Annotated in this window: 31 protein-coding genes (1 of these 31 running past the window's edge); 15 read left to right on the forward strand and 16 right to left on the reverse strand. The window is 56.0% G+C overall.

The genetic code is table 11. The annotated features are described in order from the left end of the window. Window positions 1-1,002: the 3' portion of an FAD-binding oxidoreductase gene (locus K1Y02_00680; GenBank protein ID MBX7254843.1), read on the forward strand. It extends 390 nt beyond the left edge of the window; only the last 1,002 of its 1,392 coding nucleotides appear in the window; its start codon lies beyond the left edge, outside the window; its stop codon occupies window positions 1,000-1,002. Between the two features lie 42 nt (window positions 1,003-1,044). Here the strand turns inward: K1Y02_00680 and K1Y02_00685 are convergent, their stop codons facing one another. The 5 genes from K1Y02_00685 to K1Y02_00705 form a co-directional block, all read right to left on the reverse strand. After that, complete coding sequence (locus tag K1Y02_00685; GenBank protein ID MBX7254844.1) at window positions 1,045-3,291, reverse strand: hypothetical protein; 2,247 nt, start codon at window positions 3,289-3,291, stop codon at window positions 1,045-1,047. 280 nt (window positions 3,292-3,571) lie between these two features. Then, window positions 3,572-4,798 carry a methyltransferase gene (locus tag K1Y02_00690; protein MBX7254845.1) on the reverse strand — a complete coding sequence of 409 codons (1,227 nt, stop codon included), beginning with the start codon at window positions 4,796-4,798 and terminating at the stop codon, window positions 3,572-3,574. Between the two features lie 33 nt (window positions 4,799-4,831). Further along, window positions 4,832-6,556, reverse strand: a complete 1,725-nt coding sequence (locus tag K1Y02_00695) for a hypothetical protein (protein MBX7254846.1) — start codon at window positions 6,554-6,556, stop codon at window positions 4,832-4,834. A 69-nt stretch (window positions 6,557-6,625) separates the two neighbouring features. Further along, the gene (locus K1Y02_00700) at window positions 6,626-8,716 is read right to left on the reverse strand and encodes a hypothetical protein (protein ID MBX7254847.1); all 2,091 of its coding nucleotides are present in this window, start codon (window positions 8,714-8,716) and stop codon (window positions 6,626-6,628) included. Between the two features lie 62 nt (window positions 8,717-8,778). Further along, the gene (locus tag K1Y02_00705) at window positions 8,779-10,332 is read right to left on the reverse strand and encodes a calcineurin-like phosphoesterase C-terminal domain-containing protein (GenBank protein ID MBX7254848.1); all 1,554 of its coding nucleotides are present in this window, start codon (window positions 10,330-10,332) and stop codon (window positions 8,779-8,781) included. Between the two features lie 176 nt (window positions 10,333-10,508). Here K1Y02_00705 and K1Y02_00710 point away from each other — a divergent pair, with 176 nt between their 5' ends. Continuing rightward, the gene (locus tag K1Y02_00710) at window positions 10,509-13,121 is read left to right on the forward strand and encodes a hypothetical protein (GenBank protein MBX7254849.1); all 2,613 of its coding nucleotides are present in this window, start codon (window positions 10,509-10,511) and stop codon (window positions 13,119-13,121) included. A gap of 17 nt (window positions 13,122-13,138) precedes the next feature. On the opposite strand, the gene K1Y02_00715 is transcribed toward K1Y02_00710, so the two are convergent. The 4 genes from K1Y02_00715 to K1Y02_00730 form a co-directional block, all read right to left on the reverse strand. Beyond that, a complete protein-coding gene (locus K1Y02_00715; GenBank protein MBX7254850.1) occupies window positions 13,139-13,831 on the reverse strand; it encodes a DUF1080 domain-containing protein in 693 nt (230 codons plus the stop codon). Window positions 13,832-13,858: 27 nt separating this feature from the next. Next, window positions 13,859-15,217, reverse strand: a complete 1,359-nt coding sequence (locus K1Y02_00720; GenBank protein ID MBX7254851.1) for a Gfo/Idh/MocA family oxidoreductase — start codon at window positions 15,215-15,217, stop codon at window positions 13,859-13,861. A 131-nt stretch (window positions 15,218-15,348) separates the two neighbouring features. After that, on the reverse strand, window positions 15,349-16,545 hold the full coding sequence (locus K1Y02_00725; protein MBX7254852.1) for a DegT/DnrJ/EryC1/StrS family aminotransferase: 1,197 nt from the start codon (window positions 16,543-16,545) through the stop codon (window positions 15,349-15,351). A 26-nt stretch (window positions 16,546-16,571) separates the two neighbouring features. After that, window positions 16,572-17,351, reverse strand: coding sequence for a DeoR/GlpR family DNA-binding transcription regulator (locus K1Y02_00730; GenBank protein ID MBX7254853.1), 780 nt, complete (start codon window positions 17,349-17,351; stop codon window positions 16,572-16,574). A gap of 132 nt (window positions 17,352-17,483) precedes the next feature. On the opposite strand from K1Y02_00730, the gene K1Y02_00735 reads away from it, so the two are divergent. Beyond that, the gene (locus K1Y02_00735; protein ID MBX7254854.1) at window positions 17,484-18,326 is read left to right on the forward strand and encodes a glycerophosphodiester phosphodiesterase family protein; all 843 of its coding nucleotides are present in this window, start codon (window positions 17,484-17,486) and stop codon (window positions 18,324-18,326) included. 97 nt (window positions 18,327-18,423) lie between these two features. On the opposite strand, the gene K1Y02_00740 is transcribed toward K1Y02_00735, so the two are convergent. The 4 genes from K1Y02_00740 to K1Y02_00755 form a co-directional block, all read right to left on the reverse strand. Beyond that, entirely contained in the window at window positions 18,424-20,580 is a 2,157-nt protein-coding gene (locus K1Y02_00740) for a glycoside hydrolase family 99-like domain-containing protein (protein ID MBX7254855.1), read from the reverse strand. A gap of 86 nt (window positions 20,581-20,666) precedes the next feature. Next, window positions 20,667-21,671: a uroporphyrinogen decarboxylase family protein gene (locus tag K1Y02_00745; protein ID MBX7254856.1), complete on the reverse strand. Its 1,005-nt coding sequence runs from the start codon at window positions 21,669-21,671 to the stop codon at window positions 20,667-20,669. Window positions 21,672-21,704: 33 nt separating this feature from the next. Beyond that, window positions 21,705-23,840 carry a penicillin acylase family protein gene (locus K1Y02_00750; protein ID MBX7254857.1) on the reverse strand — a complete coding sequence of 712 codons (2,136 nt, stop codon included), beginning with the start codon at window positions 23,838-23,840 and terminating at the stop codon, window positions 21,705-21,707. A gap of 57 nt (window positions 23,841-23,897) precedes the next feature. Then, complete coding sequence (locus K1Y02_00755) at window positions 23,898-24,965, reverse strand: LacI family transcriptional regulator (GenBank protein ID MBX7254858.1); 1,068 nt, start codon at window positions 24,963-24,965, stop codon at window positions 23,898-23,900. 846 nt (window positions 24,966-25,811) lie between these two features. Between K1Y02_00755 and K1Y02_00760 the strand changes: the two genes are divergently transcribed. From K1Y02_00760 to K1Y02_00810, 11 genes are all read left to right on the forward strand, one after another. Beyond that, the gene (locus K1Y02_00760; protein MBX7254859.1) at window positions 25,812-26,774 is read left to right on the forward strand and encodes a DUF1559 domain-containing protein; all 963 of its coding nucleotides are present in this window, start codon (window positions 25,812-25,814) and stop codon (window positions 26,772-26,774) included. Window positions 26,775-27,141: 367 nt separating this feature from the next. Next, window positions 27,142-29,205 carry a beta-galactosidase gene (locus K1Y02_00765; GenBank protein MBX7254860.1) on the forward strand — a complete coding sequence of 688 codons (2,064 nt, stop codon included), beginning with the start codon at window positions 27,142-27,144 and terminating at the stop codon, window positions 29,203-29,205. 423 nt (window positions 29,206-29,628) lie between these two features. Continuing rightward, a complete protein-coding gene (locus tag K1Y02_00770; protein MBX7254861.1) occupies window positions 29,629-30,495 on the forward strand; it encodes a sugar ABC transporter permease in 867 nt (288 codons plus the stop codon). Beyond that, window positions 30,485-31,876, forward strand: coding sequence for an extracellular solute-binding protein (locus tag K1Y02_00775; GenBank protein MBX7254862.1), 1,392 nt, complete (start codon window positions 30,485-30,487; stop codon window positions 31,874-31,876). Before K1Y02_00770 ends, K1Y02_00775 begins: the two co-directional genes overlap by 11 nt. 142 nt (window positions 31,877-32,018) lie before the next feature. Further along, on the forward strand, window positions 32,019-32,786 hold the full coding sequence (locus K1Y02_00780; protein ID MBX7254863.1) for a carbohydrate ABC transporter permease: 768 nt from the start codon (window positions 32,019-32,021) through the stop codon (window positions 32,784-32,786). Further along, window positions 32,786-34,456, forward strand: a complete 1,671-nt coding sequence (locus tag K1Y02_00785; protein ID MBX7254864.1) for a hypothetical protein — start codon at window positions 32,786-32,788, stop codon at window positions 34,454-34,456. The genes K1Y02_00780 and K1Y02_00785 overlap by 1 nt, the downstream gene beginning before the upstream one ends. Window positions 34,457-34,494: 38 nt before the next feature. Then, the gene (locus K1Y02_00790; GenBank protein ID MBX7254865.1) at window positions 34,495-36,003 is read left to right on the forward strand and encodes a DUF2961 domain-containing protein; all 1,509 of its coding nucleotides are present in this window, start codon (window positions 34,495-34,497) and stop codon (window positions 36,001-36,003) included. Window positions 36,004-36,069: 66 nt separating this feature from the next. Continuing rightward, a complete protein-coding gene (locus K1Y02_00795; GenBank protein MBX7254866.1) occupies window positions 36,070-36,849 on the forward strand; it encodes a sugar phosphate isomerase/epimerase in 780 nt (259 codons plus the stop codon). A 60-nt stretch (window positions 36,850-36,909) separates the two neighbouring features. After that, complete coding sequence (locus tag K1Y02_00800; protein ID MBX7254867.1) at window positions 36,910-38,025, forward strand: Gfo/Idh/MocA family oxidoreductase; 1,116 nt, start codon at window positions 36,910-36,912, stop codon at window positions 38,023-38,025. 15 nt (window positions 38,026-38,040) lie between these two features. Beyond that, window positions 38,041-39,681, forward strand: coding sequence for a CocE/NonD family hydrolase (locus K1Y02_00805; GenBank protein MBX7254868.1), 1,641 nt, complete (start codon window positions 38,041-38,043; stop codon window positions 39,679-39,681). A 25-nt stretch (window positions 39,682-39,706) separates the two neighbouring features. Then, window positions 39,707-42,976: a hypothetical protein gene (locus tag K1Y02_00810; GenBank protein MBX7254869.1), complete on the forward strand. Its 3,270-nt coding sequence runs from the start codon at window positions 39,707-39,709 to the stop codon at window positions 42,974-42,976. Window positions 42,977-43,125: 149 nt separating this feature from the next. On the opposite strand, the gene K1Y02_00815 is transcribed toward K1Y02_00810, so the two are convergent. The 3 genes from K1Y02_00815 to K1Y02_00825 all read right to left on the reverse strand — a co-directional run bounded on the left by K1Y02_00815 (window position 43,126) and on the right by K1Y02_00825 (window position 47,347). Then, window positions 43,126-45,204: a DUF2961 domain-containing protein gene (locus K1Y02_00815; GenBank protein ID MBX7254870.1), complete on the reverse strand. Its 2,079-nt coding sequence runs from the start codon at window positions 45,202-45,204 to the stop codon at window positions 43,126-43,128. Window positions 45,205-45,319: 115 nt separating this feature from the next. Beyond that, entirely contained in the window at window positions 45,320-46,228 is a 909-nt protein-coding gene (locus K1Y02_00820) for a glycosylase (GenBank protein ID MBX7254871.1), read from the reverse strand. Window positions 46,229-46,306: 78 nt separating this feature from the next. Further along, complete coding sequence (locus tag K1Y02_00825; GenBank protein ID MBX7254872.1) at window positions 46,307-47,347, reverse strand: LacI family transcriptional regulator; 1,041 nt, start codon at window positions 47,345-47,347, stop codon at window positions 46,307-46,309. Between the two features lie 699 nt (window positions 47,348-48,046). Here K1Y02_00825 and K1Y02_00830 point away from each other — a divergent pair. After that, complete coding sequence (locus tag K1Y02_00830; protein ID MBX7254873.1) at window positions 48,047-50,557, forward strand: hypothetical protein; 2,511 nt, start codon at window positions 48,047-48,049, stop codon at window positions 50,555-50,557. The last annotated feature ends 162 nt before the right edge of the window (window positions 50,558-50,719 follow it).

The following is a 50,719-nucleotide window of genomic DNA, read 5'->3' on the forward strand; positions in this document are numbered from 1 at the left end:
ACGATACGACGGCACAATATCGCGTGCGACCTCGAAGAGACCGGATATTTGCTGTTGGCCACGTGTCCCGCTCGTTTGAAGCGTGTGAAGCACGAGGCTGATCTGGGCAAGCGACTTGGCTTCGATATCGAGTATTTGGAGGGCGCTGCGCTTCGCGCGCACATTGGGAGTAAGGCATTCATCGGTGGCGCATACGACCCGCACCCCGCGATTGTGAACCCGGCGAAGCTTGCGCGCGGACTGCTGGATGTCGCAGTCAATCTGGGTGTGCAGGTCTTTGAACAGACCCCACTGGTGGAATTGAATGACGGGGACCCTATCACGTTGCGGACGCCCGCCGGGAGCATCAAGTCCAAGCAGGTTGTCCTGGCCTTGAACGGCTACGGTGGCGCGCTGGGATTCATGGAGTCGCGCATACAACCCGTTCACACCTATATCGTGCTTACGGAACCGTTAACGGAAAAAGACCTTGACGCAATTGGCTGGGCCGAGAAGCGCACAAGCCTGGAGACGGCGCGCAATTTCATCCATTACTTCCGGTTGACAGCGGACAATCGGATTCTGTTCGGTGGAGAAGACGCATCGCTGTTTTACAAGGGCGCTTACTATGATGTTCATTCACCAAGTTTTGCGCGGCTTGAGGCGCGGTTTCGAGCGTATTTCCCCGAACTGAATCACGTGAAGATTACACACCGTTGGGGTGGTGTGCTGGGCGTCACTCTCGACATGTTTCCGACCTTTGGCGTGGGAGGCGAGAAACACACCATCTACCATGCATGTGGATACTCCGGACACGGCGTCGCCCTCAGCAACTACGCAGGCGTCATCCTTGCGCCGCATATTCTGAATCGCGCCGGATTGGCAGACCCAGGCGCCGGAGTCGATAAGCCGTTCTTCTGGAATCGCCGCCCCATGGCCGTTCCAGGCGAACCGATCCGCTATCTCGGATTGCAGGCCTATCGAATGGCGCTACACACTCAGGATTGGTGGGAAGGGGCGTAAGCCGCACTTCGTTCAGTATCAATCCACACAGCCCAATGGCGGCTATAGGTCTGCTGTTCCCGCCAACTTCACGATCTGATTGGAGCCGTCTTCAAAGACGACTCTGACGTCGCGCGGTGAATTCGCAACATCGGTGATGCGATATCCACCGTCGCGTGGCTCCACGCGTACGCCATCGATACCGAATGCCTGGCCGCGCTTGCGGTCGATAAACACGTCGCCGTAGTGATCGCGAACGCGGTTTCGCGCTTCCGATGCAGCTCCGTTGCCCCAGGTGTAAATCGTGAACTCGCCGATGCCGAGTCCTTCCTTGTCGGTCTCGCCGCCGTGTCCGTAGTTCTCCATCATGAACCCGTAGTCCGCCGGGCCAAAGAAGGGCCAGACCTTTTCCCAGAGCGCTTTCTGTTGTGGATTCTCAGGGCAGTACATCATGACAAATGAGGAACGCAGTGCGGCTATGCCGCGCTCGAACAGGTGTGCCTCGCCCATTTCCCTGTAGTAGTCGAGGAACAGTTCGGCAAAGAGACTTTGCCGCGCATCGTTCCATTCGCCGTCGCAGTTCATGACGCCGAATCCACCCAATGCGGGAATGTGGATGAAGGGAGGTTGCCACGACTGTTGTGTCATGGAGAGTTCGTCCAACACGCGTCTGCCCCAATCGAGGTATCGAGCCTCTCCCGTGGCGCGGTAGGTGGCGAGCAACGCTTCTGCAGTCCAGAACATGGAGAAATTGCATTGCTTGTACATGCCGTTCCGCGCGATGCGCTTGCCGTAGTACGCTTCTTTGCCCCATCCGCAACACGACCAGTACGTCTCGAAGTCTTCCCAACGACCCGAGGGCACCACGTCGACCAGCAGCGCGTCCATGGCGCGAACAGCGGCATCGTGATACTTCTTTTCGCCGGTAATGGTCGCAAGTTCCAGCAGGAATGTAACGCTCATGCTGGTCTCGGGTGATTGCGCAAGCACGGGCGATGGGGCGAACGTCTTGGGTTCGAGCCATGCGGGGAAGAAGCCTTCTGAATCCTGAAGGGTAAGCAGTTTGTCTGCGTACGCGCTTGCGTATGCCAAGAGACGGGGATCGGCATCAAGCTCGCGATACCAGCGCAGCATGTGAAGACAGGTCCAACTTGAATCGAGTACGTGGTACCAATCCGGTGTTACCCCGCGCTCCCAAGGCACTCGGTTCGAATTTGACCAATGACCGGTAGTCCAACCTCTCGTGCGTTGGATCTTCTTCCCACCGACTTCTTCCTCGTACATGTCGGCTGCGTATACGCCGGGGAATATGCCGTCCCTCTGCGGCGCTGCCAACGAAAACTCCTTTGTAAGCATGGCCTTCTGCTCGAGTTCAGCGTTTTGCGTTCTCCGCGCATAGCGGAGCACGCCAGCGGCCGCTCGCAACGAAGCGAACCAGGCTTGATTCCAAATGGAGAGATTTTCGCGCCACGAAGGTTCGCCTTTGAAGTTGGGCGATTGCGTGACATTCACGATAAAGCACGGTGACCCAACCTTCCTTCCGTCGATTTCAAATTCCTGCCACACAGGATTGCGCCACGTGTCGAATGCCCACTTATAGGTGTGCTCTACGAAGCGATCCATCGGAACCGTGCTCGGCTCTCCTTTGGCCAGGAGCGGAGACCCATATCTATCCCATAGCATGCGGGAGACGCGGCCAAATGGATTTCGAGGCACATCATCGTCCATGTATGCCAGCGCCAAGAAGCCGAATTCGAGTTTGCCAGAGGGCAGCGTCATCCCTGCCTTTTTCTTGTAGAGAACATGCGTTGTCAGTTCCGTGAGAGACATGCCCAGTGTAAGTCTGGCTTTTGGCGCATCCACATCCATAAACCAAGGAGCCGACTCTATAGCACCGCACAATTCCAGATCGGGCACGATGACAAGTGTTGCTGCGCCTTGAGACGCTATCAGGGCAGGCGAGCGAAACACATGCTGGGCAATGCAATTCCCGTCTTCCGGGGCCAGATGCGGGGCCCACCAGAAATCGGGTTTGAAAGCAAGGTCAAAAGGAACCGCGACTTCATCCTGTTGTACGGACTCGTTCAGATTCCACGCGATCCGCACGCGCTTCCATCCGTCACCGGCGTCGGTGATTTCTACGGAAGGTTGCGCGGTTTCAGCAATTGAAGGTGCTTTGAAGCGAGCAAGCTCGCTCTTCCCGAGCGCGATGATGCAGAAGTCGGCACTACGGCTGATGTCCATTATGTCAGTCCTGTCGGAGGCGGCAAAGACAGAGATTGCCGCAAGTGTTAATTGAACGATTGGCACAGAGAATACTCCCCTTGGCCAACTGTTTACGTTAAATCGCCCGCGATTTGCAACGTTGCTGGCCTCTAGTCCGGATTTCTCACGAACACACTTGAGCCCCTATCGTAACCAGTGTGTTTGCGAGCTTGCGGCGAAAGACATAGCGTTTCTCCGAGAACAGAGTGTGTTCGCGAGAAATCCTCATGGTATAACCTCAAGGTCTTGCACGTTAGCAATTTGCGTCGGCGCTCAATCGCGCCGGTGCAAATTGCGGACTAGGTTGAATGGCGCGATAGTCGCCTCATCGTGTATGAATGGCGTCGAACATGGCAACGATATTGTCCGGAGGGACATTGGCGAGTATGTTGTGTACCTGTTGGAATACGAACCCACCGTTCGGACGCAAGGCGCGGACTTGCTCAATTACGTGTTGACGCACTTCGTCCGGTGTCCCATTCGGCAGCACGCGTTGAGTGTCGCAGCCGCCGCCCCAAAAGGTGATGTCGTTGCCAAAATCGCGTTTGATTGTAACGGCGCTCATGCCTGCGCACGAGATTTGAACGGGATTGATGGCGTCAAGACCTGCATCGATGAGGTCGGGTAACAATTCGCGCACGCCGCCGCAGCAGTGCAGCATCACCTTCACGTCCGCAAGCTGCTTCGCGCGGCCCCACATGGCTTTGTGGCACGGCTTGAAGTACTCGCGATACATATCCGGCGAGATCTGCGGACCGCCCTGCGACCCCAGATCGTCTCCAAACAAAATGACGTCGATATACGGACCGACTGCACCCAGGAATCGCTCCAGATTTGCCAGATGAATCTCAAGTAATCGATCCAGAAAAGCGTGGACTTTGTCCGGATCTTCCGCCAGCATCATGAGGAAACCATCGTTTCGCCAGAAGAACTGACCCATCTCCAGCGTGTTTCCGCCGAATAACCCAATGATCGCTTTGTCCGTCGATGCCCGGAGGCGCTTCGCTCCTTCAGCCAGCCGTTGCAGCCCATCCGGACCCGCCGTGAGAGGTCCCGGGGGTGACGCCACAGCGCACCACATGCACTCGCTCATTGCGCCAGGAATATTGTCGATGTCTTCGTGCTCAAGGTAAGGATAGTGTGTCTGTTCAAAGTACAACGCGCCGTCGGGCATCTGGGCAATCACGCGTCCGCTCGTTGAGCGAATCACCCAACGGGCTCCGTCGCGCTCCGGCAAGGCCCACGCGGGCATCTGACACGGTGTGCCGTCCGGCAATGTCCAGTCGGCCCAGTCCTTGTCATCCAGGGCAAATGCGCGGCCCAACTCAATGGTGTCAATGCCGAATCGGGTCAGCACGTCATCATCGACGATGGCGAGTTGCTGCACCGGGTCATAGACACGTATCGGCCGTTTCGGCAGACCAAGGTGATCGCGCAGTCGCGCATAGGCAATAGCCGCAATACCGCTTGAGCGGTGCCCAGAAAGATCGACAGCGACCCGATCCGGTTCGCGGTGATTCAACGATGCCAGTACTCGTTCGCGCGAATTCATGTGCGATTCCTCATGACCAGTCGAGAGTTGGCGTTATTCATGCTTGAGGTTTCGATACCAGACGAAATACAGGACGACGGTGAGTGCCGCTACAAGAAGTCCCGCGGCTAATGCTTCCGCAAAGCGATGCAGGACGATGTAAACGGGGCAAAAGTACATAGCGATGAGCCAGGGTATGCCGACAACGACGGTTGTGAGATCCCATTTGAGCGTGGACACTGAGGTCGTGTCTGCCTCGTGAGCGATTGGTCCCCAGAAACCCCAGGGGCGAACGTCTCGGTAGAAGCGGACTAGCGTTTCGCGATCGGTGGGTTGTGTTAAGAGTGTTGTGACCACTGCAATTACGAGGACTGTCAGCGCAATTGCGGGAAACGTCATGTAGAGCGGGAGGGCGGAAGCAGCGGGCGTTAAGGCCTGTATGAGGGATAGCACCATTCCCGAAAGTGTGCCGACGGCGTAGCCCCAGCCGTTCATGCGCCACCAATACCACCGCAACACATTCGGCAACAGGACCCCGGCGCCCAATGTCCCCATGATCCACGTAAACATTTGGTTGATGGAACTGGCCGCGAACCCAACGCACACGCCCAACACAATGAGTAATGCCGAGGAGACATAGCTCGCGACAATCAACTGGCGCTGGGAGGCGGCGGGATTGAGGTACTTGTGATAAATGTCCTTTACGATGTAGCTCGCGCCGCCGTTGACGGTCGAGTTAAACGTCGCGAGGAATCCTGAGAGTAGTGCCGCAAGCACCACGCCACGCACACCTACCGGCAGCATGTTCTGAATGACTGTCGGAAGGACTTTCTCGGGATCGCCTTGCTCGGCGAGACCCACGATGCCCATCGCGGCGAGTGCCATGGCCATCGGCCAGCGTACGGTGTGAATAGCGCCCCACAATGCACCGAGTTTTGCCGCTTCGCGCGGATTCTTTGCCGCGAGGAATCTCTGGAAGTCGTAAAGTTGCTCGGGGCCCGAAAGCGATAAAAGGAGTCCCTTTACGACCCATATCATGAGGAGTGCGCCGAACAACTGGTATTCGGTGCCGTTCAATGAGTCGAAACTCCATCGCGGAATGATGCTGCCCCAATCCGCGCTGACCTTGGCCTGCAGCATTTCCGGCGAGACATGGGTGAAGCCGAGCCAGGCGATGAGCAGCGCGCCGCACGTGAGTACGATCGTCTGGAATATCTCCACGATGACGACCCCGTGAAATCCGCCCATGACGACATAGATACCCGTGATTCCAAGAATAAGTGCCGCGCATGCGTGTTCGTTAAGTCCCAGGAAAACCGCCCCGAACTTGCCCATGCCTGTTGCGCCGTACGCGAGAAACGCGGTGATCGTAAGTACGGCGTAGAGCGTGTAGGATGCGCGGGCAACTTCGCCCGCTTTGCCCGATCCGAAGCGCGTTTCCATCCATTCCGCGCCGGTCATGACGCCAGAGCGGCGAATCCACTTGCCCATATAGGCCATGTAGAAGACGGGAATGATGAAGCCCCAGATCCACTGGACCCAGAACCCCTTGAGTCCCATAACGACAAACAGGCTGACGATCCACATCGTGCCGGTAATGTCGAAATAAGAGGAACTGCCCGACATGGCCAGCGCCCACCACGGCAGTTGGCGTTCGCCAAGGAAATAGCTGCCAATGTTGCGCGCCGCACGCCGTTTCACCATGGTGCCGAGCGCGACCACAACGACAAGGTAGATTATGACAATGATGCTATCGACGGTTCCGAGGCGAATTGACATGGTTGCATTACCCCCGCGACAGCATACCCCGAGAGAGGGGGCGGGTGAAAGTGCCTTGGAGTCCTCGAACTACCAATACACGTTGCCCGGGCGAGTCGGCTCGTTCGATCTGGCAATCGCGGCTTGGACTAATTCTATGCGCTTCTTCTTCGATTTCTCTGATTTGGCCTGTTCAAGGATTGCCTTAATCCCGGGAATATCGCGCAGCGGGATATCGAGCTTGAAGTAGCCGGAATTCCGGTCGCCATGAAGTCTCTCTGTCTCGTTTCCTAGCTTGCCTGCCTGCTCGCGCAAGGCTTTCATTTCGGGAGTCTCAGCGGCCTCCGACAGGACTTGAAGCGCCTGCTCAATGGCCTTGCCGATCTTGCCGGACGTGAGCGAAGTCTCAAGTGTTTCCCGTGCACGCTGTTCCTTGTCGAGTTCGATGCGCAATTTGTACTGCAGATATTGGTCCAGGAGTGCCTTCTGCATGTGGAGGCGCCAACGGTAATCGCGCTCCATGCGCCATGCGGGAATCTTCTCGCCTGCTTCCGTTACGAGATCCAGGTAAGTCTTGATGCCCTGATTTTCCGCAAGCGGAGCTTCGAGATTTTTCTCCAGTTGCAGAAGCGCTTGAACCATGAGCGGCGCGGCGTCCTCACCGAAGTACAGCACGCAATACTCGTTCATCACGTCGTCGAGCGAGCGGTTCGGATTCCACAACAGCCGCGCCCACATGTACTGGTGAAATTCATCATGATTCCCTTCCGAGTATATGATGTCTCCTTCGGAGAACGGCATGATCGATTGGAAGATGCGATACATGGCAACTGGCCGGGCATGGAACGTACGCCGCCCATACGCCTTCACGATATTGGGTTCGGGATTTTCGACCTCGTACTGTGAACGTATCCAGTGCGTGATATCCGAGTAATGGACGATCCGTTGATCGCCGGGGAGTTGGTTCAGAATCTCGGAAAGGTAGCGGTTTACGGGACCCTGCCCCGGATATTCGAACAAGTCGTCTCGCATTTCCTTGTCGCGAAAATAGGGCGACATCGCATTGCTTCCGGGACCGTATGCGATTCCGTAGCACCACGTGCGAGGCGTTTCTCTGAGAAACGAGAAAATGGCGCGGTCGCCGGCATTGTCGAGGCCTTGGTTGGCAACCATGACAATGCTGTTCGGATGCAGCGCCTTCCACTTCGTGGCCAGCTCTTCGCACAGATGCATAAACGTATTGCCCCACGGCGTGCATCGTTCGCAGGTGCAGCCACCGGGATCGCCCGCGAAGAAGCGCAGCACGTCGTGATCGGCACGCCCCGCGAAATCCGTTTCCCACTGCTTCATGAGCGCATCGTGCGCTTCGGGAACGGATGGGCATACCCAGTCCTTGCCCTCCCACATTTCGCGTCCACCCGCTTTCCATTCCGGCGGGAACTCAGAGCGCAATTGGTTTGGTCGTACGCCCGTCTCCGTCATGAAACCGAATGATTTGAGAAACCGGTAATAGGGGCAGTCCTCATTCGGAGAATAAAACAGGTTCGCTCCGGCCATGGCATATTCGAGTCCAACGGCATGGAATTCGTCATCGGTCCAGACGCGCGCTTTGGCGACGCGCAGCATGGCTCCACCTTGATTGGGCGAGAAACCGCGGAAGCGATATGCAGGTGCGGTGCTGACGTTGAGACTGGGCAGAGTCACGTGATCGGCTTCGTAGTGGAAACGTCGAACGATCTCGCCCACCGCGTACAAGACGGCACGATCATCGACGCCTACCGCCACAATCGCATGGCGGCCACTCTCTTGAATGGTTCTGACGGCGAATCCCTCCGGAAACAGTGTGCTTCCTCGCCCCGGCAGAGTGACTGCGTGTGTTGTGCACAGGTCGTGAAGCCGTCCTTGCGGACGAGATTTGCCGAGAAAGATCTGCAAATCTGCACCCGAGACGGGTTCTTTCGCGATGTCGATGGTTATATTGCTGACCGAAAGCAGACGAGTTTTGAGCACATCCGCATCTTGGGTTTCCAAGGGTGTTGCGTCGGGTTCAAGCACGATTGCAAGACGGTTAATTGGGACTGGACCCGAGTCCACTGCGTGAGCTTCGCCGGAGGCGAGTAGTGCCGTGGCGCACAGCGCGCTCAGGCAACAAGTCAACCGAACCAATCGCACTATATTCATCAGACCTTCCTCAATGGGTTGAACTCTCTTCTCAACAGCATCAACGATGAGACGGATGGAGGCTATTTCACGCGGATTATTCGCCGGTCGATAAATTCCTGGCCGAACATGTCGGTTGTGCGGACGTGAACCGTGTGTGTTCCGGGTGCAAGTGTGCCTGCCAGCTTGCCTTTCCACATGTGGTCGGTGACTGATGGCGGGTCCATCTTCCAGCCAAGCACGGTATCTAGCTTTTTGCCGAGCACTTCTTGATCCAGGTACGGTCCCAATTCGGACATGCGCTTACAGTCGGGGTCTTCCGTGGGCGATTGTTCAAGCGGTATCCATTCTCCGCGGTCGATTCGCATGTCCACGCGGGAGCGGCTGGAGCCGGCAAACACGTTTACCAGGACATCTGTATTGGGCACATCGGCCGCTTGGATTTCAGACGGCAAGTAGATGTTCATCTGATAATCGGCGGGACGACGCGACGCCTTGAAGCGAATGCTGTACTCGGCCCCGTTGAAGGTAAGTACCGAATAGCCGTTGGGGGCTCCGTCATTCATTGTGGCATGCGGAATGCCGCGTTCGTCGAAGGCGCCGCACCACCAGGAACCGCAGACCGTTGCGTTGACGAAGAGGTGCAACGGGTTTGCACCCGGCCATCCACCGGCTTTGTCCACAAATCGATGAAACTGGGTGTGCGTGTGGGCCGCGATGGCAAGGACCTTGGGTCGCCCCGAAAAGAGCGAAAAGAAGTCGTCCCTGTTTTCACAGCGCAAGAAGGGGATGTGCATGAGGAGCACGACCAATCGATCGTTGGAGACTCTTTCTAGGTAGGCCTTCACAAACGATAGCTGATCGTCCGTGAACCGGCAGACCGATTTGCCATCGGGTTTGAAAAAGACGTCATTCAGGTTGATGAAAGAAACCTCGCCGTATTCGAAGGCGTACGTGCTCGGACCATAAACGAGCTCATATGTGTCGTCTGCATATTCGTTGGCTGTCGCGTCGCGATTGTAGTCGTGATTGCCGAAGGTGTTGTACCACGGAATCCCGATTTGTCCGATGCTCTGATTAATTGTCGTGAACAGGCCCGGGTCGTCAGCGACGATGTCGCCAAGCGAAATACCAAAAGCCGCAGATGTCCCGGCACACTCTTCGACCACGTCGTGGGTCACAAAGTCGACTTCCTTTGTGCCGCGCGCCTGAGGGTCGCCAAACAACAGCACGTCGAACATTGCGGGTTCGTCTTGTTTGAAGACAGCGAAGTTGATGGATGGGGGTAACGGTCCTGTTGGGGGGACGCCCGCCACCTGCTTGACTGGTGAGCCTTTCGGTTTGTGGTGATAGAAATACTGGGGTATTTGGTCTGAGTTAACTTGGACGCCCCATCCAGCAGGTTTGATGACGAAGAGCGTGCAGTCGTCGTCTGAAGGAAGAGACCACTTGCCCGATTCATCTGTGACGACCAAATCGCGTCCGTTAGAGACGCACACGTCCGGCACACCCGGTTCGCCGTTGTCGAGGATGGAATTGCTGTTTAGATCGTTGTACACCATGCCGCGGGCTTCTGCCTGGCCGTGAGCGGCGGCCGTACACGCGAGTGCAACGCCAAGGACTAGTAATCGCCGCATGAGTATGACTCCTAATTGGATATTCGTAACAGAGTCCACTCTACCTGTCGCGCGGGTGCGGGGGCAAAACAGGCGCGGCTTGAACGCCGCGGACGAAACCTTCAGCATGGGCCTGCACGGCACGGGTTCTCCTCCAATCGTATGTATTCAAGGAAAGGACGGGGTAGGGGATGAGTATGGCATCGTTGGTTGTTGCGTGGGTGTTTGTGTCTGCACAGACTCCCGGGGAAGCGCCATCATCGGTACAATTGACGGCCAAATTCTCCCGCGCTGGATTTGAACAGCCGGAGGCAATCTTGTGGCCCGCGTATTTCTGGCTATGGAACGCTCCCCTTGAGCCAGAACGGCTTCGCGAGCAGCTTCACGACATGGCCTCACACGACGCGCGCAGCGTGTGCGTCTTGCCGATGCCGCACGGATTCCGTCCTGATTCAACAAACAACAGTCTGGACCCCGACTATCTCACCGATGCGTATCTAGCGCGTGTCCGCGAGATGGCGCAGGAAGCGGCAAAACTGAAGATGGCGTGGTGGCTTTACGACGAGGGCGGGTGGCCATCCGGGCAGGCGCTTGGGAAGGTCGTTGAGGGTCATCCCGAGCTGACTCGCCGCTCGGTGACGCGCGAACGCGTAGATGCTTCTGCACCTTATACGGTTCCCGCCGACGCCCTCTGCCTCGTCGTGGAACAGCCGGAGGCGCGCGTTGTTCAGCCAGGGGCGACTTGGTCGCCATCCAGTTCTGAGGATGTCGCCTATGTTTATCGCGTTGTTCCGGGAGGCGGCGTAGACTTGCTCAATCCGAGCGCAACGCAACGCTTCCTCGAAATCACGCACGAGGCCTACGCACGGGTCGTGTCCGAGTACTTCGGCACGACGATTCCGTTCACGTTTACGGACGAACCAGGTGCTGGAATGCCGCGCCCGCCCGATTCGATCCCCTGGGTTGAAGGGCTCGACACGTTGTATGCAGGACGCGGTGGACGTTCCCTTCTTGAGGATTTGCCGAATTTGTTCACATCACCCGCGCCAGATATGCCGGTAGAGGTGATGCAGGCGCGTGTCGCACTCTACGACGCGCTTTCAATGCAGTTTAAGGATGCCTACTTTGGGAGACTCCAGGAATGGTGCCGCGCTCATGACTTGGCCTCCGCAGGGCATTTGGGAGGAGAAGACGAGACATTTGGCGTCGTGAAGCACAGCTTTGGTCATTTGTTGCGTCCGTTACGGACGATGGACGTGCCGGGTGTTGACCTCATCTGGCGGCAAGTCTTTCCTGGGCGCGAGAATCAGTCCAACTTCCCGGTGGCGGCTGCAAGCGCGGCGCATCAGAACGGGACACGGTTCGCTTTCACGGAGTCTTTCTGCGTGTACGGCAATGGGCTTACTCCCGCGCAGATGAAATGGCTCATCGACTATCAGTATCTGCGGGGTGTGAATCTTCTTGTGATGGGCTGTTATCCGCTGAGTACGGAAGACCACCACATGACCGGTGAGCGTCCTCACTTTGGTTCAATGAATCCGCTATGGGATCACCTTCCGGGGTTCCATGCCTATGTCGCGCGCTTGGGGTATGCGCTATCCGTTGGACGTCCGGCGGTACGAACGTCCTTGTACTACCCCGTGCGCGATCTGTGGGCGTATGGCCTTGACGCGAAGGCCGCCGCGGAAACGTATGAAACGCTGGGTGCCGAACTTCTTGCGCGGCAGTGTCCCTATGATCTAATTGATGACGACATGCTTGGGAAGGCGCAGGTGACGGACGGGGTACTAGTTGCCGGGGCAATGCGCTACAACACAATTGTGTGCGGTGACGTGCGTTGGATGGCTCCCGAGTCACTTGCGCGGCTTGTGCAGCTTTCGCAAGCCGGTGGCAACGTTCTGTGCGTGAATCATGCGCCAGGAATCCGCGGAGACGGTGGCGAGGACGTTACATCGTTAGTTGTCGGAACGGTTGGCGAAATTGCGGGACGCGTAACGTCCGCAGTTGCGATGACACCTGCAGCGCGTGGACTGAGAGTTGCCGAGCGCGAAACCGAGAATGGCCGGATTCTCGTTCTCTTCAACGAAGGCACGTCTGCCTATGAAGGACAATGCACGGTGGGTTCGGCCCACGCGACGGAATTGAACTTGGAGCGTGGCACGACTGAGCGAATTCCGGTATCGGGCGGAACGATTTCGCTTCAGATGGAACCCGGCGATACGAAGGCTTTTCTGCTGGCGGAAGATTCGCTTGAAGGTGCTGGTCCCCAACGTTCAGCGCAGCAGACCATCACTATTGATGATTCGTCCATTCGCGCAGTCGCGAGCAAGCAGACTGTCGTGGGAGAGCACAACTTCGAATACGTGAAGCGAAGCCTTGCCGCCGTGCCGTTCGCGAATTCGGCAATGTGGAAACCCTGGTTATCCGAAGATTTCTCCGGAGAGGTAGACTACGAATTTGTATTCAATGTCCCAGCAGAATGGTCGAGCAGTCCTATCCTTCTGGAAACCGGCGCGATTGAGTATGCTGCAACGGTTTTTGTGGATGGCAAGGCTGCCGGATACTTGCTATGGCCGCCGTGGCGCGTGACACTGCCCGCATGCGAACCGGGCGAGCATACAATTACCATACGTGTCGCAAACACGCTGGCGAATGAACTGACCTCTGAACGGGTTGCGCAACTCTGGGCAACGAAAAAGGGGCCGGGTTGGCCCAGCCCCTATCATGTACGCGCTTTGGAGTTCGAGAAGGAGTCGCGCGGTGGGGGAATTCGCGGTCCCATTCGGTTATCGCAATTTACCCAGTCTTAGCGCAGGTATCGGGAAGTCTATTCCTTCTTCAACACTTTGATGCGCAGGTCTTTGAACTGAATCTTCATCGGCGGGCCGGGGTGCATCTGCACGGCGATGATGCCTTTGTGGCAGGACCACTTGGCGTCGCGGTCATCGACTTCGCACATGAGCTGACCGTTGATGCGCAGTTCGATCTTGCTGCCGATTGCACTGACCTCATAGTCATTCCAGTCGTTCTGCTTTACGACTTTCTGCAACTCTTTGGGTGAAGCGAATTGTTCTTCCTTTTTGGTTCCATCCTCGGCAATAACGGATTTGAAACCACGCATTACCACGCCCAGGCGATCGTGCTGGAACAGGCATCCTGTCCACTGCGGGCCATTCTCGATGTCCGCTTGGTATCCCCACGTGTCGTAATCGGGACGTCGCTCGCTGCGGAATTGCAGGCCTGAATTGCCTCCTTCGCCGATGATCCGGTACTTGAACCGCATGACGAAATCGGCGGGTTCGGCGTCCTTCCAAACAAGATAGTGATGTTTAACGCAAGGCTTATCCTGCGTGCTCTCTGACGTGATGGCTCCGTCCTCGACCCACCATCCGCCGGGCTTGCCCTCCCACCCCGTCAGGTCCTTTCCATTGAACATGGACACAAAACCGTCTTCGTCGGCCGCATGAGCCCAAGGAAGCACGGCAAAGAAAAATAAAGAAAACGCCAAAACTCTCTTCACGATTCTTCCCTCATTTCATGCTCGGAGTTAGCTTGGGAGCTTGTAACCTTTGCGCCGTGGACGCGACAACAGCTTATTGCCCTCGTCGCAGTTCGTGAACTTCTCCTTGTCGGGATTCCAATTGAGAGTCTCGCCTACCCGGCCTACTTCCCGTGCGATGTTCACGAGATAGCATACCGTTGAGCTGCGGTGCCCGATTTCAATGTCCGCATTGCACTTCTGACGTGTCTTGATGCATTCGAGCCAATTCTCGATGTGGGGCTGGGTCTCCAGCACCTGGAGGGGAGCCGGCCTGTCGGGCGAATTGACCAGGTCGGCTGGCGCTGCGAGGATCTTGTCGCGATTAATGTCGATACTTCCATTTTCGCCCGTGAATATTGCGCCGAGTCCTGGCCCGAAATCCGAGTCCAGGCAGAGATCCAGTACGGCCCCGTTGGCGTATTTCATGGTGATTCGCGCGCGTGGTCCCACCAGTCCCTTGGCCATGTTGTAATAGCCGACGCCCGTTTCTTCTTCCGAAGTTGCACGTTCGTACAAGCCGCAGGGTTTGTCGGTGACGGGCTCTTCCAGACGCACTTCGATGGGTCCAGTTTCGTCCGTGCCCAAGCCGCGTTGGATTTGGTCATAGCTGTGAGCGCCCCAACCCGTTACGCCAAAGCAAAGACCGCCGCCATCGTAGTCCCACCAGCGCGCCCAATCGTGATGCAGCGACGAATGGTACGGGCGCATGACTGCTTGGTTGGTCCAGATGTCCCACCATTTATCATCGCCCCCGGCGGGCATTTCTTCGCCGGGCTTGTCTTCCCAACGCAACGGGCTCATGAAGTTTGGCGCTTTGACGACAATCGACTTGCCGAGCGCTCCGTTCTTAACCAGATCGCTCGCCCAATTGTTGAGAGGCATTGAGCGCTGCTGTGTCCCCACTTGAGTCACGCGCTTGTGTTTGCGAGCGACTTTCACCATCTCGCGGCCTTCGGCGATGGTCAAGCACATCGGTTTTTCGATGTAGACGTCCATGCCCATTGCCATCGCGTGACATGCAACCCATGCCCTGGCGTGCGTCGTGGTTTCCACCATGACGCCATCAAGCTTTTCTTTCTCGATCATCTTGCGAAAATCGGTATAGCCTGTGGCTTTCGTTTCTTTGCTTAGGTTTTCGACGGCCGAATCGACTCGTGGCTTGTAGCAGTCGCAAACGGCGGCGATGCGCATCTGCGGGATCTTCAAACACGTCGCGGCGATATCGCGGCAACGACCTCCCAGGCCGATAAGCCCAATGTTGATGGTCTCGTTTGCTGAAGGGCCCTCAAGGCCCAGTGCCCTTGCTGAAATGATCATTGGAGCCGACGCTGCGGCAACTTTGAGGAACCCCCTGCGACTCAGCATGTCCTGTAGTCCTTCCTGTCGGCTTTCGCCTCACCGTGTTTACCCGTTACCACCTCACAGCAGCCTAGCACTCGAGCGACACCGCTTCAACCGCTTCGACCGGACTTCGGAAGTTCAAATGTCCGGTAGTTCTAGACAGATTGCAGGGTCCGTATGCTTTCGATCAGGTAGTCCAAAGCTGCGCGTGTCTGACGCGGATTGATGGGCAGCGTCACGAGGCGGTCCATGACGGCTTCGGCCACGGGAAATTGTCCGCGGCTGAACCCGCGCTTCTGGAATGCCGTCGACAGGTGTAGCGGAATGTAATGAGTCCCGACCTTGACGCCGCGTTCCTGCAGCATACGATAAACGAAGTCTTCCTTGTTGATGCCGTAGGTCCCTGCGTCGATTTCAACCGGGAAAAGGTGAAACACATGCTTGCATCCCGGTGAAACCGTCGGCAGTTTGATCCCTTTGACGTCCTTCAATCCCTCACTGAGATAGGCTGCATTTTTCGCGCGGCGTGCGTTTAGGTCATCAAGTTTGCGCAGTTGAACACGTCCCACGGCGGCCTGCATATCCGTCATGCGGAAGTTGTAACCGGTGTCGTCGAAATCCTGGAACCAGAACCGCTTGCCCATTGGGAATTTGGTCTCGTCCAGTGAACAATACTTGGTGCTTTTCCCGTAGACGCGCGTGCAATGCGAGCGGTACAACGCGATGCGCTCAAAAACCTCTGGGTCGTTGGTGGTGATCATTCCGCCTTCACCCAGCGTAGACAAGTTCTTCTGCTCATGAAAGCTGAAGCAGCCCGTCGCTCCCATGCTCCCGGTCTTGCGGCCTTTGTACTCCGCGCCCACCGCATGGCACGCGTCTTCAACAATCGCGAAGCCGTGCTGGCGCGAAAGCTCCAGGATTGCGTCCATATCGCAGGATTGACCGTAGAGATGAACCGGCAGCACGGCGCGTGTATTTGACGTGAGCTTCTCTTTGAGTTTCGTGGGATCCATGTTGTAGGTGACAGGATCGATATCGACAAAATCCACTTCCGCGCCAAGCGTCGCGCCTACGGCGGCGGTCGCAATCCATGTCAGCGGCGTTGTAAGGACGCGTTCTCCCGGTTTGATTCCAATCCCAATCAGCGAAAGGAAGAGCGCTGCCGTGCCATTTGACACGGCTCGAGCGTGACTTGTGCCGCAGTACTCGGCGAACTCCTTCTCGAACGCGATGCATTCGTCGCCGCTGGTGGGCGCGTTCTTCCGCAACACATCAAGCATGGCCTGTTCTTCTTCGGGGCCATACTCGCTGCCGAACTTGATTTCGAGATCGAACTTGATAGGGGTAGCCATTGCTTATCCTCGCTTGCTGGGGGTTGCTATGCTTTGACGTAGAGCACGTCGTTGGCCAATTTCTTGAGCCATTTTCGTTCGCTTGCGCGAACGCCAGTGTCTGTAATGATGCGGTCGAATTGTTTCACAGCCGCATAGCGGCAGAAAGACCGACGGCCAATTTTGCTGTGGTCTACGACGAGTATTCGCTGCGTGCCTGCCTGCATGACACCTTCGCACACGCTGGCAAGATCCAGGGCAATCGTGAAGACGCCATCCGGCGTGACGCCGTCAGCGCCTACAATAGCGTAGTCTACGTGAAAACGAGTCAAGTTCTCCGCGGTGAGCCACCCCGTCAAGTCCGGGCTGCCCCTGCGCGCCGTGCCACCCAGCAGCACCGTTTCCAGCTCGTCGTGTGCGTAGAGAACCGACGCAATAGCCAACGAACTCGTGAGGACGGTAAGGCCTGGAATTCCCGCGATGGCTTTTGCCACTTCCAGCGTTGTTGTTCCGCTATCGAGGGCCACCGACGAGCCCGGTTCAATCATTGCCGCCACCGCGCGGGCAATTGCGCGCTTCTCAGGGGCATTGGTGTTGCCACGTTCCTGGAAGGCAAACTCGACGATACCGGGCTTCGATAGGATGGCGCCCCCGTGCGTGCGCGTGATGCTGCCCACTTGTTCGAGTTGCTGAAGGTCGCGACGGATGGAAGCGAGACTCACCGAAAACTTCTCGGCAAGCTCTTGAGCCGTGACCTCGCCTTTACCGTTGAGGTGTCCGACGATTTGGCCGTGACGTACATTCGCTGCGCGACTACTCTTGCCCACGGAGATTTGTTCCTCTCTTTCTTTGGGCTTGACGTGGCTCGATTCGGGTATTATCATAGTGCGCAGAAACGAGCAAAAACAATCATAAAACGCGCAAGTTGTCCTGCTCTACTCAAGAAAGGAAAAACCGGTATGAACCGGAAGAACGTAGCCTGGGCATTGCCCTTGTCGATGCTGCTGGCAGTCTTGACCATGCTTTCCTCGGTGGCCGCCGCGGCACCCGAGTCGGTGCTTCCTCCGCCAAAGAATGGGCATGTGTATGTCGTTGCCCACCGTGGAGCCCATCAGGGGATTCCTGAAAACACCCTTCCCGCGTACCAGAAGGCCATCGATCTTGGCGCTGACTTCGTGGAGATCGACGTACGCACCACCAAAGACGGTAAGTTTGTCAGTGTTCACAACGGCAAGGTGGACGATTACACCCAGGGTGCCGTGAAGGGCAATGTCTCGGATATGACCTTGGAGGAGCTTCGCGCGCTGGACATCGGGAGCCGTGTCGGTCCCGAATGGAAGGACACGAAGATACCCACGTTTGAAGAGATCCTTGACCTATGCAAAGGAAAAATCGGCATCTATCTCGATCTCAAGGCGGCCGAGGTTGCGCCCCTCATCAAAGAGATCAAGGCCCGAGGCATGGAACGCAGTGTGATTTGGTATGCGGGGCCGAGTAAGTTGAAAGAGGTAGTCAAGCTCTGTCCCGAGTGTATCCCCATGCCCGACCCCTATGAGATGAAGAACCTTCCTAAATTGCTCGAGCAGGATAAGCCGCGACTTGTGGCGTCTTCTTGGGACTTCTACTCGAAGGAGTTTGCAGAGAAGTGCCACGCGGCGGGTGCGTTAGTGATCGTTGACGACGATGGCCCCCAGTGCTGGGGGCCTGCCTTGGACTGGGGCACCGACGGAATTCAAACTGACGAGCCCGAACAGTTGATTGCGTACATAAAGCAGCGCGAAAGCGCCAAAAGCACTAAATAGGGTGTCCCCCCCCTGACTCAGGCATGACGGCGGCATCGCCCGTAGTTCGCCGTCATGCCATCATTTTTTTCCAGAGCCATTAGGGAACCTAATCGATTCACTTCTTGAACTGAAGGAAATGGGTTCTGACTTCATCCTGGCTTAGCGCGCGATCATAGAGTCTGACTTCGTCAAGAAGACCCTCAAAATGGGACTGGTGCCCCACCGCGAAGTTGCCAAGAACTAGAGGGAACGCGTTTGGATGAACTGGTCCGGGCCGCTCCATCACGCCTTCCTCCTCACCATCGACGTAGATGCGCAACATCTGGCCGTCAAACGTACCAGCCAAGTGTACCCAGCGACCCGTCGGCAACGGCTCTTTTGCGGTCAAATGATGGCTCCAGTCCGTAAGTGGCACCTCGAAGCACGGCTTTCCGTCCAAAACGCCCAAACGATATCCGGTCGAAGTCCCACCGCCAAACACTCGATTCACGCACCACGTGTTTTGCTGGCCCGCGACGTCGGTTTTCACCCAGCATTCCACAGTCAACGCAGTCTTGGGCGAGAGGCGTGGGTCGTTGGGAACTTCAACACTTCCGCCCTCGCAAACCAAGGCGTTGCCGTCGATTCCCTGCGTGCGGCGCGCATTCTGTAATTTTCCGCCCAGACAGTGTCCCGAGTAGTCCATGGCGATCGGCGACTCCAGATCTTCGTCGAATGCCCACCATCCGATCAGGCCCGGCTCCTGAGTGTCACCCTTGATTACGTGTTTTGCGAGTTGGCCCTTAAGCGCTTGCTCGCGTGCTACATGCTCCTTGTAGGCGGTGTCGTAGGGACCCATGCCGATGTCTTCGGGAAGAAGGTCCACATGCGGCGGCGGCATCGTCGCGAATACTTCCCGTACGGCATCGAGATAGCCGAAGCCATATTCGCGATACGGCGCCAGGTAATGGCCTTCGCTCCATTCGTTCCAGTTGTCCAACAGCAGCATCTTGCTGCCCAGCTCCGTTGCGGGAAACGTCGCAATGATGTCTTTGGCCTTCCCGAGTAGCGTCTTGAAATCATCGGGAGGAATCTTCCAAATTGTGCCTTCGTCGTGCCAGCCGCTCCATGCCTGAGACACCGTGACGACTTGTGGAATGATGCCTATTTGCTGGGTCTTTGTAATGTAATCGACTTGTGCCTCGATTGCTTTTGCAGGGGTCGGGTTATCCGGTACGTACCACACGTAGGCAAACGTGTAATCGAGTCCGATGCGCCTCATCAGCTTCAGGTGTTCCGCATCAAGACCCCGGTATTCGCCCAGAATGTACAAACCGTCGAATCCTGCGTCTTTGCAGGCCTGCCTCATCAAATCGAACGCTTTCACAACATTCTCTTCGCTTCCCAGGTCGTCGATGAGGAATTCAGGACGATAGATGAAGAGCAGCGGCTTATTGTCAATCTTGAGATAGTTGGATCGCTTGAAATAGTTCTCGATCCAGAAGGGGAGCAGGTTTCCCATGAGGTCCTTCTCGTCCGAAACTCCGGCACGCCCCCGTGATTGGTTCTCCCACATGATTGTGAAGTTCATGATGTCGCCGAACTTCGATTTGAACAATGCGTCATGAATAGCGCTGCTGAAGTTCATCTCTATGGGACCACCTTGGCTGGCGCGATACCAGCAGTAGATGAAGAAGTTCACTCCGTGCTCCACGGCCCACTTTGTTTCCCAATCGGCAACCTCCGGATTCTCTTGAGAATAGAAACCGAGAGCAGGTGTGCGTTCCGGGTGTTTGAGCACTTGCGCCCACATGTTGGGCTTGTCGGCTTCCCAGAGCGGGCAATTGTGCGCACCGACCAGAATCTCAGTTTTAACGGGCACGGGATCGGGGATGTACGGAAGCTTCTGCACTTCCACGGGGGGGAGCACATTCAGCGTAAGTGTTGCCGTTGGTCCGCCTGCATTGCCCGCTCGGACCGCTGCCGCAAGTGCGAACGTCCCCGGCACATCGAATTCCACGCTCCAAGTCACTTCACGCTTGCTTCGCGCGTCCAGCGTTAGCGACTGTGCAGAAGGCGCGTCCTTTAAATGCACTCCCTCCTGCAGTACCAGTGATACCTCGGCTGAGACCGGGGTGTCTCCTGTGTTTTCAACCACGAGGCTAACGCCAACTACTCGTTGCGCCCTGAAGATGGGTCTGTCCGGTTCAAAGCGGCTTATGGATATATCGGCCCACGATGAACAGACGCAGACAATAAAGACAAGCCAGGCAATCCCATGACAACTACGCATATGCCCCCCTGAAGCTTCTGGCCGTTACGGATGATGAACGAATCCTACCAGTGAAGCGGGAGTTCTTGGAAGCAGGAAGTCTGGGATTACTGGTTCTGCAGGACGTCAAGCATGGCAGCGACATTTTCGGGTCGCGCGTCGCCAGGCACCGCGTGCGCTGGTGAGGCGAACAAACCGCCGTTTTCACCAACGCGCTCCAGAAGCTGTCGGACGTGAGTCCGAACCTCATGGGGTGTAGCGTAGGGCAGGATTTGCTGTGTGCTTATACCACCGTGAAAGCAAAGCCGATCGCCGTAGCGTGCTTTTGCGTCGAAGACGTCAATGACCTCCGGTTGAAACGGATTGAATACGTCGATGCCTGCGTCGATCAGGTCGGGGAACAATTCGTCCACCTTTCCACATGAATGGATGAATACGAATTTCCCGTGCTTCTTTACATGCGAGTACATGCATCGAGCTCGGGGAAGGATGAATTTCCGCCAGAGATCGCGGCCCATCAAGAGGCCGCGTTGACTCCCCCAGTCGTCGCCGAAATACATCGCATCGATAGCGTATTTGCAGGCACGGTCGATCACGGCAAGATTGAACTCCAGTATGCGGTCAAGCAATGCGTGAACGAACTCGGGTTGAGCTACCATTCCCATCAAGACGTTTTCCATGCCTGCCAAGGTCCAAGCGCGCTCGAAGAGCGAGAAACCTAGGTTCGCAATGATGAAGCGATCGTCTTGTTGCTCTTTTGACTTGGGAAAGCCCTCGTAGCGCGTTGAGTCATTGGGGTCGGGCAATTCGAACGAGTGGACGTTCTCCGGAGTGACCAGGCTGTTGCATACAACACCGATATCCTTGTCGACAGACCGGTCCCACAGCACTCCAAAAGGATCGCGCCAGACATTCGGCGCCGTCTCCGTCCATGCATTTGCCGGGTTTGTGTCCAGCAGGGTGAGGCAATTGCCCAGCGCCGTCTCGAAATCCGAGTGGCCGAAGTATCCAACCATCACCGCGCGCGCCTTCTGTGTAAACTCCACGTTGTACGGCACGAAATCGGGCTGCTCGTGGCGAAGCGTCGCCAGCACACGCTCACGGTTCGTCATGGTTCACACACCAGCCGGGATACCTCATTCCGATCAAAAGGTCAATTCCTTCTCCGACTCGACGTTCTTCAGGAGATCCTCTTTCTTGAACCATGTCGGCTTGAATGTGCGTTCGGCATACAATTTCTGAGCCTGATCTACGTGATGGGGGGAGGCCGGGTCTGCGCTCTGACCCCAATTCAGAATGCTGTATGACTCGATGCCGTCGCGATGAAGGAGCGTGAGCAGAATTGTGTGCGAGCCGCCTACACCGACGAACTTCCCGGATCCCTTAGGCTCCTCACGGCAATCCACATCCATGACAGTCTCCGTGCGGTCCATCTGTCCACCACCGCCAAACTCTGCGCCGGGACAGGCAAAGTACTTGCCGTTGCGTCCAATGAGATTGATGTCGCCCCACGTGATATCCAATGTGCCGTAGACCTTCTTCATTTCAGCCACAGCGTCATCAAGCTTGTCGAGCAAGAGACTCTGATTCTCAGTGCTCAGGGGCTTGCCCTGAGCTATGTCTGGCATGGGAAGGCTTTGCTCGCACTTTAAGCGCCAATAGCGCATATAGGGTCCGGCCTTGCTGTCTCTCGTGAAGAAACCATCCCAACCGAGAATCACCGAGACGGCGCGTGCAAAATCCGGGTTCGACTTATGCAGGTCTTTATGGGCGTCCAAGGCCTCGCGTAGCGCCTTCTGCCAGGGTTTTGCAGAGATATCGTAGACATCGAGCGCATACTTCATCGCTTCATCTTTGGTTACGGAAGAATCCGCGTCGATCAGTTCCACCAGTCTTGCTCCGCGAGGAGTCTGATAGTCCCACGTCACGTTGTACAGGTACGGCTTGTACTTGTCCGGAGTCATCGGAGATTCCTTCATCATGTTCTCCGGGCTGATATTGCAGTTGACGAAGTAACCTTGAGGCGGGTTTTCCATTTGTACGAGCTCGTCTATCTTGTGAATGCCCTTCCATCGTGTGGCTTCCGTGCCGCCCGGCACCGGGACAGACCAGTTATACCCTTCCGGACGCACGGGCGTATTGCCGTTTCGAAGATACCGGATGTTGCCTTCCGTGTCAGCGAAGGACACGTTTACCTCTACCAACTGGAGCATGGACAAAGCCTGGTAGAACTCGCTGCAATTCTTGGCGGAGACCATCTGCAGGAGTTGCTCAAGGACCCGGCTCTCGCCGAAGTAGGGTGATGCTCCGCAGTACGCGATCCCTTTTGCCGTGTCAGGTTCTGCAATCACCGGGCCGTAAAGCGAATAGACCATGGGCTTCTGCAGAGTGGGATTGTCCTTTATTGCGATGGAGGTCATCTTGACATCGAACTCGCGCCACTCTCCGTTGTACTGGTATTGAAGCGGGTTCTGCGGATTCAGCTTCACCATGTACACGTCGGCTGTGTCGGGTCCGCCGACGCAGTATGCCCAAGCCACGTGTCCCGAATGCCCCACGGCTGGCAGCGGGGTTCCCACCATCCAGAAGCCGCACAGATCGACATTCCCGGCATGCATGCGCCCTTCGTAAAAGAGCTCCATCCCTTCCCATGTAAGGTGCGGGTCGGCCAGAAAGATCGGGCAGCCTTCCGCCGAGCGGGACGGTCCGATGGCGAAGGCATTTGAGCCAAATGAGGGCGCCTTATCCTTTCGGCTGAGTTCTCGCATGACCGTCTCCAGCGGCCAATTCAACATCATGGCCCGCTGGATGGCCGCGCATTGCCAACCGTGCAACTCCACAGCAAATGGAGGCTTCTTGTCGGGGTACTCGGACACATACGCTTCGACGCCCCGCATGAAGTTGTCTCCCAGCTCGGTTATGTAAGATGGGGCGGTTGTCCAGTACTTCTTGCACAGTTCGTCGTTGCCCACAAGGCGCATGATGTAGTCGCGTTCGGCGAATTGAGGGCCAAACACTTCGGATAGCGTACCGGTCGCGATTCGCACGTTCTTGTAGATATCCTCAAGCCGATCCTCGGCCTGGGCATATCCCATCGCGTAAGCGGCTTCCGCCAGCGTTTCTGCGTAAACGTGTGGGGTGCCCCACGTATCACGAAAGAGAGTTGCCTTGTGGGCATCGTTTGCGCCGGCACTCGCCAACAGCGAACCCGCAAGACAGGCCCATATTGTGAAGTTGAGAGCACGGATCGCCTCTCTCTTCGAATCACGCGTTGCTATCACGATACCCCCTCATGTCACGCGCCTCCCGGCGCAATTTCGAAGCTTGTGGTGAGTCATCTACTTCGATCGCGTATCGAAAGGCGGCACAATCGCGCGCACCGAAGCACGCTCCAGCAATTCAGGAGTGACCCATTCCGTAATTAGGTCCATTGGACCCCGATTTTCGATTACTCTAACCAGCAACTTCGCCGTCATTTCTCCCATCACGTGAGGGAGCGTGTCCACCGTCGTCAGCGGAGGGCCCAGCAGTTCCGCGAAATCGATGCCATCGAATCCGACCACGCTCAAGTCGCCCGGAATGTCGAGGGAGAGTTCGTGAGCGGCCCGATACGTACCCATTGCCACCATGTCATTAAAGCACACGAGTGCAGTGGGTCTGGTGACGGGGTTCTTCAAGAGGTTGAGTGCGGCGCGGTATCCCGCTGCGGCCGTTTCTCCGGCGTCTGCGAACACTGCCTCGGACACAGGGATGTCATGTTCGATCAACGCTTCAACAAACCCCAATTGCCTTTCTTTATCCGTTACAGAGAACGTGGGGCCGGCCAAGTACGCCAAGCGGCGGTGCCCCTTGGAGATTACGTACTCTGCGGAAAGCTTCATCGCGGCCCGATTGTCCACTTGAATGCTGTGCGACTCGGTCCCCACCAGTTTGCCTTGCGCTACCAAGGGAACCCCTTCCTCAATGATGCGGCGCGCATACACCCCGCCGGGTCCTTCCGCCCCGCGCAGGACGATGTAACCCGCCGGGCGGTAGGCGTACAAATTCTGGAGGGTTTCGGGGTCGTCTTGGTCCTCAGGGCGAACGCTCCGGAAAAGAATGTGATAGCCATGCGCTTCCAAGGTCGCATTGATGCCTCGGAACATCATCATGTGGAACGGACTGCCCATATTGGAGGCGAGGACGGCAATCATGCGCGACAATCGCCCCACAAAGGCCCGCGCAATGTTCCCCGAAGCGTAATTGCCCTGGCGTAAGCACTCGAGGACTTTGCGCCTCGTCTGCTCGCGCACATTGGGTTTCCCATTCAGAACTGCGGACACCGTTGAGCGAGATACTCCGCACAGCCGGGCAATCTCGGCGGTGGTGGTGGCGCGCTTCGTCTTGTTTGCTGTCTCTGTTTTCATGACATCCACGTTGTGCCGCGTACCTTCATCTCCATTATTGCACGCTTTGAGCTAAAAATCAACAAATGATAATTATTGAATTGCTATTAGCAATTGTAATAGTCAAATTGTCGTTTAGTGCTTGCCGATATAGAGATTACGTATAGTTGTTAGAGGAGCTGACTTACCAGATTCCATTCGACGAAAGTCGATGCTTTCTTCTTTAACGGGTCGATGAGGAGTCGGTCAGAAATCACTCTCAAGTTCTTCAAATTCAACTATATTTAACGTAAGTCACTATTTATAAGTATTTTATGTGACTGAGCTGCGATGGCATCCTGGTTTGACCCGACCGGCAACACTCGTTGAGACTCAGCGCGCATCGAAGTTCTTTGGGCGGCAATCACAGCGCACGGACCATGGCAGTCGCTCAGCCAGTCTAAGCAGAATTCGCACACGTTGTCACTTTGCACTGGTATATTCCATTCCAAGGCTCTATTGTGGCGTATCAGGTGCCTTAACACGGATTGGAGTGGGTCAATTCAGTTTAAGGCATTTATTTTGAAATATTTATGTCAAGGCATAATGCTTGATATAGAGCATTAGTCTTTCTCTTTTTATCAGTATATGGAGGCATGCGCTTTTGTCATTGTGAAGGATTTGTTTACAAATTAGTCATTTGTCGATATACATAATTTATTCTAAGTAGACGAAAAGAAAATTTGTCTTGACACCGTCGACTTCTTCAGCTAGAATCTCAACATGGGCCGCAGACGTGATAAGGCCTGAGTCAGGGGCAGTACTTGGCGCGGTTCCTATTCGTACGGGCGATAGGGGCGGTCAGGAAATAACAAAGGAGTTATAGCGATGAGGAAGAGGGGTTTTACTCTAATCGAACTGCTTGTCGTAATCGCCATCATCGGCATACTTGCCGCCATTCTCTTGCCGGCACTGGCCCGTGCCCGTGAGGCGGCCCGGCGCGCGAGTTGCGCAAACAACCTCAAGCAGTGGGGACTGGTCTACAAGATGTACTCGGGCGAATCCAAAGGCGAAAAGTTCCCGCCCATGCAGGTCGGATCATGGTTCGATGCAACCGGTTCTTACGCGGTCGATCCTTCAACGGGGCCAATCCTGTTTGACTTGAGCTTTGGTCCCTGCGTTCCGAGCATCTATCCGGAATACTTGACCGACCCCAACGTCATGTTCTGTCCGTCTGATGCATCGACCCCGATGTACATCGATCTGCAGAAAGATCCCGATGGCACCCTGTCTGGCGCACCCAATGCTAATTGCACGGGCTATATGTCATGGAATGGCAGCGCGTGCATGCGCGGCATCGACGCCAGCTACCTGTATCTTGGGTGGATGCTCGACAAGGCAGATGGCGACGACCAGCTCTCTGGTACGGGGACATCTTTGCAGGGCGATGCATTTGTGGCTGCCCTTGTTCCTGCCGCAACCCCCGAGATCACTGCGCTTGTGGCGTCCGGTGCGGAAGGTTTTGCCGCCAGCATGGCCAATGACCTTGAAGTCGGCGCCGGACTGGGCAACGGTGCATCGGATACGCTCTATCACCTGCGTGAAGGTATTGAGCGCTTTATGATCAGCGATATCAACAATGCGGCCGCTTCCGCCGTGGCGCAAAGTGAAATCTGGGTTATGTGCGACGGGGTCTCCACCACGGCGTCTGCCTACAGCCATGTTCCCGGCGGTGGCAATGTCCTGTTTATGGATGGGCACGTGTCGTTCTCGAAGTACGATGTAGGCGGCAAAGCCCCGATCAATGGACCAATGGCCAGGACAGTGGGCTCGCTTGCGAGCGACTTCTAGTCGAACTCCCGCACGGCAGTCAATTTAATCCGGTTGGTTTTGGAGCGAGGGGCGCGGAAGCTGGAATGGCGCAACCGCGAGAGTGACTTGCACCAACCACATGTATGGCGCCCGCCTTCGGGCGGGCGCCTCCGGCATCACTCAAGAGGTCCATTCCCATCCCGAGTATCGGGTTAGCTGGCAACGTGGCGATGGATCTAAGACGATGAAGGGGACATCGGGGGTGTCCGTTCCGCCAGCTATCTTGGCTAATACGTTGGACCTTCATCGCGATTACGGCTGCAAGGACCGCCGAGAGTAAGTCGCAGACCATCCCATTGCACGGTAGAGTTTTGCGCCCAGGGCGCATTATGGAAAGGCAACACGAATGGGTCGATTCAGACCACCCTATCTGGGCGCCGCATATTATCCCGAGACGTGGCCCCGCGAGCAGTTGGACGAGGACATCAAGCTTATGCGCGATGCGGGCATGAATGTCATGCGCATTGCAGAGTTTGCGTGGAGCAGCATGGAGCCTGCAGAAGGGCGGCTGGAACTTGGCTGGCTTCGCCGTGTCGTGGACAAGCTGGCAGAGGCCGGAATCGCGACCATTATGTGCACCCCCTCGTGTACACCGCCCGCATGGCTTACCGAGAAGTACCCGGAGGTCCTCGTGGTAAGCCATGCGGGAGTCCGAGCGCGGCACGGCTCGCGCCGCCATGTTTGTCCCAATAGCCCGATCTATCGCGGCCACTGCGAACGCATCGTGACCCGGCTCGCCGAAATGTTTGGTCAAGACGAAAACGTCATCGGCTGGCAAATCGACAACGAAGTGGACCTTTGGAAAGGCGAGGGGTGCTTCTGCGATCTGTGCGTACGACTGTTTCGTGAGAGGCTCCGCAAAAAGTTCGGGAGCATTGATGCCCTCAACGAATCCTGGGGAACGCATCTCTGGAGTATGACGTACCAATCGTTCGAACAGATCCCGGCTCCCGAGCCCAGCATCCACGATCACCCGTCCTTGTCGACGGCCTGGACCTTGTTCCAAAGCGACAGTATGGTGGACTACGTCCTTCATCAGGCGTCAATCCTGCATGAGCACGTTTCGCAGCCAGTCGGCACCGATATGATGCCCATCTTGTCGGTGAGTTACGAGAAACTGCACCGGCATCTCGACATTGTTCAATACAATCACTACGACTCCATGGAAACCCTATGGAAGCAGGTCTTCTGGATGGATTATGTCCGCCCCTTCAAGACGGCTCCGTTCTGGAACACCGAAACGGCCACCTGTTGGAATGGCGGTGTCACTGCCAACGGCTATAAGGATCCCGGGTTCTGCCGCGTCAATTCCTGGCTTCCTATTGCGCTGGGAGCGGAGGCCAACTTGTATTGGTTGTGGCGGGCTCACTGGAGCGGCCAGGAACTCATGCACGGCTCCGTCGTGTCGAGCCACGGCAGGCCGTTGCATATCATGGGAGAGGTGAAGGAAGTCGCAAAGGGTTTTGAGGCGGCTGGAGACTTCCTTTCACAGACAGTCCCCGCTCCTACAGGACTCGCCGTGCACGTTTCGACCGTAGCGTGGGCTCAGTTCCGCCACCAACCCATGGCAAACGGCTTTGACTATCTTGATTGTCTCTTGAATCGAGTATGCAGGCCGTTGATGGACGTGCATCTGCGTGTGGACTTTATCGATCCGGCGGATTCTCTAACAGACTATAGGGTTGTGTATTCACCCTTCCTGCCTGCTTTGGATGAGTCTCGACTTCGAGAGCGTCTGTGGACTTGGATAGAAGCAGGCGGAACATGGGTGGTGGGCCCGCTGTCCGATACGCGCACTCTCGAAGCCACAAAACCTGCCGGCGCCCCGTTCGCCTCCCTGGAAGAGTGGGCTGACATCTACTGTGCGTACGAGGTTCCCGGCGACCCTCGCGATTTCGCCTTCCGTTGGAACGACGGAACGGCGTCACACGGCAGTTTGTGGTATTCGGGTTTTGAGACCGAAAAGGCAAAGGTGTTGGCGTCTTACCTCGACGGTCCGCTGAAGGGCATGGCCGCGATCACTGAGACTCGAGTTGGCATTGGGCGCATTATCGTGCTCGGCACACTTCTGAACTCCCAGGATATGAGGGCCTTGATGCTTCGGGTGTGCGGCGAGGCTGAGATCGTTCCCGCGGCCGATGCATCCCCCAATGTCCTCGTCGTCCCGCGCGTAGGAGAGGGCGGGTCGGGAACAATTGTAATGGAGATTGAGAACCGGACTGGGTATCTGCAACTGCACCAGCCGTGCAAAGATATCCTGACTGCGCGGAATTACGATGGGCGTGTCGAAATAGAGCCCTATCAAGTCTTGGTGCTTCAGACAGAGCGCAGCATTGTAAGCGATGACGGCGCATTGGCCGGTCACGTCTCCGATAGGGGACCGCTCGGATCGTTTGAGGAGGCTCCCTAGTCCGCAATTTGCACCGGCGCGATTGAGCGCCGACGCAAATTGCTCACGTGCAAGACGTTGAGGTTATGCCATGAGGATTTCTCGCGAACACACTCTGCTTTCGGAGAACCGCTTTGTTTTTCGCCGCAAGTCTCGAAAGCACAATGGTTACGAGATAGGTTCAAGTGTGTACGTGAGAAATCCGGGCTAGCTCCGTCGTCAGAGATAATAGAGATGCAAAGTCGTGTGTGCCCCCCGGATTGTGCGAGGATGATTCTGCATCCGGCTTCAGCGCTTGCAGGGCCGTTCGGAATCGCTCTTTTGATGGACAAGCAAGAATGGGGCTCAGGGGCAGCCATATCGACTTCGTGTGAATGAGGCCCCAGCCGAACGTGTCGGTTCGTGGCCAGAAAAGTACGCGACTTCACGAGAGGGGTGCGGCACATGAAAAAGGCGTTCGTTGGATACGCCTTTATCAGTCCGTGGTTGTTCGGTTTTGTGGCGCTGACTGCCGTTCCGTTCGTAGTCAGCATCTACTTGAGCTTCACACGGTACGACATTGTCTCGCCGCCCGTTTGGATCGGACTGGCCAACTACAGACGGCTCTTCACGGAAGATCCTGTCTTCTGGATCGCCTTGGGCGTTACGTTCAAGTTCGCCTTGATTTCCGTCCCTCTGGGTATCGTTACGGGTATCGCAATCGCTCTGTTGCTCAATCTCAAGCTTCGCGGAATGAGTGTCTATCGAACAGCCTTCTATGTCCCTTCCATAGTGCCTATTGTTGCGACCTCCGTCATCTTCATGTGGATACTCAATCCTCAGATTGGCCTTGTGAACGGCCTTCTTGCGCGCGTAGGCATCCAAGGACCCGCATGGCTGCAAGACGCGAACTGGGCTCTCTGGGCCCTTATTCTGATGTCTCTTTGGGCGGTTGGCGGAAGTATGGTCATCTATCTCGCCGGCCTAAAGGACATCCCCGTGGCGCTCTATGAGGCGGCCATAATCGATGGCGCGAATGCCTGGCAACGCACGCGTCACGTTACACTGCCCATGCTGACCCCCGTCATCTTTTTCAATCTCATCATGGGGGTAATCGGCTCGTTTCAGTATTTCACGCAGGCTTGGATAATGACTGCCGGAGGTCCCAACGACAGCACGCACTTCTACGCGCTTTACCTCTTCATACGCGCGTGGCGTTACCTCGACATGGGCTATGCCAGCGCCATGGCTTGGATACTCTTTGCCGTCATCATGACCCTCACGGTTGCTATCTTCCGAACGCACAGGCGGTGGGTACACTATGGAAGCTGATTCCGTAAGAGCCCGCCGCGAGTACAAGCAAGGTTCCGCTGCCATTGCTTGGTGCTTGGGAGTGCTTCTTGTCGTTGGGATGATGTTACTGCTGGCCGTGCCACGTCCGTCCGAAAGAAAGCACCCGGAGCGGATTCCCGTGCACTTCTGGCACATGTGGACTTCGGAGTGGAAGACTGTCGCGGACAAGATCGTCGACCGATACAACGATAGCCAAGACCGTTATGAAGTCATTCCTCTTTCCATTCCGGCGAACACGGCGGACTCGAAATTCCTGATGTCCGTCGCGGGAGGTGTTCCACCTGATGTCATGATTCAGTGGAATCCCGTTATTCCAAAATGGGCGGAAAGCAAAGCCGTGCTTCCATTGAACGAGCTCATGTCGCCCGAAGAATGGGAGGCATTCCAGAAATCCGTATACCCTGTTGTGCTCAAGATCGGTATGTACAAGGGCAAATTCTACGGCGCCGCCACAGGGCTTGACGTCTATGCCTGTTACTTCCGAAAGGACTTCGCGCGCGAAGCCGGACTCGATGTCGAGCGCGTTCCAAGGAACCTGAAGGAACTGTCTGCCTGGGGCGACTCAATGACGAAGCGCGGCCCGGATGGGTCGCTGAAGCGAATTGGACTTCTCAACCCAATTCGTCCGGCGAGCCTTTCAATGTACGCGCCAGGGTTTGGCGGGGGATTCTACGACTGGAAGCGTAACGTTTTGACCATCAACACATCGCCAAATGTGCAAGCGTTGAAATTCCTCAGTGGAGAGCGTAAGAAGCTGGGCTTCGACAATGTGATTGGCTTCGAGTCTAGCTTCACCAGTGAAATCAGCACGGCTGCGTGGCCGTTCATCAGCGGCGCATATGGAATCACGCTGGATGGGCAATGGCGTGTGGAGCAGATTGCCCGATACGCACCTGAAATGGAGTACGGCACCTTTCCCATTCCGCCACCGGAAGGAGGAAACGAACTCGCAAGTTGGGCGAATGCGAATTTCTTCGTCATTCCCACAGGGGCAAAGCAGGTGGATGGCGCGTGGGACTTCATCAAGTTCTGGTCCGGCATAGAAAACCCGAAGCGCGCCGCGGAGTTTTACACGTGGGGGGGATGGTTGCCGCCCCTGCCCGCAATCGGAGATGCGCCCGCCTATCGCGAATACGTGCGTCAGCACCCTCAGTTTCAGACGTTTCTCGACATACTCCCCAGTGATCACTTGGAGCCATTGCCGCCGGTCTCTTACCAGGCCTACTTCTGGGATCGGCTGTCGATTGCTGACGAAGCCGCTGAACGTGGGCTGTTGTCGCCTGAAATCGCGTTGGCCCAACTCGAACGGGAAATAAAGCATGAAGTCGCGATGAGACGCGAGTCGGGATACGACGACTAGTATGCAGAACATCGGACGCCAAATAGGACTTGCGTCAACTGAACACTCCGCACTGGTTCACCGAGTCGGACCAGCGCGTCGTATCTTGGTTCACGGCGTGTTGATCACCCTTTGCATTCCTTTTGTCTTACCCCTGGTTTGGATGCTTTCCACTTCGCTTAAAGATGACAAGCAAGTCTACGGATCATCGAACCAACAGGCTGTTGTGTCGATTGCGAGTCTAGTACCCAATCCGGTGAAGTGGAGCAATTACTACGACGCGGTCCACACGGTTCCCTTGGGTACCTATCTTAAGAATACGCTCATCCTATGCGCGTGCGTGGTTGCAGGTACTGTGGCATCGAGCGCCGTGGTAGCCTACGGCTTTGCCCGCCTGCGGTTTCCCGGCCGAAATCTTCTGTTTATGTTGATGATTGGGACCATGGCCTTGCCAAGCCAAGTTACCATGATTCCGGTCTTTGCGCTTTTCCGCTCGCTTGGTTGGTACGGGACATACCTGCCGCTCGTCGTACCATCTCTATTCGGATCTGCCTTCTACATTTTCCTAATGCGCCAGTTCTTCCAGACCATTCCCGAAGAGCTATCCGAGGCCGCTCGAATCGACGGGGCGGGGGAGTGGCGTGTCTTTTGGCAAATCATGTTGCCGCTGGCAAAACCCGCTATGGCCACGTGCGCGCTCTTTCAATTCCTCGGAACATGGAACGACTACTTCGGGCCGCTTCTCTATATAAATGACCCCTCGAGATACACGCTCGCTTATGGCCTGGAGCAGTTCATGTCCAGCTACGGCGGCGAGTGGACCCAACTCATGGCGGCAGCGACGATTTTTACGCTCCCGATCGTTATCCTATTCTTTCTGACGCAGCGAACCTTCATTCAGGGCATCGCGACCACAGGGGGGAAATCCTGATGCGAGCCTTACGCTGCAAGCCAGAGGCAATCGGATACACAGATGCGGCCGCTGCCCGGACTATGGCGGCAGTAACGCCCTGGGAAACGCGCATCGGGGAGGATCACGAAGTCATGAGTGCAGTGCCATCGGAATCGAAAGTGAGAAGGAGTATTTCGGGGGTCCGTGGGACAGAGGAAACACTGACCGGGGATGAGGTAGAGAGGTACGCAAGCGCGTACGGTACTTATCTTCGCGATGTTTCCGACACGAACACGATTGTAGTTGGCCGCGATACGCGTCCTACCTCAAAGGCGTATCTCGAACGCGTCATCGATGCGCTCCTTGCCGGAGGTTGGGACGTCATCGACCTTGGCGTGGTTCCGACTCCGACTGTTCAGTTGGCGATTCACCGGCTCGACGTTGCAGGCGGCGCAATGGTCACCGCATCGCACAATCCCATTGCGTACAACGGCGTGAAGTTCCTGCAGAACGTGGAAGGACACGGCATGTTCTTGCGCGAAGACCAAATCAAGCAGGTTTTCGCCATCCACGATGAGGGTCGCTTCGACTCGCGGCGCCGCGGCGAATGCCGCCCTGTTGCCGACATGGCCTCCGAGTTCAGCGACCCGCCGTATACCTCTGAATACCTATCGCGTTCACGCAGCGTCTTGCATGTGGACAATGCGGTCATTCTGGATTACCACCTGCATCGCGTGATCACCGCTATGGGAAAAGACCTCGATACCATACGCGCGCGCAGTTTTCGCGTTGCCATGGATGGCTGCGGCGGCGCGGGGATTCCAATCGATTACGTGCTTCTCGACTATCTCTACGCGCACGTGTTGCCGGTCAACGACAAGCCGGGAGTCTTCTCGCGCGGCATCGAACCCACACCCGCAAATCTCGAAGATTTATGCAGGCTGATGTCCGGCGAGAGTTCACCCTTCGACGTGGGATTTGTCACCGACTGCGACAACGATCGCTGTGTGTTGGTAGCGCGTGACCCGGATACCGGCGTCTATGTACCCTTGGAAGAAGACTATACATTCGCCATCGCGGTTGATCAGGTTCTCGGAACCCTTTCCGAAGGGCGAACAGTCGTCACGAACTGGTCTACATCGCAAATGGTGAAAGATATCTGTTCGGCGCACCATGCCAACTTGCGCCGTGTTCCCACTGGCGAGGTGTATACCGCCAGCGACGCGAAGCACTTCCACGCCGCGATAGCGGGCGAAGGGAGCTGCGCCGGCGTGATCGACCCCCGAGTCGGCATGGGGCGCGACGTTCTTGTGGCGATTTGGCATGTCCTTGCTGCCCTCGCCCACAAGAAAGATGACCTGATGACGATCACGCGGGGATATCCTCATCACGCAAAAACGAATTGCGACCAAGCCACAAACCTCTCGCCTGACGGCATGCGCAAGATTGTTGAGCGCCTGCAAGTCTTCTATGCGGGAAAGCCGGACTTGGCGTTCATGAGCCGAGAGGACGGCCTGATCGTCGCCTTCAAAGATCACTCGCGCCTTCAGATTCGCTCATCAAACACCGAGCCTCTGCTGCGAGTGAGAACCTCTTCGCCGGATTCCGGCAAGTCTGCCGCACTTGCGGAAGAAGCACTGAAGCATATTGAGAAATTTGCGGACCAATTGAACAAAGAAAAAGAGAGCCAATCAGTATCGGGCGGATAGCGGTTCAGCAATCCAAAACGATTCAGGAGTCTTGAGGAATGCGACTAGGTCTAAGACGGTTAACGTACGTGCTGATAGTAGCGAGTATTCTGACCCTATCCGTGGGACTCGCGCAGGAAACTTCGACCAGCGGAATTCTTGCCGATCTCTCGCGCCTCAAGAACTTCACTGTGGGCCGCGAATCGAGCGTTGATCCCACCGGCGGCAATGCGGACGGCCGGCACGACTGGCCGCTGAAGCCTGGAGAGACGCGGACTCTTGCGGACCTAAAAGGCGCGGGTGCAATTGTCCACATCTGGATCACAATTGCGTCCAAGGACGAGCAATACCTGAAGAATCTCGTACTGCGCATGTACTGGGACGGCGAAGAGAATCCCTCGGTAGAAGCGCCCATCGGGGACTTTTTCGGCCTGGGCATGGGCCGCTACTACCAGTACTCGTGCTTGCCGATTCAAATCGGAGTTGACCGCGGACTGAACTGTTTTTGGCGCATGCCATTCGGCAATGGGGCGAGGGTAACGGTGACCAACGATGGCCCACTTCCGGCTATCGCTTTCTACTACTACATCGATTACCAAAAGTACGAGAAACTGCCGGATGACGAGTTGCGCTTTCACGCGCAGTATCGTCAGGAGTATCCCTGCGCGCCGGGAGCCAACTATGTCTTCCTGGAGGCCAAAGGCCGCGGACACTATGTGGGATGCAACCTCTCGCTTCAGGACCGCGCAGGAGGGTGGTGGGGCGAAGGCGACGACATGATCTTCGTTGACGACGACTCAAAGCCGGTCCTTCTAGGAACAGGTTCTGAGGATTACTTCTGCGGCGGGTGGGCGTACGGCGAATCGCAGACCCAGACATTCAGCAATCTCTATTTTGGCGCTCCCCTGATCGAGGGCGGTCATAACCAAAACGCTGTCTGGAACGTCTACCGATATCACCTCGAAGATCCAATTCCCTTCACGAAGAGCATCAAAGTGACGATGGAGCACGGCCACGCCAACAATCGAAAAGACGATTTCTCGTCTGTTGCGTATTGGTATCAAACGGAACCGCATGTGCCGTTTCCGCCCATGGCGAAGGCTGGTGAGCGGCTTCCAGCCAAGGCAACCGTATTTGTCGAGCCCTGGGTAATTGAGGCAGAGGCACTCGCTCCGTTGTTCGGAAATCCCGCTGTTGTGGCCGAATCCACGGCGAACTTCGGGAATCTGTGGAGTGACGGTGCTCACTTGAAGGTCAATGCGACCGAGCCGTCCACCTTCAAGGCAGTGCTACCTGTGTCTCCAAGCGATGCCGGAGCCTACGCAATGGAGGTCTGGTATACCGCAGGTCCGGACTATGGCCGTTGCGAATTGTGGGTCAACGGCAAGAAGGCTTGTGAGTGGGACGGCTACAACGCAAGCGTGACCACGCGAAAGAAGTTGGAGAGCCTCGGTTCGTTGGTGCTTGAAAAGGCCAATAACACAATTGAGTTGCGCATTGTCGGCAAGAACGATGCGTCAAAAGGGTATCTCATGGGGTACGACTGCTACCGAGTCTCTCCAAAGTAGAACGAGAGCATTGGATACGGCAGTCGCGTGAATAGTAACAACAGGCAGCGGGGAGGGAGTACGGAGATGACAACAAGCAATAAGCTAGGGTGGAGGCTTGCCGCGCAAGCATGGTCTTTTCATCACTTCACCCTTTTTGAAGCAATCGACAAGACGGCGGCTCTTGGTCTGAAGTACATTGAAGCGTATCCGGGGCAAGCATTGAGCCCGGTAGAACCGGAGACAGTCTTTGACCCCAACCTTGACGCAGCCGGTCTGGAGAAGACCAAAGCTAAGCTTCGGTCGGCCGGTATTTCGCTCGTCAATTTCGGTGTGGTGAATCTGCCGAACAACGAAATGGAGTCACGCAAAGTCTTTGAGTTTGCCAAAGAGATGGGCATCGAGACTATTGTCTCTGAGCCCCCTCTGGATGCGTTCGATTTGTTGGACAGACTCTGCGCGGACTACGCCATCAATGTGGCCATTCACAATCATCCCGCTCCCTCTCCGTATTGGAATCCAGATACTGTACTCGCTGCCTGCAAAGGAAGAAGCGCTCGCATTGGTGCGTGCGCCGATACGGGGCACTGGGTCCGCTCCGGAATCGATCCGTTGGAAGCGATGCGCAAGCTCGAAGGCCGAATCATCAGTTTCCACAGCAAAGACGTGGACGTACATTCGCCCGAAGCCCAGGATGTCCCATGGGGAACCGGTATCGGAGACATGAAGGGGCAATTGGAGGAGATCCGGCGTCAAGGTATTAAGCCTGTCATCTCTATCGAATACGAGCTGCCCACGAATGCCGATCCGCAGTGCGACATGGCAAAGTGTATTGCATACTATGAATCGGTGTGCGGCACGCTATAACGATGTGTTTATCTAGCAAGACGCACGAGAGAATTGTGTAACCACTATAGGAGATCCGCGATGACCTTGAATACGAGACGGCCGGTGAGAATTGGGATTATTGGCGTAGGACAAATCGGGAAGGTGCATCTGGACAACTACGCGAAGGTCCCGGGCGCGGAAGTCGTCGCGGCATTTGACATAGATGGAACTGAACTGGAGCGAGTAGCCGAGCAATACAAGATTCCGCACACTCACGAGTCGTTCAAGGACCTGTTGCAGCGAGACGACATCGAGGCCGTTGATGTCTGTCTTCACAATAATCTGCACGCTCCGATCACGATTGCGGCGCTGGAAGCCGGGAAGCATGTCTACTGCGAGAAGCCTATGGCGGGCACCTACGTCGACGCCAAATCCATGATGGACGCCGCTCGTCGATGCGACCGGAAACTGAGCATTCAGTTGGGACTTCTGTTCAAGAGCGAGACGAAAGTCGCCAAACACCTAATCCGAAACGGTCATTTGGGCAGACTCTATCATGCGCGCTCGTGCGGCTACCGCCGGCGCGGACGGCCTTACGTGGACGGATACGGCACCGAGAGTTTCGTGAAGATGGAAACAGCCGGCGGCGGAGCGCTCTTCGATATGGGTGTCTACCACATCTCGCAGATGCTGTATCTGCTGGATTCGCCGCAGGTTTTTCGCGTGAGTGGAGAGCTGTATCAGGAAACCGAAATCGATCCCGTGCGCGCGGCAAAAAGCGGATACAACGTGGAAGAACTGGGGCTTGGCTTGGTGCGTTTCGAGGGCGGAGTCACTCTCGACATCATTGAATCGTGGGCCATTCACCTGAATGCCTTCGAAGGTAGTTCGATTGTCGGCAGCAAGGGCGGTATCCGGCTGGATCCGTTCAGCTTTCACACGACCCTGAGCGACGTTGTTATCGATTCTACGTTCTCCCTCGAAGAAGATGAGTTCCGTTGGCACGCATTGCACGAAACAGAAGATGCGTACGACTCACCCCAGCATCATTGGGTCTCCGCGTTACAGGGGCGCGTTCCATTGTTGCCCACGGCGGAAATAGCGCTTCAAACCATGCAGATTAGCGAGGGGATCCGTCTGTCTCACGAATTGGGTCGCGAAGTCACGGCAGACGAAATCGAAGCCTTGTCCAAGTCGACGGCGCTTAAGGTGTAAGAGGGAACGGCCATCATGAGAGCGTGTCTTTATGCGGTCACTCTGACCGTGGTGTTTTGGGCGCATGGAGTCGCACTTGCGGCACCTCCTCCGATTCAAACTGAATTCGTGCCCATGAGCGATGGCGTGAAACTCGCCACTGACGTCCATTTGCCCGACTCCGCGGGCGGACCATGGCCGGTAATTCTTGCGCGAAGTACCTACGGTAGAGTCGGGGGTCCGGTTGATGCGCTGCTCCAGCTCGGTATCGCCGTTGTCGCGCAAGACGTTCGTGGAATGGGCGCCAGTGAAGGGGAAAAGTACGTCTTCAACGCCGACGGCTGGCGGCCGGGATTGACTGACGGCGCAGAAACGGTTGCTTGGATTCTTGCCCAACCCTGGTGCAACGGCAAGATTGGAACTTGGGGCGGCTCCGCCCTTGGAATCACACAGATGTTGCTCGCCCCCACGACACGCGGAGTCGCCGCGCAGTTCATCGAAGTTGCTCCGTCCAATCTGTATGAGGACATGTTCTACCAGGGCGGTGTCTTCAGGAAATGTCTCCTGGAAGGGTGGCTGCCACAGATCGGCCAGCCCCATCTCCTCGATGTCTACAAGAGTCATCCTCGATACGACTGCTTCTGGTGGTACTACGATGCGGAATTGCGTGCTCCCGATATGACGGCCCCTGCCATGTTTGTCGGTGGCTGGTACGACATCTTCAATCAGGGAACGATAGATGCATTCGTGTCGCGCGAATCAAATGGAGGCGAAGGGGCTAAGGGACAGAACTATCTAATCATGAAGTGGTCCGCGCATCTGGAGACTCAAACTCCTGACTATAAGTTGCAAGACGACCGCTGGTCATTCGATGTCAATCGATTCATGGCGGCGTTCTACGCCGCCCACTTGCTCGGGCAGCCGGATGCGCTCAAGGAGTACGCCAAAGTCAATTACTACGTAATGGGCGCCGACACGCCCGGCGCGCCTGGGAACGAATGGCGCACTGCAAGCACGTGGCCGCCGTTCGATGCCGAACCTGCACGCTTCTATCTGCGTCCAGATGGCGCCCTCAACACCGAGGCATCTTCTGAAACAAAGAAGGGATCGCGATCGTTCAGCTTTGATCCAAAGAATCCCGTACCTACCCACGGCGGCGCTAACCTGACCATTCCAGCCGGCCCCATGGATCAACGCGCTAACCATGCCAATCGCCAAGACGTCCTGGCATTTTCGACAGAGCCGTTGACGAAACCCATGGAGATCACTGGGCGCGTCTCAGTTCGTCTGTTTGTGTCCACCGATGCGCCTGATACGGATTTTACTGCCATGTTGTTGGACGTGTATCCGTCCGGAGACGACCGCGAAGTCCTCATGCTCGACGGTATCCGCCGGGTAAAGACGCGCTTTGGATTCAACCAGGTTGCGCCCCCGCTTGAGGGGGAGGCTGAAATCGTCGAGATCATCATTGACCTGCAAAGCACAAGCTGGATATTCGACAAGGGGCATCGCATCGGCTTGCATGTCTCGAGCAGCAACTTCCCTCGTTTTGAAGTCAATCCCAATACAGGCGCCGACTTTCCCACGCCTGGCGGCGAGATGCGCGTCGCGCACAATACCGTTCACATGGACAAAGCGCATCCCAGTGCTCTGATTCTTCCGGTTCGATCTGAATAGACTTGAGAAACAGTGGAGCGGCGAAATGAATGACGACATGATGCACGGGCCTGATGCCGATCCTTTGGCTGGCGTTGCCGGGACACCTCCAGGCACTAATGACGGGCGCACTTGCGGTTGCGGTCCAGCAGGTTGCTGCGGCTCCTCTTCGACGCCGCTGGATCGTCGCGAATTCCTGAAGATGGCTGGAGTCGGGTTCGTGTCAACGCGTATCGGCGGTCGTCTGAGTCAACTCATGGCAGGGCCGTTTGCCGTTGAGGATACCGTCTCGGGACACCTGATCCCGGCAGACAAGAAACTCTCCAAAAAGTGGATTCGCAGCCTGTACGCGCGAGGGCGAAAAGAGACGTATTTCGGAAAATCGTTAGACAACATCGGCATGCCGTGTGGGGGCATCGGCACGGGGCAGATGTACCTGTGTGGTGATGGAACGCTCGGATGTTGGCAAATCTTCAACGATGCCTATTCGAATTGGGTGGAAGGGACATTTGCCACCTACGAACACCGCGGCGTAGAGAAGCCGGTCGATTGCGGCTTCTCAATCGCCGTCGATAGTGGCAACGGACATATCGCCGTGAAGTCGCTGGATCGAAACGGCTTCGAGAAGGTGACCTTCAGCGGCGAGTATCCCATAGGTCGCGTTCGTTACGAAAGCCGCGAGTTTCCAGTGACTGTCGAATCGGAGGCGTTTAGTCCATTCATACCGCTGAATGCGGTGGATTCAGGAATTCCCGCAACCGTCTTTCACATAACCGTCGAGAACAATTCGAAAGCTCCGCTGACTGTGAGGGCCGTGGGGCAGTTGGAGAATGCCGTATGCTCGGCGTTTGCTCGCCGATATGAGGTTCATCGGAAGACGGAGTACACCTTCAAGTCGGATCGCGCACTCTGTCTGCATTCCGCGCTTTCTCCAGAGATTGCAGACGTTGACGCAGCGAACAGAGATCCCATTATCTTCGAGACATTCGAAGGGCAAGACTACGGCTCATGGCAGTCATCGGGCACGGCTTTCAAGGTGAAGAGTGCCCCAGACGCCAAAGAAAAGCCCACACCTGCAAAGAGCTTCGAAGGACTCGGGCTTGCCGATTCGCGCGTGGGCGGCGACGAAGCCCAAGGTACGTTGACGTCTCCCGTTTTCACCATCCAGCGGCGATTCATCAACTTCTTGATTGGCGGCGGCACGTGGCCAGACAAAACCTGCGTGAATCTCATGGTAGACGGTAACGTTGTACGCTCGGCCATGGGTAGGCACAACGAAGAACTCGCGTGGCATACCTGGCGTGTGGACGAATGGCAAGGCAAAGGGGCGTGCCTGGTGATTGTCGACAAAGTGAGTGAGGGGTGGGGGATAGGCGTCTCTCACATTTACCTCGACCAAATTGAGTTCTCTGATTCGCCTCGCGTCGATGTGCGAGGGAACATTCTGGATGCCCCGGACTACGGCACACTGGCGCTGGCCTGCACCGAACCGGGGACATTTGAAGATGCCTTGCTTGGCGCCGCGCCTGCGAGTGCACCCAAAGAAGTCGTCGTAGAACTCACTGCTGAGTACCCTTCGAGCGAAAAACGCCTTGGCATTCTCTCGACTAAGCCCACGGGAATCGTTCCCGGCGGTAAACATACCTTCACGTTTGTTGTGAGCTGGCATTTTCCCAATCAGATCAACGGAGACCGATTCGTTGTCACGCCATGGGATTCGGGTCCCATCAATCGTGGACATTACTACGCTGAAAAATTCGGCGATGCCGGCGATGTGGCGAACTATATCATCGCAAATCATGAGCGGCTCACAAATGACACCCGCCTGTGGCGCGATATTTATTACGACAGCACGCTTCCGTATTGGCTGCTCGATAGACTGCACTCCACAGCTTCTTACCTCGCAACGGGTACGTGTCAATGGTGGAAGAACGGACGGTTCTGGGCGTATGAGGGTGTCGCCTGTTGTATCGGGACCTGCGCACATGTCTGGAACTACGCCCACTCGCACGCCCGTCTCTTCCCTGAACTCGCGCGAAACGTGCGTGAAATGCAGGATTTCGCGCCTCGCTCCGAGGGAGGAGGTTTCGATCCCGAAACAGGCCTAGTAGGCTTCCGCGGCGATGCCAAGTACGCGGCAGACGGTCAGTGCGGGACCATTCTCAAGGCCTACCGCGAACACCTTATGTCATCCGACACAACGTTCCTTTCACGCAATTGGGCTTCAATCAAGAAGGCACTGGAATACAGCATCAGCCGCGATGCCAATTCGGATGGGATGATAGAGGACGTCCAGCCCAACACCTATGATATTGATTATTACGGCGCAAACACGTTTGTCGGTTCGCTGTATCTCGCCGCGCTTCGGGCTGGTGAGGAAATGGCCAAAGAAATGGGAGACCCTGAGTTCGCCGCGCGTCTCCGCGCCATTTTTGAAAAGGGCTCGCGTCTTTCCGTCGAACGTCTGTGGAACGGCGAGTACTTCATTCAAGACGTAAATCTCCAGGAACACGCAAAGCATCAGTACAAGGACGGTTGTCTCAGCGACCAACTATTCGGGCAAGGGTGGGCGCATCAATTAGGACTCGGATACATCTATCCTCGTGAAAATGTCATCAAAACCCTCGAATCGATTTGGAAGTACAATTGGGCGCCTGACGTTGGCCCGTATAACGAGGCCCACAAGCCACAGCGTTGGTTCATCACGCCCGGCCAAGCTGGTCTCATTACCTGCACGTGGCCCAAAGGCGACTACCTCACCGAAGGCACCCTGTATCGAGAGGAAGTCTGGACGGGTATCGAATATCAGGTCGCGGGGCACATGATTTGGGAAGGCCATGTCACCGAGGGACTGGCTCTGTGCAGAGCCGTCCACGACCGTTATCATCCCGATTTGTTCAATCCCTATAACGAAGTCGAATGTGGCGATCATTATGCCCGTGCCATGGCGAGCTGGGGCGTATACCTGGCGCTGGCGGGATATTACTACCACGGACCCAAGGGTCGGCTTGGTTTTGCGCCACGAATCTCACCGAGCGACTTTAAGGCCGCGTTCACAACAGCCGAAGCCTGGATCACATACTCGCAGAAAAGGGATGCCTGGCGTCAGACAAGCGTGGTGAGTGTGCGCAAGGGATCGCTGAGACTGAATACGCTTACCTTGGCCGCGAAGAGAAGCCCAATGACCTGCAAAGTCTCGGTGAACGGCAAGCGGATCGACTGCAAGATCGATGTGCGCGGGAATGACGTAGACATCGCATTTTCAGAGTTCCTCAATCTTGCGGCGAATGATTTGCTGGAGGTAGCACTTTCATGACTGGATTGCGCGTGCTGAGTAGTGGGGACGCATCCCCGCATCGATAACGCCCCCCAAACATCCTGGGACCGTGTCTCGGGGTGTATCGTGCAAGGTAGGGGCTCGACGGCTCAATGCCGCCGGGCCCCTGCCGACTTTCTTGGAATGCGCTACTTCTTTCGGATGGCCAGGAAGTCGAGGCCAATGGGTTTACCTGCCTCAACCGGAGTCAGCACCAATTCGTGTTCACCCTCTTTCAACTGGGTCACGATTCCTGACACCAATTGCGATATTACGTGGTAAGGCGCAATCAGACTCACTGAATCTTTGCCATTGAACACAACGGGCGTGCCGTCAATCGCTGCTCGGAAAGCGCCGCCGTCGGGACGGTACATGCACGCCAGATTCAAGACATAGTCGCCCTTCTCAGGAATCGACAATGTCAGGCGCAGCGTTTCGTCCGTTTTCTGCGGAGTCCACACAAGCGCCTTACCGCCCTGCCATTGTCCGCTTTGGACAAACGTAGTGTTCGTCGGGCCCTTTGCGATATCTTCACACGCCTTGAACTCCCATCGAACCGCCCCAAAATGCGGCAACGGTTCCCACGTCGGAGGCAATGCAGGTCTACGCACGTCTTCATTGGTGATCGTTACATGGTCGTCCATGAATCCAGGACGTGCATAGAGGTAGCTTAATCGCGCATAGGAGAATCCTTCCGTGCGCTCGTGGCTGAACAACTCCATGTAGAAAGCGATGCCGCTTCTGAAAGGCAGCGGATCCATGATGTGCCACCGGTAATTGACGACGAATCCGCGGTTAGCGGGACCGTCATTTCGGGGCTGGCCACAGTAGGGGTAAGTAAACAGATCAAAAGCGGACCACGCATAGTTGAAGTAGTCTTCGGACCCGGTTCCAAACGTGGACGGTCGCACATCTCCATCCACAAATATCTTCTCGTCGCCTTCTCCCCACCAGTTGCCCCAAGACGTCGGCACACAATTGGGATTGAGCAACATGACGGCCGTTCCGACATACATGCCTTGGCCGCGCGCAATCACAAACGGCAAGTCCTGCGCGCCCATTGTATCGTTGCCCGATGCGACGAGATCATGATTCACGCGCCAACGAGCCCGAAAATGCATCGACGATGCGTCGTCCCACGTGTAATTGTCGGGTAGAACGGAGCCCGAAATCGTCACTTCCTGGTCTCCGCGGTTCTCAAAGATGATCTGCGCGGATTGCTTGAAGGGCATGACATAGCGGCATGTCATTGTTCCGTCTGGTTCGACCGTGAAGGGAACGGAAGTATAGGGATTGATGCCCGGAGCCGCCCCAAAGAAATCGCCTATTGGCGACTGCACTTGTCCCCACGGCGCTTTGTCGAAGACAATGTGCATGATCGTCTGACGCAGCGCCAGATCGACATCCGATGCCGTGAGCTTCAGTGTTAACCGCTCAATAAGTCCAGGCCCTTCCAGCTTCAACGATTCGACTGTCCCTTTGGCCTGCAATTTTGCCTCGATCGGCGCCGCCTCCTTCTTCGACCGATACTCGAAGTTCTTAGCAGGGTCCGTCAAGACCGCAATCGCCCGGCGGATAGAATCTGCATTCGTCTTCACGTCGTCCGCGGAGAATGTCTTCACCTCCGCACCTTCGTCGTACTTGCGGATTTGAATCTCGTAGAAGTGTGTGTCCTTTGGATTGCCTATCCACACAACGCGGCACAGTTTTGCGAACGGAATCGGCGCATATGCCGCGTTTCTCTGGTAGAACGGACCTGTCAACTGTTCCCGTGTCAATCCAGAACCAGGCAGGAATGGGTCATACGGATGAAGGAAGAATTCCTCGGCATTCCCTTCGTAGAATGGCTTGTCGAGGTTATCGAGATAGACACGAACCGTACCGGCAATCTTTGCGGTCCACAAACGCACTACCGCGCCGGGTCCGTCAACGTGGCACATCAGGTATTCGCCTGGCTTGCTGCCTTGCGCTGGAGTCAATACGGTCTCGAAGTTCGGAATCTTCTCGTTGCCGAATCCATCGTCATTCCCAAACCACTTTTCTCCGCCCGGTACGGTGCTCTGGTGATCGTACGACGAGAATTGCACGGTCCTATACGACGGAGACGGAAACTGAGATAGACGGCGCATGTCCGCCATTTCATCAACAAGGCTGCCCGTAGTGATAGGCGCTCCCAACGCGGAACTCGCGATGGTCAGGCATACGACAAGAATTCCTGCGAGTCTCATGATTTGCTCCTCGTTCCAGTAGTGTTTTTCCAGCGAAGGCTAACCGCTATTCCGTCGCCGTGCCCAAGCTTCGAGGCTGTGATCGTTGGCACCACACGCGCCCGCCGTCAATACGTCACTTACCCGAAGCGTTCTTTCGCGGCAGGAAGAGCGAGACCTCTCGGTGCATACAGTACATCCGGTACCGTTGCCCGTCATTCACCAAGATCCCGCTGGAGTTGTCGACACCGATTATTGGATTGCCTGGATACTTCTGCCAGTGAATGAGATCCTTGGATGCCGCAACGTTCATAGTCCACTTGTCGGGTCCATTCGCCGGCGCAGTCGCATGGTAATACGCGTAGTAGCAATCATCGTACTTCACGATCTGATTGAGAGCGATCATCTTCGTGTCATACGGTTCGGGACCCCGCTTAATCACCGGTTCATCCTGAATGTTCTTCCACGTCTTCAAGTCTTTCGAGGTCGCTACCCAGATTGCCTCGTCGTCTCGCTCGTAGAACAAGTACCACACTTCGTTTTCGAACAGGACGCACGGTGTCCCAAACGGTCCGGGTTTCAATGGGGAACCGTCTGCATATCGAATGTCGAGCGTACCTCGATCGGTCCACTGGACACGGTCTGTTGATGTGAGCAAATGGGCGTGGTCATTAGTCCCTTCCGCGAACATGTAGTACGTGTCGCCCTGCTTCACCACGATCATGTCTTCTACCCATGTCCGATCGTAAATTGGTGCATCAGAATACCGCTTCCACGTATACCCGTCCGTCGATGTGGCAAGACCCAGCTTCATGACAGGTGCTTTTCCTGGCACGTACCCCGTGTACCACATGGTGTAGGTGTCGCCTTCTTTCATGATCCACCCTCGTTCCCGGATGGCCTCATCCCAATGCCCTGGACCGCTGCCTTCAAAGAGCGGGTTATGTCCGTAGGGCACGAAGTCCACCAACTCAGAGGGGAATGGCAACGGAGGCTCGGCTGCTGCCATGAAAAGTGACACTGCTACACTTAGAGACAAGAGCATTCGTTGAACCTCCACGGAATTCGCGTGCTACTCCCGCGCAGTGGCTCCGGACCCACTGCTCTTCATCACCCTGGACGACTACAATTGACGGACAGACGCGCGTTCCAGAAGTCTCGGTGCGACCCATTGCGTTACTATGCCGCGTCCCGTCTGGTTGGTGATCGCTTTCACCAGCAAATCGGCCGCTTGTTCGCCTAGAACCTCCGGGTGGATGTCTACCGTCGTGAGTGGAGGACCTAAGAGTTCGGCGAAATCGATTCCGTCGAATCCCACAACACTGAGGTTGTCCGGTATTTCCAAAGACAATTCATGCGCGGCCCGGTATACGCCCATTGCGACCATGTCATTGAAACAAAGTAGCGCGGTCGGCCGGGTTGCCGGGTTCTTCAAGACCTCCAGAGCACCTTGATAACCCGCGACGGCTGTTTCCCCCGTGTCGATGATAACTGCGTCCGAGACGGCGATGTCATGTTCGATGAGGCTCTCAACAAAACCGAGTTTGCGCTCTTTCGCTCCCAACGAAAACGTCGGACCCGCGAGGTGCCCCAGTTTTCGATGGCCCTTTTCGATGACATAGTCTGTGGCCATCTTCATGCCAAGGCGGTTGTCAAAATTGACTGAATGTGTCTCTATTCCTTCCAACTTGCCTTGTGCCACGATAGGCACCCGCTCATTGACAATCTCCTGCGCGTGGATGCCGCCTCGCCCCTCGGCCCCCTTTAGGACGATGTACCCCGCAGGCCGGTATGCATGCAGGCTGGCCAGCGTTTCCGGGTCGTCCTGGTCCTCCGGCCGCACGTTGTGAAACAAAATGTGGTAGCCATGCGCTTCCAGGACGGAGTTCATCCCCCGAAACGTCATCATGTGGAAGGGACTACCCAGATTGGAGGCCAGCACGGCCACCATCCTCGACAATTCGCCCACAAGCGTCCGGGCAATCATTCCCGATTCGTAGTTGCCTTTCCGAATGCACTCCAGGACCTTTCGTCTCGTGCTTTCTCTGACGTTTGTCTTGCCATTCAGAACTGCCGAGACTGTAGAACGTGACAGACCTGTCAGGCGGGCAATCTCGCTCGTGGTTATGGGACGTCTGGACTTACTCGGATTCACAATACTCATTCTTTCCCCCCGTTCCTCTGCAGTCCCATTATTGCATACCGCCCCAGTTTTCGCAACAAGTGAACTTCTTAGTCGAGCTCAGATTTTGCGTAATTATTGTTTTGTCTAATATTGTTCCCTCAAAAACTATGCACAATAGGTTGCATGCCGTCCGTTCCGACGGCCCCAATCCGAAGTTCCCTTCCGGTCCCAGCGGCTCCGAGACCTTTGATGCGTCTTCCAATGAAATACACGCATGGAGGCCCTCTATACACGATCCTCCAGCCGCGCTTTCTTGTTCAAACAACAAGGTTTCCAAAGCCCAGAGTAGCATTTTCCTGGGGACTGCCGAGTTGGCGATTACCCTGTTTGATGAAGGATCTTTAGCGGGTAGGCAATGTTATAATTGACATTTGTTGTATTTAATTTGACAAATAATAGTAATCAAATGTTGATTTATGTTGCCTCTTGATGCTAGGATACACTTCACCTTGGAATGGATTTCCTCCTCTGGCGTCTGGTCTTCTTGAGGAGGCTTAGTTGGGGGAAATGACTAACTAATTTCGACACTCGGCCCACGTGAGTGGTGAATCAGGCGCGAGGCGACTGGAGTTGATGCGGCCTTGACTCCCGTCCATACTTTGGGCGCACTTCGGTCTAGTACTTGATCCTTTAATTATGGACTCATTCGCCTAGGCACATCTCAAGAGGATCTCCTGTATGGAATCGATTCGACTCAATGGAAGATGGCGTGTATGTCACGCTCCGCTTTCCTGCAAGGGCGCCGTAGGTTACGCCCGGGTCGTGTCAAACGATTCAGGTTGGCTGCCTGCGATAGTCCCAGGCGAAGTCCACCTCGACCTTGTGCGTGCGGGTCAGATGGAAGAGCCCCTTGTCAGTCTCAACGCGAAGAAGAGCCGTTGGCCCGAGCGCCGTTCGTGGTGGTATGCTAAGACATTCAGCGTGAATTCGTCTTTTCTCGACCATGAGCGGCAAGAACTGGTCTTTGACGGACTCGATTACTTCGCGCAGGTTTTCCTAAACGGCGAATACCTCGGCGAATCCAAGAACGCCTTCGTTCCGGTACGTTTCGATGTTCGCCACCGCCTCAAGAAAGGCAAGAACGAGGTCGTCGTTCGGCTGACGGCTGGCGGGGAGTTGGTCCCCAAGGAATACCGTCCCACCAAGGAAGAGAAGTTCAAGCGGCAATCGTTTCGCGGTATCCGTTTTCTGCGCAAGCCGCAGTTTACCTATGGCTGGGACTGGGTTGACATCCTCCCCAATATCGGCATTTGGCGTGGCGTTCATCTTGAGGCACGCTCGGGAGTCGTCCTGCACGATGTGTCGATGACGCCATGTGTCTGCGAATCCACCGTCCTGCTCGACGTAGAAGTCATCATCGAGAATCTGCACCCTTGGGGCGACCGCGAAGTCGAAGTCTTGTTGTCCATTGAGGCCCCGTCCGGCAAGGCGACGCAAGTGCTGATGTCAGCATGTGCGCAAGTGGGTATATCGGCACTTTCTCAGACTATCGAAATCCCGAATCCCCAATTGTGGTGGCCCAACGGCATGGGTGATCAACCGCTCTATCGTGCGACCGTTAGTGTGCGTTGGATGGGCAAGGAATGCGACCAGCGGGTAATGAACATCGGGCTTCGAAGCGTCGAGATCGACCGTTCAAAACTGCCCACAGATGGCAGCCGGTTCTGCATCAAAGTCAACGGACGCGATGTGTTCTGCAAGGGGGGCAACTGGATTCCCGCCGATGCCATTCTCGCTCGTGTCGAACCGAAGAAGTACGAGGTTCTAGTTTCAGACGCGAAGAACGCCAATCTCAACATGTTGCGCATTTGGGGTGGCGGGGTGTACGAGGCGCCTGAATTTTACGACGCTTGCGATAGAGCGGGCATCCTTGTGTGGCAAGACTTCATGTTCTCCTGTTCGGAGTACCCGGACCACGACCCGGCATTTCGTAATGTCATTCGGGCCGAGGCCGAAACCGTGGTCAAAACTCTGCGCCACCATCCCTGCATCGCGCTGTGGAGCGGCAACAATGAGAACATCTGGGGCTTCGCCGAATGGTGGAACAAGAATAAGCGGGGAGACGAAAAAGACCTTCAACTTGGAGGAAAACTGCTCTACAACCACGTCTTGCCCGAAGTGTGCCGAACACTCGATCCCAGTCGGCCTTATTGGCCCAGTAGTCCATACGGTGGAGCAAGCCCCAACGATGAAACTGATGGCGATTGCCATTGGTGGTTGCCCTTCACGATGAACCCCGATATGAACCGGCGCATCTCGCATGAAGTATTCGACGAATGCAGAGCGCGATTCGTTAGCGAATATGGCGTGATTGGTTATTGCCATATGGATTCCATCAGGCAATTCCTCAAGCCGCAAGAACGCTTTGTGGGGTCTCCCGCATGGAAAGAGCATACCAACACCTTCGAAAACGAGACGATCCCCGCCGCGATTCAACACCATTACGCCAATTTTGAGAAGCTGGATCTCCCTAACCGAGTACTCTACGGACAGATGTTTCAGGCGTCCATGTACGGGCACACTATCGAGGCCTTGCGTTTCCGCAGATACGATCCCCGCGACGATTGTCAGGGGGCCATCATCTGGATGTACAACGACTGCTGGGGCGAAACAGGGTGGACGCCCATCGACTACTATCTGCGTCGCAAGCCCAGCTACTACTGGATACGGAACGCGTGCGTACCCGTGAAAGCTATTGTGCGCCTCCGCGGAAACGCTCTAGTTACCCGCGTTGTCAACGACACACTCCAGGGCCACTCCGCTAAACTGCACTGGGGATGGGTGCGGATTGATGGCACGGAATCACGCTTGCAGACCAGGACCGTTGACGTGCCCGCAAATGGAATGCTGGAAGCGGGGAAGGAGCGAATTCCTTCGTCTAGAAACCTCAATCCACGCGAGTGGATATATGCGGCATACCTCACCGGCAAGGGCATAGAGACCTCTCCGTCGGTTTGGCTGTTGGCACCTCACCGTCAACTTGCGGTGAGAAAAGGAGATCTAAGAGTGACCGCGCGCGGCAGCGTGATTACACTCATTGCAGACACATTTTGCCACGGCGTACACTGCGAAGACGGCGGCGGCAGGCTGTTTTCGGACAACTATTTCGATTTGCTGCCGGGTTTGGCAAAACGCATTACGTATGCGGGTACAGGGAATCCCGTTCAATTGCGTTTTGTCACCCTCTGACGTTGGAGTAGCATGAACCACTTCTGATCGGAGGCATGTGAGGGAGGAGGCATTCGTGAAAGCTGAGTCGACTCGACGGGAGTTCTTGGTGCGGAGTGGGGTAGGTATGGCATCGCTGGCTTTGCCCGCTGTACATGCCCACGCCGCGGAAGGCGCAAAGCA

This window comes from Candidatus Hydrogenedentota bacterium (assembly GCA_019695095.1).
Classification (GTDB): domain Bacteria; phylum Hydrogenedentota; class Hydrogenedentia; order Hydrogenedentales; family SLHB01; genus JAIBAQ01.

Bases quoted from the DNA above. Each gene is read 5' to 3' on its own strand.
- K1Y02_00790 (MBX7254865.1), top strand. From the start codon at position 34,495: ATGCGACTAGGTCTAAGACGGTTAACGTACGTGCTGATAGTAGCGAGT.
- K1Y02_00775 (MBX7254862.1), top strand. From the start codon at position 30,485: ATGGAAGCTGATTCCGTAAGAGCCCGCCGCGAGTACAAGCAAGGTTCC.
- K1Y02_00805 (MBX7254868.1), top strand. From the start codon at position 38,041: ATGAGAGCGTGTCTTTATGCGGTCACTCTGACCGTGGTGTTTTGGGCG.
- K1Y02_00690 (MBX7254845.1), bottom strand. From the start codon at position 4,798: ATGAATTCGCGCGAACGAGTACTGGCATCGTTGAATCACCGCGAACCG.
- K1Y02_00740 (MBX7254855.1), bottom strand. From the start codon at position 20,580: ATGCGTAGTTGTCATGGGATTGCCTGGCTTGTCTTTATTGTCTGCGTC.
- K1Y02_00815 (MBX7254870.1), bottom strand. From the start codon at position 45,204: ATGAGACTCGCAGGAATTCTTGTCGTATGCCTGACCATCGCGAGTTCC.
- K1Y02_00725 (MBX7254852.1), bottom strand. From the start codon at position 16,545: ATGGCTACCCCTATCAAGTTCGATCTCGAAATCAAGTTCGGCAGCGAG.
- K1Y02_00800 (MBX7254867.1), top strand. From the start codon at position 36,910: ATGACCTTGAATACGAGACGGCCGGTGAGAATTGGGATTATTGGCGTA.
- K1Y02_00760 (MBX7254859.1), top strand. From the start codon at position 25,812: ATGAGGAAGAGGGGTTTTACTCTAATCGAACTGCTTGTCGTAATCGCC.
- K1Y02_00705 (MBX7254848.1), bottom strand. From the start codon at position 10,332: ATGCGGCGATTACTAGTCCTTGGCGTTGCACTCGCGTGTACGGCCGCC.
- K1Y02_00810 (MBX7254869.1), top strand. From the start codon at position 39,707: ATGAATGACGACATGATGCACGGGCCTGATGCCGATCCTTTGGCTGGC.
- K1Y02_00695 (MBX7254846.1), bottom strand. From the start codon at position 6,556: ATGTCAATTCGCCTCGGAACCGTCGATAGCATCATTGTCATAATCTAC.
- K1Y02_00720 (MBX7254851.1), bottom strand. From the start codon at position 15,217: ATGCTGAGTCGCAGGGGGTTCCTCAAAGTTGCCGCAGCGTCGGCTCCA.
- K1Y02_00765 (MBX7254860.1), top strand. From the start codon at position 27,142: ATGGGTCGATTCAGACCACCCTATCTGGGCGCCGCATATTATCCCGAG.
- K1Y02_00780 (MBX7254863.1), top strand. From the start codon at position 32,019: ATGCTTTCCACTTCGCTTAAAGATGACAAGCAAGTCTACGGATCATCG.
- K1Y02_00770 (MBX7254861.1), top strand. From the start codon at position 29,629: ATGAAAAAGGCGTTCGTTGGATACGCCTTTATCAGTCCGTGGTTGTTC.
- K1Y02_00700 (MBX7254847.1), bottom strand. From the start codon at position 8,716: ATGAATATAGTGCGATTGGTTCGGTTGACTTGTTGCCTGAGCGCGCTG.
- K1Y02_00755 (MBX7254858.1), bottom strand. From the start codon at position 24,965: ATGAAAACAGAGACAGCAAACAAGACGAAGCGCGCCACCACCACCGCC.
- K1Y02_00710 (MBX7254849.1), top strand. From the start codon at position 10,509: ATGGCATCGTTGGTTGTTGCGTGGGTGTTTGTGTCTGCACAGACTCCC.
- K1Y02_00795 (MBX7254866.1), top strand. From the start codon at position 36,070: ATGACAACAAGCAATAAGCTAGGGTGGAGGCTTGCCGCGCAAGCATGG.
- K1Y02_00820 (MBX7254871.1), bottom strand. From the start codon at position 46,228: ATGCTCTTGTCTCTAAGTGTAGCAGTGTCACTTTTCATGGCAGCAGCC.
- K1Y02_00825 (MBX7254872.1), bottom strand. From the start codon at position 47,347: ATGAGTATTGTGAATCCGAGTAAGTCCAGACGTCCCATAACCACGAGC.
- K1Y02_00745 (MBX7254856.1), bottom strand. From the start codon at position 21,671: ATGACGAACCGTGAGCGTGTGCTGGCGACGCTTCGCCACGAGCAGCCC.
- K1Y02_00785 (MBX7254864.1), top strand. From the start codon at position 32,786: ATGCGAGCCTTACGCTGCAAGCCAGAGGCAATCGGATACACAGATGCG.
- K1Y02_00830 (MBX7254873.1), top strand. From the start codon at position 48,047: ATGGAATCGATTCGACTCAATGGAAGATGGCGTGTATGTCACGCTCCG.
- K1Y02_00735 (MBX7254854.1), top strand. From the start codon at position 17,484: ATGAACCGGAAGAACGTAGCCTGGGCATTGCCCTTGTCGATGCTGCTG.